The organism is Amycolatopsis sp. NPDC003731, from assembly GCF_053586895.1.
Genome location: NZ_JBSFNC010000056.1, coordinates 1 through 53,258, shown reverse-complemented (window position 1 = coordinate 53,258; position 53,258 = coordinate 1). Strand labels below are relative to the sequence as shown.

At 72.2% G+C, this 53,258-nt stretch carries 49 protein-coding genes, 1 tRNA gene, 1 rRNA gene and 1 pseudogene; 19 read left to right on the top strand and 33 right to left on the bottom strand.

Annotation, left to right across the window (positions count from 1 at the left end; all coding sequences use genetic code 11):
• Positions 1-665: 665 nt before the first annotated feature.
• The 5 genes and pseudogenes from ACWDN5_RS23690 to ACWDN5_RS23670 all read left to right on the top strand — a co-directional run bounded on the left by ACWDN5_RS23690 (position 666) and on the right by ACWDN5_RS23670 (position 3,226).
• Positions 666-742 (top strand) — tRNA-Arg (locus tag ACWDN5_RS23690).
• Between the two features lie 265 nt (positions 743-1,007).
• Positions 1,008-1,226, top strand: coding sequence for a hypothetical protein (locus ACWDN5_RS23685; protein ID WP_449677808.1), 219 nt, complete (start codon positions 1,008-1,010; stop codon positions 1,224-1,226).
• 85 nt (positions 1,227-1,311) lie between these two features.
• A pseudogene (locus ACWDN5_RS23680) lies at positions 1,312-1,871 on the top strand (dTDP-4-dehydrorhamnose 3,5-epimerase family protein).
• 34 nt (positions 1,872-1,905) lie between these two features.
• Positions 1,906-3,027, top strand: coding sequence for a nucleotide disphospho-sugar-binding domain-containing protein (locus ACWDN5_RS23675; protein WP_449677810.1), 1,122 nt, complete (start codon positions 1,906-1,908; stop codon positions 3,025-3,027).
• Between the two features lie 25 nt (positions 3,028-3,052).
• Positions 3,053-3,226, top strand: coding sequence for a hypothetical protein (locus ACWDN5_RS23670; protein ID WP_449677807.1), 174 nt, complete (start codon positions 3,053-3,055; stop codon positions 3,224-3,226).
• A 39-nt stretch (positions 3,227-3,265) separates the two neighbouring features.
• Here ACWDN5_RS23670 and ACWDN5_RS23665 read toward each other — a convergent pair whose 3' ends face one another.
• The 20 genes from ACWDN5_RS23665 to ACWDN5_RS23570 form a co-directional block, all read right to left on the bottom strand.
• The gene (locus tag ACWDN5_RS23665) at positions 3,266-3,817 is read right to left on the bottom strand and encodes a carboxymuconolactone decarboxylase family protein (protein ID WP_449677806.1); all 552 of its coding nucleotides are present in this window, start codon (positions 3,815-3,817) and stop codon (positions 3,266-3,268) included.
• Complete coding sequence (locus ACWDN5_RS23660; protein WP_449677805.1) at positions 3,805-4,251, bottom strand: DUF6187 family protein; 447 nt, start codon at positions 4,249-4,251, stop codon at positions 3,805-3,807. The genes ACWDN5_RS23665 and ACWDN5_RS23660 overlap by 13 nt, the downstream gene beginning before the upstream one ends.
• Entirely contained in the window at positions 4,244-5,572 is a 1,329-nt protein-coding gene (locus ACWDN5_RS23655; protein WP_449677804.1) for an FAD/NAD(P)-binding protein, read from the bottom strand. The genes ACWDN5_RS23660 and ACWDN5_RS23655 overlap by 8 nt, the downstream gene beginning before the upstream one ends.
• A 39-nt stretch (positions 5,573-5,611) precedes the next feature.
• Positions 5,612-6,091: a DUF6423 family protein gene (locus ACWDN5_RS23650; protein ID WP_310972665.1), complete on the bottom strand. Its 480-nt coding sequence runs from the start codon at positions 6,089-6,091 to the stop codon at positions 5,612-5,614.
• 351 nt (positions 6,092-6,442) lie between these two features.
• Positions 6,443-6,748 carry a DUF6235 family protein gene (locus tag ACWDN5_RS23645; protein ID WP_310972100.1) on the bottom strand — a complete coding sequence of 102 codons (306 nt, stop codon included), beginning with the start codon at positions 6,746-6,748 and terminating at the stop codon, positions 6,443-6,445.
• A gap of 494 nt (positions 6,749-7,242) precedes the next feature.
• Entirely contained in the window at positions 7,243-7,428 is a 186-nt protein-coding gene (locus ACWDN5_RS23640) for a DUF6222 family protein (RefSeq protein ID WP_310972097.1), read from the bottom strand.
• A complete protein-coding gene (locus ACWDN5_RS23635; protein WP_449677803.1) occupies positions 7,425-8,483 on the bottom strand; it encodes an NAD-dependent epimerase/dehydratase family protein in 1,059 nt (352 codons plus the stop codon). The genes ACWDN5_RS23640 and ACWDN5_RS23635 overlap by 4 nt, the downstream gene beginning before the upstream one ends.
• A 14-nt stretch (positions 8,484-8,497) precedes the next feature.
• A complete protein-coding gene (locus ACWDN5_RS23630; RefSeq protein ID WP_449677802.1) occupies positions 8,498-9,073 on the bottom strand; it encodes a flavin reductase family protein in 576 nt (191 codons plus the stop codon).
• Between the two features lies 1 nt (position 9,074).
• Positions 9,075-9,527, bottom strand: coding sequence for an acyl-CoA thioesterase (locus tag ACWDN5_RS23625; protein WP_310972091.1), 453 nt, complete (start codon positions 9,525-9,527; stop codon positions 9,075-9,077).
• Position 9,528: 1 nt separating this feature from the next.
• On the bottom strand, positions 9,529-15,357 hold the full coding sequence (locus ACWDN5_RS23620; protein ID WP_449677801.1) for a type I polyketide synthase: 5,829 nt from the start codon (positions 15,355-15,357) through the stop codon (positions 9,529-9,531).
• A 143-nt stretch (positions 15,358-15,500) separates the two neighbouring features.
• The gene (locus ACWDN5_RS23615) at positions 15,501-16,295 is read right to left on the bottom strand and encodes a TIGR03084 family metal-binding protein (RefSeq protein ID WP_310972088.1); all 795 of its coding nucleotides are present in this window, start codon (positions 16,293-16,295) and stop codon (positions 15,501-15,503) included.
• Entirely contained in the window at positions 16,288-17,388 is a 1,101-nt protein-coding gene (locus ACWDN5_RS23610) for a carboxymuconolactone decarboxylase family protein (RefSeq protein WP_449677800.1), read from the bottom strand. Before ACWDN5_RS23610 ends, ACWDN5_RS23615 begins: the two co-directional genes overlap by 8 nt.
• Before the next feature lie 66 nt (positions 17,389-17,454).
• On the bottom strand, positions 17,455-19,107 hold the full coding sequence (locus ACWDN5_RS23605; RefSeq protein WP_310972086.1) for a GMC family oxidoreductase: 1,653 nt from the start codon (positions 19,105-19,107) through the stop codon (positions 17,455-17,457).
• A complete protein-coding gene (locus tag ACWDN5_RS23600) occupies positions 19,104-19,673 on the bottom strand; it encodes a DUF5987 family protein (protein ID WP_449677799.1) in 570 nt (189 codons plus the stop codon). Before ACWDN5_RS23600 ends, ACWDN5_RS23605 begins: the two co-directional genes overlap by 4 nt.
• A gap of 34 nt (positions 19,674-19,707) precedes the next feature.
• Positions 19,708-21,093 (bottom strand): cytochrome P450, encoded by a 1,386-nt coding sequence (locus tag ACWDN5_RS23595; RefSeq protein ID WP_449677798.1) that lies wholly within the window; start codon positions 21,091-21,093, stop codon positions 19,708-19,710.
• Positions 21,090-22,097: an enediyne biosynthesis protein gene (locus ACWDN5_RS23590; protein WP_191307820.1), complete on the bottom strand. Its 1,008-nt coding sequence runs from the start codon at positions 22,095-22,097 to the stop codon at positions 21,090-21,092. The genes ACWDN5_RS23595 and ACWDN5_RS23590 overlap by 4 nt, the downstream gene beginning before the upstream one ends.
• Positions 22,098-22,101: 4 nt before the next feature.
• Positions 22,102-24,078 (bottom strand): FG-GAP repeat domain-containing protein, encoded by a 1,977-nt coding sequence (locus tag ACWDN5_RS23585; RefSeq protein WP_449677797.1) that lies wholly within the window; start codon positions 24,076-24,078, stop codon positions 22,102-22,104.
• Complete coding sequence (locus ACWDN5_RS23580) at positions 24,075-25,058, bottom strand: DUF1702 family protein (protein WP_310972078.1); 984 nt, start codon at positions 25,056-25,058, stop codon at positions 24,075-24,077. The genes ACWDN5_RS23585 and ACWDN5_RS23580 overlap by 4 nt, the downstream gene beginning before the upstream one ends.
• 107 nt (positions 25,059-25,165) lie before the next feature.
• On the bottom strand, positions 25,166-26,161 hold the full coding sequence (locus tag ACWDN5_RS23575) for a DUF1702 family protein (protein ID WP_310972077.1): 996 nt from the start codon (positions 26,159-26,161) through the stop codon (positions 25,166-25,168).
• A 31-nt stretch (positions 26,162-26,192) separates the two neighbouring features.
• On the bottom strand, positions 26,193-27,095 hold the full coding sequence (locus ACWDN5_RS23570) for an AraC family transcriptional regulator (protein ID WP_310972075.1): 903 nt from the start codon (positions 27,093-27,095) through the stop codon (positions 26,193-26,195).
• 492 nt (positions 27,096-27,587) lie between these two features.
• Here ACWDN5_RS23570 and ACWDN5_RS23565 point away from each other — a divergent pair, with 492 nt between their 5' ends.
• A complete protein-coding gene (locus ACWDN5_RS23565) occupies positions 27,588-28,436 on the top strand; it encodes an AfsR/SARP family transcriptional regulator (RefSeq protein ID WP_449677796.1) in 849 nt (282 codons plus the stop codon).
• A 110-nt stretch (positions 28,437-28,546) separates the two neighbouring features.
• Entirely contained in the window at positions 28,547-28,693 is a 147-nt protein-coding gene (locus ACWDN5_RS23560) for a hypothetical protein (RefSeq protein ID WP_449677795.1), read from the top strand.
• Between the two features lie 53 nt (positions 28,694-28,746).
• Here the strand turns inward: ACWDN5_RS23560 and ACWDN5_RS23555 are convergent, their stop codons facing one another.
• A complete protein-coding gene (locus ACWDN5_RS23555; protein WP_310972071.1) occupies positions 28,747-29,973 on the bottom strand; it encodes an RNA polymerase sigma factor in 1,227 nt (408 codons plus the stop codon).
• The gene (locus ACWDN5_RS23550) at positions 29,970-30,359 is read right to left on the bottom strand and encodes a YciI family protein (RefSeq protein WP_310972070.1); all 390 of its coding nucleotides are present in this window, start codon (positions 30,357-30,359) and stop codon (positions 29,970-29,972) included. The genes ACWDN5_RS23555 and ACWDN5_RS23550 overlap by 4 nt, the downstream gene beginning before the upstream one ends.
• Before the next feature lie 134 nt (positions 30,360-30,493).
• On the opposite strand from ACWDN5_RS23550, the gene ACWDN5_RS23545 reads away from it, so the two are divergent.
• Positions 30,494-31,195, top strand: a complete 702-nt coding sequence (locus ACWDN5_RS23545; protein WP_449677794.1) for a maleylpyruvate isomerase family mycothiol-dependent enzyme — start codon at positions 30,494-30,496, stop codon at positions 31,193-31,195.
• Here the strand turns inward: ACWDN5_RS23545 and ACWDN5_RS23540 are convergent, their stop codons facing one another.
• On the bottom strand, positions 31,196-31,816 hold the full coding sequence (locus tag ACWDN5_RS23540; RefSeq protein WP_191307835.1) for an L-threonylcarbamoyladenylate synthase: 621 nt from the start codon (positions 31,814-31,816) through the stop codon (positions 31,196-31,198).
• A 206-nt stretch (positions 31,817-32,022) separates the two neighbouring features.
• Between ACWDN5_RS23540 and ACWDN5_RS23535 the strand changes: the two genes are divergently transcribed.
• A complete protein-coding gene (locus ACWDN5_RS23535; protein ID WP_449677793.1) occupies positions 32,023-32,478 on the top strand; it encodes a DUF899 family protein in 456 nt (151 codons plus the stop codon).
• 262 nt (positions 32,479-32,740) lie between these two features.
• The gene (locus ACWDN5_RS23530; protein WP_449677792.1) at positions 32,741-35,098 is read left to right on the top strand and encodes a sensor histidine kinase; all 2,358 of its coding nucleotides are present in this window, start codon (positions 32,741-32,743) and stop codon (positions 35,096-35,098) included.
• A gap of 27 nt (positions 35,099-35,125) precedes the next feature.
• Here ACWDN5_RS23530 and ACWDN5_RS23525 read toward each other — a convergent pair whose 3' ends face one another.
• Positions 35,126-35,731, bottom strand: coding sequence for a response regulator transcription factor (locus ACWDN5_RS23525; RefSeq protein ID WP_310972064.1), 606 nt, complete (start codon positions 35,729-35,731; stop codon positions 35,126-35,128).
• Between the two features lie 307 nt (positions 35,732-36,038).
• On the bottom strand, positions 36,039-36,236 hold the full coding sequence (locus tag ACWDN5_RS23520) for a hypothetical protein (RefSeq protein ID WP_310972063.1): 198 nt from the start codon (positions 36,234-36,236) through the stop codon (positions 36,039-36,041).
• Between the two features lie 456 nt (positions 36,237-36,692).
• Here ACWDN5_RS23520 and ACWDN5_RS23515 point away from each other — a divergent pair, with 456 nt between their 5' ends.
• Together ACWDN5_RS23515 and ACWDN5_RS23510 are read left to right on the top strand one after the other, a co-directional pair.
• Positions 36,693-37,439 (top strand): helix-turn-helix domain-containing protein, encoded by a 747-nt coding sequence (locus ACWDN5_RS23515; protein WP_449677791.1) that lies wholly within the window; start codon positions 36,693-36,695, stop codon positions 37,437-37,439.
• A 176-nt stretch (positions 37,440-37,615) separates the two neighbouring features.
• Positions 37,616-38,221, top strand: a complete 606-nt coding sequence (locus tag ACWDN5_RS23510) for a response regulator transcription factor (RefSeq protein ID WP_310972060.1) — start codon at positions 37,616-37,618, stop codon at positions 38,219-38,221.
• A 19-nt stretch (positions 38,222-38,240) separates the two neighbouring features.
• On the opposite strand, the gene ACWDN5_RS23505 is transcribed toward ACWDN5_RS23510, so the two are convergent.
• The 3 genes from ACWDN5_RS23505 to ACWDN5_RS23495 all read right to left on the bottom strand — a co-directional run bounded on the left by ACWDN5_RS23505 (position 38,241) and on the right by ACWDN5_RS23495 (position 43,358).
• A complete protein-coding gene (locus tag ACWDN5_RS23505) occupies positions 38,241-39,470 on the bottom strand; it encodes a sensor histidine kinase (RefSeq protein WP_449677790.1) in 1,230 nt (409 codons plus the stop codon).
• 108 nt (positions 39,471-39,578) lie between these two features.
• A complete protein-coding gene (locus ACWDN5_RS23500) occupies positions 39,579-41,009 on the bottom strand; it encodes a SagB/ThcOx family dehydrogenase (protein WP_310972057.1) in 1,431 nt (476 codons plus the stop codon).
• A 51-nt stretch (positions 41,010-41,060) separates the two neighbouring features.
• Entirely contained in the window at positions 41,061-43,358 is a 2,298-nt protein-coding gene (locus ACWDN5_RS23495) for a TOMM precursor leader peptide-binding protein (RefSeq protein WP_449677789.1), read from the bottom strand.
• Positions 43,359-43,578: 220 nt separating this feature from the next.
• Between ACWDN5_RS23495 and ACWDN5_RS23490 the strand changes: the two genes are divergently transcribed.
• The 3 genes from ACWDN5_RS23490 (at position 43,579) to ACWDN5_RS23480 (ending at position 46,292) form a co-directional block, all read left to right on the top strand.
• The gene (locus tag ACWDN5_RS23490; RefSeq protein ID WP_310972055.1) at positions 43,579-44,268 is read left to right on the top strand and encodes a winged helix-turn-helix transcriptional regulator; all 690 of its coding nucleotides are present in this window, start codon (positions 43,579-43,581) and stop codon (positions 44,266-44,268) included.
• A gap of 120 nt (positions 44,269-44,388) precedes the next feature.
• Positions 44,389-44,961: a hypothetical protein gene (locus ACWDN5_RS23485; RefSeq protein ID WP_310972054.1), complete on the top strand. Its 573-nt coding sequence runs from the start codon at positions 44,389-44,391 to the stop codon at positions 44,959-44,961.
• Positions 44,958-46,292: a copper resistance CopC/CopD family protein gene (locus ACWDN5_RS23480; RefSeq protein WP_449677788.1), complete on the top strand. Its 1,335-nt coding sequence runs from the start codon at positions 44,958-44,960 to the stop codon at positions 46,290-46,292. Before ACWDN5_RS23485 ends, ACWDN5_RS23480 begins: the two co-directional genes overlap by 4 nt.
• Before the next feature lie 14 nt (positions 46,293-46,306).
• On the opposite strand, the gene ACWDN5_RS23475 is transcribed toward ACWDN5_RS23480, so the two are convergent.
• Complete coding sequence (locus ACWDN5_RS23475) at positions 46,307-46,975, bottom strand: maleylpyruvate isomerase family mycothiol-dependent enzyme (protein ID WP_310972050.1); 669 nt, start codon at positions 46,973-46,975, stop codon at positions 46,307-46,309.
• A gap of 109 nt (positions 46,976-47,084) precedes the next feature.
• Between ACWDN5_RS23475 and ACWDN5_RS23470 the strand changes: the two genes are divergently transcribed.
• From ACWDN5_RS23470 to ACWDN5_RS23460, 3 genes are all read left to right on the top strand, one after another.
• Positions 47,085-47,804 carry an MgtC/SapB family protein gene (locus tag ACWDN5_RS23470; RefSeq protein WP_310972048.1) on the top strand — a complete coding sequence of 240 codons (720 nt, stop codon included), beginning with the start codon at positions 47,085-47,087 and terminating at the stop codon, positions 47,802-47,804.
• A 120-nt stretch (positions 47,805-47,924) separates the two neighbouring features.
• Positions 47,925-48,860, top strand: a complete 936-nt coding sequence (locus ACWDN5_RS23465; RefSeq protein ID WP_449677787.1) for a M protein — start codon at positions 47,925-47,927, stop codon at positions 48,858-48,860.
• Positions 48,861-49,004: 144 nt separating this feature from the next.
• The gene (locus tag ACWDN5_RS23460; protein WP_449677809.1) at positions 49,005-49,655 is read left to right on the top strand and encodes a CPBP family intramembrane glutamic endopeptidase; all 651 of its coding nucleotides are present in this window, start codon (positions 49,005-49,007) and stop codon (positions 49,653-49,655) included.
• On the opposite strand, the gene ACWDN5_RS23455 is transcribed toward ACWDN5_RS23460, so the two are convergent.
• The 3 genes from ACWDN5_RS23455 to ACWDN5_RS23445 are packed head-to-tail and all read right to left on the bottom strand — an operon-like array spanning position 49,652 to position 52,265.
• Positions 49,652-49,933 (bottom strand): metal-sensitive transcriptional regulator, encoded by a 282-nt coding sequence (locus tag ACWDN5_RS23455; RefSeq protein WP_086678475.1) that lies wholly within the window; start codon positions 49,931-49,933, stop codon positions 49,652-49,654. The genes ACWDN5_RS23460 and ACWDN5_RS23455 overlap by 4 nt on opposite strands.
• 56 nt (positions 49,934-49,989) lie before the next feature.
• On the bottom strand, positions 49,990-52,062 hold the full coding sequence (locus ACWDN5_RS23450) for a heavy metal translocating P-type ATPase (RefSeq protein WP_449677786.1): 2,073 nt from the start codon (positions 52,060-52,062) through the stop codon (positions 49,990-49,992).
• The gene (locus ACWDN5_RS23445) at positions 52,059-52,265 is read right to left on the bottom strand and encodes a heavy-metal-associated domain-containing protein (RefSeq protein ID WP_191307862.1); all 207 of its coding nucleotides are present in this window, start codon (positions 52,263-52,265) and stop codon (positions 52,059-52,061) included. The genes ACWDN5_RS23450 and ACWDN5_RS23445 overlap by 4 nt, the downstream gene beginning before the upstream one ends.
• A 78-nt stretch (positions 52,266-52,343) precedes the next feature.
• On the opposite strand from ACWDN5_RS23445, the gene cobF reads away from it, so the two are divergent.
• Entirely contained in the window at positions 52,344-53,111 is a 768-nt protein-coding gene (gene cobF / locus ACWDN5_RS23440; protein ID WP_206795102.1) for a precorrin-6A synthase (deacetylating), read from the top strand.
• A gap of 55 nt (positions 53,112-53,166) precedes the next feature.
• Here the strand turns inward: cobF and rrf are convergent.
• Positions 53,167-53,258: ribosomal RNA gene (gene rrf, locus ACWDN5_RS23435) — 5S ribosomal RNA — on the bottom strand; the annotation flags it as partial.

Here is a 53,258-nt window from a genome sequence, read left to right as displayed (position 1 = left end):
GTGGGCGCGCCCCCTGCGGCAGGGCGCGCCCACGGGCTCCCCGGGGGCCTTCCTGGGCCTCTGGAGCCGCAGGAGACGCGTTCCAGGCCCAGGAGCCGGTCCCCGGGGCCGACGGGAGGCCTGTTGGAGTTCTCGGGCGGCGCTTCGGCCGACCGGGGGGGCGAACTCCAGCAGGCCACCCTCCCGGTGCCTGGCAGCCGGCCGGGAACTACCACCTGGCAACTACCAGCGGCGAACACCTCAAACGGCAGAGGAGGTCACCATCGACATTCCCGCAGGCAGGAGCCTCCCCGACACAACTTCCCGGCAGAAGTCCAGGGGTCGACGACCGGCTCGCCGCCCCGCTGCGCCGGGCAGGCAGCGGCGCGCAGAAGCCCACGGCGCTGCCTGCCCGGCCGCGGGTCGAGCGGGCGAGCAGGGTTCTGGCTGGACACAGCAAGAGCCTTCTGCTGGCCAGATTACAGGTTCCGGCCGCGCGGAGAACCCCGAACGGTCACGCTCAGCACTTCCCCGGACACAGGAGGGGGTCCGATCACCACTGCGCGCGCGAAACTCCCCGATTACGTCGAACGAGACCTGAAACGATTCGCCGGTGTCGAACGATCGAGTGGGTGGCGACGACTAAGCTGCCAGTGCCGGGTCACCGGCAGCGGCCGTCGGCGCGGGCCCTCGTAGCTCAGCTGGATAGAGCAAGAGCCTTCTAATCTCTAGGTCGCAGGTTCGAGTCCTGCCGGGGGCGCCACCAGGGAAGACGCCGTGCGCAGCAGCGCACGGCGTGCCCCGGCCCAGTGATCGGGCCCACAGCCGACGCCTCGGTCTCACTCCCACTGTGGACAGTTCCGCCTGTCGTGCGCTCTCGCGCGCAGGACTCCGGAAGGCGCACCGCGTGAGCGGCCAGGTGGCCCAGCGGGTCCTGAACGAGTTCTTCCCGAAACAACCTTGTTATCTCGCCGATCGATCGATCGCGGCCTCGCACGATCGGGTGAAGCCAACAGAGAGGACCACAAATGGACCAGGAACCACCCGGCGGTGGCCGTCACCGCCGGCGAAGGCAGAACACCATCGCCCGGACGGCCCTCGACGAAGCCCGCCGCGCCGGACTCGTCCAGCGCCACCTGACCAAGCTCAGCTACCTGGCCGCCCGCGCCCGCCCGGCACCGGAACCACTACCCCGAACACCCGCAGAGCCGGCGAACATGCCGTCCTCCACATCGGACGCGGCCTGACACCGGCACCGGCCGGACAGAGGACCGGACCGCCGAAGCCCGGCGGTCTTGTCCCCACCCACACCGGGCGAGGCGGCGGTAGCGCATGGCTGAAGACGCTGACCCGGTTCCACGCCTGCCACGCTGGCCCGAAAGTGGTCGTTCTTCCGGACTCGTGAACGAGGCTGCGATGCGAATACGTGAACTCGCCGTCGAAGGCGCCCTGGAAATCACGCCAACGCCGGTTTCGGCTGATCGCGGCCACTTCGTCTCCACGTTTCAGGAGACAGCCTTCCGACCGGCCACCGGCCGGCCGCTCTTCGAAGTGGCCCAGACCAGCCACAGCCGGTCGCGGCCGGGGGTCGTCCGGGGGGTCCACTACACCGCGACACCGCCGGGCTGCGCCCGGTCGGCGTCGGCCACGCGTTCATCTCGTTGCAGGACGACACCGTGATGTCCTACCTGTTCTGCGGGGAATACGTGGCGGAAAACGAGCTCGCGCTCTCCGTGCTCGACCCCGCCCTCGACCTCCCGCTGCCGGGAGACCTCACACCGGTTCTGTCCGCGCGCGACCAAGCCGCGCCGACGCTCGCCGAAGCCCTGGAACGCGGGCTGCTTCCGCACTACGACAAGTGCAAAGCCGCCGAAGAGGCCCTGTCGCACTGACCGGGCCGGCCGGTTACCGAGATCGGAGCGAACCATTCGGATCCTCTTCACCACCGAACCCCTGCTGGGTCACTTCTTCCCGCTGGTCCCGCTCGCCTGGGCCTGCCGGGCGGCGGGGCACGAGGTGCTGGTCGCCGTCCCCGAAAACTTCGTCGACACCGTCCTGCGGTCGGGGTTGCCCGCCGTGGCGTGCGGGCCGCCGATGGACTTCGTCGAGCTGGGGCCGGACCTGTCCACCCATCCGATCGAACAGCGGCGGCACGTGCACGGGCGGGTGTTCGGGCGGATCGCCGAGGCCGCACTGCCCCGGATGCTGTCCATTGTGGACTCGTGGCGGCCCGATGTCGTGCTGAGCGAGCGGGCCGAGTTCGCCGGGCCGCTCGCCGCGGCCGCGCACGGCACACCGCTGGCCGACGTGCGCTGGGGCGTGGCCGAACTGCCCGAGTACCGCGCGGGCGCGGCCGAGGTGCTCGCCGGCTCGCCGGCCGCGTCCGGACTCACCCTTCCCGAGGCCGCCCTGTCGCTGAGCCCGTGGCCCCCGAGCCTGCGCCTGCCGCACGCCAAAAGCCAGCTGAGCTTCCGGCACGTGTCCTACAACGGCACCGCGCACGTTCCCGGCTGGGCGCTCGCGCCGCGCACCAAGCCCCGGATCTGCCTGACCCTCGGCACGCTGGTTCCGCTTTTCGGAATTCCCGACCTGCACGGGAAAATGCTGGCCGTCGTGCGGGAGCTCGGGCGGCTGGACGTCGACGTGGTGATCGCGGTCGACGAGCGGGCCATAGCCTCCTGGGGTCCCTTGCCGGAGAACGTCAGCCAGGCCGGGCGGATGCCGCTGCACCAGGTGCTCGGCGCCTGCGATGTGCTGATCCAGCACGGCGGGCAGGGCACCACCCTCACCGCGTTCGCCGCCGGGGTGCCGCAACTGGCCCTGCCGCAGTTCGACGACCAGTTCGAGAACGCGGACGCGGTCGCCAAGGCCGGGGCGGGGATCAGGATGCTGCCCGACGAAGTCACCCCGAGAGCCGTGGCCGCGCATTGCGAAGAACTGCTCGGCACGCCCGCGTTCGCCACGGCTGCCGCGGCCGTCGCCCGCGAGATGGCGGCGCAGCTCTCACCTCTCGATGTCGTCACCAATCTGGAGGCGCTGGGCGGATGAACAAGGTGCGCGGCAGTTTCACCGAATGCACCGCGCAGATCGTGACCGCCGACGACCCGGCCCGGTCGGCCGGCTGGTTCCGGGCCGACGAGAACGCGACTTCGGACTCACCTTCGGCCTGGCCGTCGACGGCAGCAAGGTCGTCATCGGCGACACTGTCGACGTCACGCTGGACAGCGAAGCCGTTCTGAACGCCTGACGGGAGCCGGGTCGGGCCGGTGAGCCCGACCCGGGCCGGTCAGGCCGGGGCGTTGAGCAACTCCGCCAAGCCCGCGTAGCCCGCGTTCTTCAGCCGCTCGCCCGACGTCGTCGTGTAGGCCTCGTCGGCGCGGATGCCGAGTCCCTCGACCATCCGGTTCATGAAGTTGAACAGGGCGCAGACCAGCACGGCGTCGTGGAGCGCGCGCTCGTCCCAGCCCGCCGCGAAGACCGCTTCGGCGTCCGCGTCGGTCATTTTCGCCGGCGTCCTCGTCAGCTTGCCGACGTAGGCGAGCACCGGCTTGAGCCGGGCGTCCACGTTCGCGGACTCAAGGTCGGCGAGTGCCGCCGCCAGCGTGCCCTCCGGGATGCCGAACGCCTCGGCGGTGACGGTGTGGATGCCGTGGCAGTAGTCGCAGCTGTTCAGGCCGGACACGTAGGCCGCGATCAGCTCACGCTCGCCCGGCGTGAACGGCGACTCGCCGCGCAGCACCAGCTCGTGGAAGGCCAGCAGGTGCCGCGCCGGGCCCGGGTAGGCCTGGAACACCTGGAGGAGCGTCGTCTCGGACGGCAGGGATTTCAGGTAGGACATCGGAGGCCCTCTCCGTTCGGTGGTGCGTCGGCGCAGGCATCGACGTCCGCTCGGCGCAGCACGCACGCGGTCAGGTAGGCGATCGAGGCGTGGCCCGCACCGGGCGCGGCCGCGGCGACGCGCTCGGCGGTCTTGACCCACTCCTGGCGCAGCGAGCCCGGGGTGCCCGCGGCCGGCTCGCCGAAGCCGGAGCGCACCGAGCGCCAGTGGTCCCGGCCGAGCGCGACCAGGCCCGCCAGGTCGAAGCCGGTTCCGCCATGGCGCACCTGGTCGACCAGCTGGGTGACCAGCGCCGGATCGTCGGCGATCCGCGCCAGGCCCAGCCCGCCGAGCAGGCGGTCGGGGTCGAGGCCGAGCAGGATGATGCCGACCTCGACGTCGGCGGGCGCGTCGACGTCGGGCAGGGCGAACCGGCTGTCGGCGGGCTCAGACACCGACGGCCTCCCGGAGCGTCCTGACGGGGCTTTCCTGGCGGACGGCGGCCGCGATGGCCGCGGCCGCCCGGGTCGTCGCCACGCGGTGCCCGTCGATGTTCCGGGCCGCCGGGCCGAGGACCATCGCCGTGGCGGCGCCGACCGCCGAAACGCGGGGGGCGCGCTCGAAGACCAGGGTGCGCTCGTCCAGGGCCGGCCATCCGTCGCGCTCGCCGACCAGTTCGGCGGGCAGCAGGCCGTCGCCGATGGACGGTGCCGTGCCCAGCGCCAGGACGGCGTGGTCGGCGACGATCCGGCGGCCGCTCGCGAGTCGCACCGTCACCGTCCCGCCGACGCCGGTCGCGATCCGGGCCACGGTTTCGCCGCGGTGGACGACCAGCCGGCCGTCCGCTTCGGCTTGCCGGAGCAACGGCTGGAACTCGAACATGATCGACGCCCGGCGGAACTGGTTCATCAGGGCGAGCCGGTCGGCCCAGCCGACGCTGTCGAACCGCTTGCGGCCCTCCGGGCGGAAGAACGTCGAGTTGACGTCGGCGCACTGGTACCGCTCGCCGGGGTCGCGCAGCACCCAGTGCACCTCCCGCCCGGCCGAAAGCGCGTTGGTGATCAGGTGCGCGGCGGTCAGCCCGGCGCCGACGACGATCTGCCGTCCGGTGTCGGGCACGGGCTCGTCCCAGTACGAGACCCCGGGAGGTGTCGGGCCGCCGCCCCACCACGAATCCGGGGCCGGGCGCCGTTCCTCGCCGAGGCAGAGCACGACGTGGCGGGCGGTGACAGTGAAGGCGCCGGCGTGCACCGTGACCGCGTCGGCGGACGGCACCACCTCGCGGACCTCGCCCCGCCACGTCTTCTCGCCGACGTGGTGGCTCGCCGCCAGATGCGCGCAGTAGGCCTCGAAGACGTCCACCGGCACGACGGACCGGTGGCCGGCCTGCGACATCCGGATCTCCCGGCGCTCGACCGGGGTCAGCCGCGCCCAGTGCAGCCGGGCGAAGTCGACCAGCTCGCAGTCGCGGTAGCCCTCGACGCCGGGGTGGTGCTCGTAGGGCGAGCGCAGGACACGCTGGCCGAGCCGGTCGATCCGGTCGAAGAACCGCCCGCACGGGCGGCCGTCACGGTCGATCACCACGACGTCGCGGACGCCGTGGTGCCACAGCGCCGACGTCACGGCGAGGCCGGCAGGCCCCGCCCCGACGACGACGACCTCCGCGGTCGCGGCCGGCCGGGTGCCGCGGTCCGCGGCCGGCGGGGCGGGCAGCCGCGGCCAGTCACGGCCGCGGGGCGAGTCCAGCAGGTGCGGTTCCGGGACGAACTTGATCACGAATTCCCCTCACGCCCGAGACCGGGACCGGGCGCCGGTTCAGCCGATCACCGTGATGGGCACGATCAGCTCGACCACCGGTCGCTGCCGCATCCCGTTGGTGACCAGTTCTTCGAGCGTCTGCTGCGACCGCTCGGCGCTGTCGGTGGCGAGCGGGCTGTACCGGGAGGAGAAGTACGTCGGCTTGCTGCCGCCGGTTTCCATCGAGTACGTCTTGAGCACGGCCTCGCCCGGCCGGACCTCACCGTCGTAGAAGGTCAGCCGCCGCTGGTCGGGCGTCATGAAGCTCTTCGCGAACTGGGGCGACATCAGCGCGGCGTCGTCGATGAACACCGAGTCCTCGTCCAGCACCGCCTGCATGGCGACCCACGTCCGGTCGGTCAGGTTGGTCTCGGCCTTGATGACCTGCCAGCGCCCCGGCTCCGGAAGGCTGACACTCACCGAAACGTCGTGATCGGTGGTGTCGATAGCGCCGGTGATCATGAGTACCCGGCGGCCGACATCGGCCACGCCGGTCAGCTGGATGTCCCGGGCGCGGACCCGGCTGGAAACATCGAGTCCTGGCAATTCGGGCGACGACATGACGAAGCCTCCTCGTTATTCACCCCAGAAAATAACGGCCGCAACGGCGAACACGACGAGGTTTTCATACCACAAGAGACATTGTCAAGATGAGGAATACCCCGTTCCGAGGCATGCATTGCACCCACCGGGAACGTACGCCATCCGGGCGACTTCTTACCCCGTTCGGCGCAGTGCCGCTCAGTCAGCCGTCGGCCGTCGCCCGACCGTCCCGGTCACAAACCGTCACGGGGCCGAGCCGCGGCAGCCTGGCCGGAGTAAGCCTCAGCGTCATCTAGCGGCCAGTGCTCACTGCCCCGGCGAGCCCGGGCGGGCCGGGGCGTCGACACCGTCCTGCAGACGGCCGACATAACGGATCTCGAATGCGGATTCCGCCCGCTGCACCATTATTTTCAGCACCAGACCCGGTTTCACCATAATCATGAAATTGCCGGGATCGTGCGGGTCGCCGAAAATGTCGTAGATCAGAAAAGCAGACCCGTCGCCCACAGCGAACAATGCCTCGTAGACGACGTTCCGTTCGGCCTGTGTCGCCGACTCGGCCCAGTCCTCGAGCACCTGCACTCCCGCGGTGAGCTGGAGGCGCATCGCCATCCGCCGGCCTCCCAACCGAACTTCGGCCGGACGCCGGGCGCGCACGGCGAGTCCCGCCCCGCACTCCGGCCCCGGTGAGGTTCCAGTGTCCCGCCCTCGCGGTGACCGCGTCATCTCTGTGCGTGCGCCGGACCGGCAGGCGCGCGCCCGTGACGCGGCACCCGCCCGGCCGCCGGACGTTCAGTTGTAACCGAGAACGATGTGCTCACGCAGGTACTCCCGCTCGGCCGGCGCGGCCGGTTCCCGCGGCGAGTCCGCGCGCGGGCGGCCGCTCGGTTCGGCCGGCTTCCGTCGGGCCGGCCCTTCCCGGCCGGCAACGCCGGAGCTGTCATGGCGTTTCCTCCGTTCTCCCTCCCCGGCCCGGAAAGCTCACGAATCAGACGAATCTCGCCGCATTCCGGGATACCGGCCGTCGAGTGGCCGAGGCGGTTCGACGGCAGCGGTTCAGCGCGAGGGCGAGTGCCTCACCGCGGCGTCCGCGCGGTGACTTCCGCTCACGCGGCATCCCGCAGCCGGACCTCGTAGTCGTGCTCCATCTCGGCGACGAGGTCGGACCAGACGATGCCCCGCCCCAACCGGGGCATCGGCCGGGCCTGCCAGGCGTCCGGCACGTCCGTCAAGGCCGTCGGGGCCGTGTCGGAGCCGGGCCGGATGGGCTCGATGGCGTCGCTGGCGGTCATGGCAGGACCCTCCTCGGTCGGGACGGTCCCGGCTCGGCCGGGACCGCTGTCGTCGTCATGGGCACAGTGGGCAGGGCGGCCGCGCCGGCCTGCCGGTCGGTGAGGCGTCCGGTCGCGTGCAACCAGGCGACCGTGTCGCGCACGGTGCGGGCCACCGGCCGCGCCGGGACGCCGGCCCCGGGCGCGTCCGCGGCGACGGGCACGGCGGAGGCGCAGACGTAGAGCGCGCCGTACTCGGCCGGGATGTGCCACGGCCAGCCGCGCTGCAGCAGGTCGGCACCCCGGCCGACCGGGAACATCGCCCGCGCCGGGAGGAACGCCGCGGGCAGGCGCCGCCCGGTCGCGGCCCGGACCACGGCGAGGTACTCGCGGGTGGTCAGGAAGTGGCCCGGCCCGAAGTACCCGTCGCCGGGCACGCCGTCGAACAGCCGCGCGTGCAGTTCCGCCGAGTCGCGGACGTCGCCGATCGGCAGCCCGCCCGACGGCCAGATCGGCATCAGCCCGCGCAGCAGGTCCCGCAGCCGCGCGTTCTGGTCGCCCAGGTGCGGGTCGTGCGGTCCGAGCAGCGCCGGCGGGTGGGTGACGGTGACCGGGACGCCGTCGGCGCGGTGCGCACGGGCGATCCGCTCGGCCTCGGCCTTCGAGGCGAGGTAGGCCTCCCGCGGGGTGCCGACCGGGCTCGCCGCCCCGATCGCCGGCCCGGCCGCCGGGTACAGCGCCCCGACGGTGGAGACGTGCACGATCCGCCCGGTGCCCGCCCGGCGTGCGGCGGCGAGCACGACTTCGGTGCCGCCCGCGTTCACCCGCCACAGCTCGGCCCGGCGCCGGCTGTCGAAGGTGTAGACGCCCGCCGCGTGCAGCAGCGCGTCCGCACCGTCGACCAGCCGGGCGACGGCGGCGGGGTCCGTGACGTCGCCGGCCACGACGTCCACAGTGGACGGTACGGTCCGGGCGGGGTCGCGGGCGAGCAGCCGCACCCGGTGCCCCCGCCGCAGCAGGGCCGCGACCGTGTGGGTCCCGAGGAAGCCGGTGCCGCCGGTGACCGCGATCAGCATGACGTTCGCCTCCCTCAGGCCGCGCGGGCCCGCCCGTCGATCCGGTGGTAGCCGCCGCCGTAGAAGACGAGCGCGTGTTCGCCCTCGCCGCGGCTGGTGGCGACCACCCGGCCGAGGAAGATCGAGTGGTCACCACCCGACACCACCTCGGCGAGCTCGCATTCGAGCCAGGCCAGCGCGCCGTTGAGCAGCGGCGCGCCGGTCAGGTCGCCCGCCGTGTAGCCGACCGCGTCGAACTGGGCGATCCCGTCGGGACGGCGCCAGTCGGCGAAGTACTTCGACAGCTCCTGCTGCTCGGCCGCGAGGATGTTGACCCCGAACGAGCCCGCGGTGACGATCGCGGTGTGCATCCGGGCCGCCTTGGACACGCAGCACAGCACCATCGGCGGTTCCAGCGACACCGACGAGAACGCGTTGGCGGTCATGCCGTGCGCGCCCTCCCCGCCCGCCGTCAGCACCGTCACCCCGGTCGCGAACTGGGCCATCACCTGCCGCAGGCCCGGCTGGACGGAGAGGCCACTGCGGGCGCGTGACGTCCGCAGCCGGTTGAGCACGGGAGCCCCCTCGGAAGGCTCTGCGTCGTGGCCCACGTCAGACTCCCTTGCCGTTGACCGCGGCCGTCGCGTAGGGCACCAGCGCTTCGCGCAGCTGCTCGGGGACCCGGGACGGCACGGTGGCCGTGTTCGGCCCGCGCATGCAGGCGATCCGCTGCCGGCCCCGCGCCACGAGCCGCTCCTCGCCGTCGGTGGTGAGGTGGACGTAGTCGAAGGCGAACTGCACCTGCGTCGAGGTGAGTTCCTCCAGCCGCATCCGGATGGACAGCTCGTCGAACGCGGTGATCTCCGCGAAGAACTCGCACTCCACCTTGAGGGTGAACAGCTTGAGGTCTTGGCGAACCTCTTCGAGCACCGCGGGCGCCTTCTCCTTCAGGAACATTTCCCGGCACCGGCCCTGCCAGCGCACGTAGTTCACGTAGTAGACGTTGCCCACCAGGTTGGTCTCTTCGAAGCCGACCGTGTGGCGGATCTCGTAGTAGTCGGACATCTCAGTTCCCCTCTGCCTGGAGCACGGCGAAGACGATCGGGGCGGTCCGGTCGTTGACGGTGGTCGACCAGGTGGCGATCCGGGCGTTCCCGGAAGCGAGCAGCGCCCACCCGTCGGCGTCGACCTGGCGCACGGTCAGCGCCTGGGTCATCGACCCGGTCTTGCGCACGCACTCCAGCGCACTCCACACCCGGGTGTTGGCCACGCTGACCGGTTCGCCGGTGTCCGCGGCCAGCAGCCGGCCGAGGGTGAGGAGTTCTTCGCCGAGCAGCCCGGCCCAGTCCTCTTCGCTGCGCTCGATCGCCGTCTCGATGTCGCAGGCCACCGGGCTGGTGCCGGCGACCGCGAGGGTCAGCTGTGCGGTGTGCGACGCGGTGATGTGGACCCCGCCGTCGCACTCCGGCTTGCCGTCGGGGCGGTACCGGATCTCGACCGGCCGGTCGAGCGCCCGGCCCGCGGCGAGCGCCGTCTGCGCCCTCCGCTCGGCGATGCCCTCGGCCGGGCGCCCGGCCGGGTCCGGCTCGAGCACCACCGACCGCGTCCCGCCGAGCAGGCGCTCACAGGAACGCTCCACATAGGACCCCAGCATCGAGGGGACCCACGGCCCGGCGCCGTCGCGCTTGCGGACCGCGCGCAGCTTCAGGCCTTCCCACCGCTCGACCAGCGTCCCGTCGGGGTTGCGCACGTCGAGGTCGTAGACGTAGCTGTCACCGTCCTGGGAGCGTTCCTTCGCGTCCAGCAGGACGTATTCGTCGTGCTGCCGCCCCGGCTCGGCCAGGTACAGCTTCTCGATGCCCTGCGGCAGCAGCGTCGCGTCGGGGACGCAGCACTGGATCGCGTGCATCATCGCGTCCCGCGTGCCGGGGTCGGCCAGCAGCCGCTCCTGGGGCAGGAAGGGCGCGAACCACGAGAAGTCCGCGCTGGTCGCGATCTCGGCGACCGCGTGCCGGGCGCTCGCCCGCCGGTAGCCGAGGACGCGCTGGAACCGCTTGCCCTGGAACAGGACCGAGCCGTACAGCTCGCTGATCGGCTCCACCGGGACCGGCGGCAGCGCGACGTCGCGGGCGGCCTTCTCCCCCAGCTCGGCCGGCCGGGCGAAGCTCAGCCGCGCCCGGAAGTGGTCCGCGCTGAAGCCGGTCTCGTCACTGCGGATGACGACGTCCACGGTGTCGGCGTCGCGAGCCAGCGTGGCCAGCCGGACCGTGGTCGACCCGCCGGGCGAGACGATGATCGGCCGGAGGAACTCGACGTCGGAGAGCACCGGGGTGCCGGTGCGGTCCAGCGTCGCCGCCGCGGCCTGCGTCATCGCCTCCATGCCGAGCACCGCCGGGAACAGCAGCTGCCCGTCGAGCAGGTGGTCGGTCAGGTACGGGTCGGCCCCGTCGGACAGGTCCGCCTCGGTGATCAGCTCGACACCCGGGTAGTGCACGATCGCGCGGTCGACGAACCGGGTCAGCGGCAGCTCCCGCTTCCGGATCGGCAGCGTGGGCAGGCCCGCCGTGCGGCCGCACACCACCAGCACCGGCGGCGCGGCCGGGTCGGCCAGCACCCGGCGGAGGACGGCGATGCCCTCCTCGGTCGGGATCGGCGTGATGCCGTCGCGCATCAGGGCGCTGACCACGCCGAGCTTCTCGCCCATGCCGGTGCCCGACCAGACCGACCACTCCAGCGCGATCGCCCGGGCCTTCGGGTGTTCCTGGCCGAAACGCAGGGTCAGCTCGGTCATCCAGTCGTTCGCCGTGGCGTAGTGCGCTTCCCCGCGCAGGCCGGCCCGGCCGATGATGCTGCCGAAGGTGACCAGGAGCTTGATCCGGTCCTGGTCGACCGCGGCGAGCACCGCGTTCAGGCCGCCGATCTTCGGGGCGAGGGTCTTGCGGAAGCTGTCCTCGGTCAGGCTGAAGAGGGCAGCCGGCTCGTTGCGGCCCGCGCCGTGCAGGATCGCGGTGACCGGGCCGAGTTCGGCCTCCATCCGGGCGACCGCCGCGGCCACCTGCGGGGCGCTGGTGACGTCGGCGCGCTCGTAGCGGTAGCGGATGCCCACCGCCCGCATGCGGTCGAGGTTCTCCGCCAGTTCGCTGTCGGACTCCGGGTCGCTGCGCCCGAGCAGGGCCAGCCGCGCCCCGGAATCCTTGGCGAGCGCCAGCGCGCTCTCCGCCGTGATGCCCTTGCCACCACCGGTGACGAGCAGGACGTCGGTCGCGTCCAGCGAGTCGCGGATCGGGCCGGGCTTCGGGGCGGGCAGCGCGGACAGCCGCGGCACCGTGCGCCCGCCGTCGGCGCCGTAGCGCGCTTCGGTGAAGTCCGTGGTCGCGGCGACCTCGGCCACCACCGTGGTCACGGCCGACGCGATCGCGTCCACAGTGGACGGCTCCGGGTCGGCGAGGTCGATGATCGTCGTCTTCGCCGACGGGTCCTCCAGGTGCAGGGTCCTGGCCAGGCCGGCCGCCCCGTAGCCGTGGTGGACGACCACGAACCGAGTGCCGTTGGGGGCGGCCATGACCGCGCGGCCGGCTTCGAGGAACAGGCCGACGTGGCTGGCGTCGCAGTCCGCCGGCAGGCAGAGCAGCACGCCGTCCCCGGCGCCGGACCGCGCGAGCGCGGCCTTCAGCGGTTCGGCCAGCGGGTGCCGCGGCGTCGCGAACACCTGCCAGTCGGCGTTCCCCGCCCCCGCGGTGAGGTCCGCAGCGGGCCGCGGCGCGGGCACGTACTCGACCGCGAACGGCCGGACCCACGGACCCACGCCGGGGGCCTCACCGGCGGCGGTGTCGGCCGGTTTCGCCGTCTGCGCCAGCTCGTCGATCATCTCGGCGAGGTCGCCGAGGCACACCGTCGCGAAGTTCGGCATGCCTTCCAGCGCGGGGCGGCCCAGCGCCCGGGTGACGTCGTTGACCAGCTGCCCGACCGTGATCGACGACAGGTGCAGGTCGTCGAGCGGGTGCGTGTCCGCGGTGACCGCCTCCAGGGGCAGCTCGACGCGCTCGGCGGCGAACCGGCACAGCAGGTCCAGCGTCGAACCGGCGTCCCCGCCGGACTCCTCGGCCTCGGCCGCGGCGGCCTCCGCCTTCTCCGCGGCCAGCTCGGCGGCCAGCTCGCTGTCGATCGACGCCCCCGCCTCGCACGGGCTGGCCAGGAAGGTGAACTGGCCGTCGGCGGGCAGGGCGCGGACGATCCGGCCTTCGAACAGCGCGTCCACCGAGATCTGCGCGCCGAGCGCGAACACCGCGCCCACGACCCGCAGCAGGCCCTGCAGCGACGCGTTGTCCGTGTCGATCGCGAGCACCGGGGTCTCCGGCGCGATCTCTTCGAACAGCCCGGTCAGCACCCGGCCGGGCCCGACCTCGACCACCAGGTCGCTGCGCTCGGCCACCTTGGCGGCGGCCTCACGGAAGCGGACCGGCAGCACGATCTGGTCGCGCAGCAGCCCGGGCAGGTCCTCCGCGGCGTGCAGCATGTCCCCGCTGACCGTCGAGACGACCGGCCGCTCCAGCCGCGCGAAGCCGAACTCGGCGAGCCGCTCGGTCATGGCGTTCGCGGCCGGCTCGACGGCGGGCGAGTGGAAGGCGTGCGAGACCTTGACGCGGGTCGCGGTGACCCCCTGGGCCTTCGCCCGGGCGACGATCCGGTCGATCGCCCCGGCCGGCCCGGAGATCACCGTCTGCTCGGGCGCGTTGTACCCGGCGATGACGACGTCGTCGCCCAGGCCCAGCTCCTCGACCCGGCCGGGCGAAGCGGCGATGCTCGCCATCGCGCCGGTGCCGTCGCCCACGGTCGTGGCCATCACCTTGCCGCGGATCGTGGCGAGCTTCAGCAGCGCCCGCTCGTCGAGCGCGCCGCCCCAGTGCAGTGCGGTCAGCTCGCCGAGGCTGTGGCCGGTGGCCGTCGACGCCTCGATGCCGAACGAGCGCAGCACCCGCAGCGCGGCCAGCGAACCGGTGACGATCCGGGGCTGCGCCACCTCGGTGGCGACGTGGTCGCCGGTGGTGGGCAGCGCGGCGGCCCGGTGGATCTCGTCCGCCACGGCGAACCGGCGGCGCAGCGCCCCGTCGCCACCGCGGCCGGAACCCTGGCCGGGGAACAGGTAGCCGATCTTCGGCGCGGAGCCGCGGCTGCTCGCGAAGATGCCGTCGGCGCTGTCGAAGACCGAGTCACCCGAGTCGAGCTGTTCGAGCAGCTTGGTCAGCTTCCGCTCGGCGTGCTCGGGGTTGGCCGCGACGACCGCGGCGCGCACCGGCTTGCCGGACACGTCCTTCGCCAGCGTGCCGGCCAGGTCGGTCAGCTCGGCGAACGACAGCTTCGGCACGGTTTCCAGCACCGCGGCGATGTTCCCGCGCAGGGTGGCGAGGTCGTCGGCGTCGAACAGCAGCAGCTCGGCGTCCTGGCGACCGGCGACCAGCGAGCGGGCCCGCTCGTCGAGTTCCCGGCGCCGGGGTGCGGTCGGCGCCTCGGTGACCGTGACGTGGGAGTTGATGCCGCCGAAGCCCATTGCGGAGACACCGGCGCGGACCGGCTGGTCCTCCGGCCACAGCGTCGCCTCGCGCGGGACGTACATCCGCGCCGAGGAGCCGGTGAGCGACTCGTGCGGGGTGTGGTGGCCGGTCGCGGGCGGGATGACCTGGTGGTACACCGCCAGCGTCGCCTTGATCAGGCCGGCGACCCCGGCCGCCGCCTTCGTGTGGCCGATGTTGCCCTTGATCGTCGACAGCGCGGCCTGCTTGGCCAGCGGGTCGGCGTCGCGGCGGGCCGTGGACAGCGCCTCGATCTCGGTTTCGTCGCCCAGCGCGGTGCCGGTGCCGTGGCCCTCGAAGTAGGAGACGGTCTCGACGCCGTAGCCGGCGCGGTCGTAGGCGCGCTTGAGGGCCAGCCGGTGCCCGGACGCCCTGGGCCGGGTGATGCCGCCCTTGCCGTCGGACGACACGCCCCAGCCGCCGATCGACGCGTAGATCCGCTTGCCCTGCTCCAGCGCGTCGCTCTCGCGCATCAGGACCAGCATGCCGGAGCCTTCACCGGGCCAGAAGCCGTTCGAATCGGCGTCGTAGACCTTCATTTCGCGCTTGGCCAGCGCGCCGGTCTTCGCGAAGCCGATCACCTCGAACGGGTCGATCGACAGGTCGACCCCACCGGCGATGGCGAGGTCGAGGTCGCCCTGGACGAGCGCGTTGGCCGCGGTCACCACCGACAGGAGCGAGGACGAGCAGGCGCCGTCGACGGTGTAGCCGCCGCCGGCGAAGTCGAAGTAGTTGCAGACCCGGCCGGCGATCGTGTTGGCCAGGCCGCCGGCGAGCGTGTCCTCGTTGATCTCGGGGAACGGCTCCTTGTACTGGACTTCGAGCTCCCGCAGGAAATTCGCGGTCTCCTCGTCCTCCCAGCCGCGGGTGGTCAGCGCCGCCGCGACCGTGCGGCGCACGTACGGCCAGCGCAGCCGCATGATGTTGGCGCGGGAGAACTCACCGGTCAGGCTGTTGCCGATGACGACGCCGGTGCTCTGCTTCGGGGCGCCTTCGCCGTCACCGAACCCGGCGTCCGCGAGGGCCTCCGCGGCGACTTCGAGGGCCAGCCAGTGTGTCGTGTCGGTCGCCCGGAAGGTGCTGCCGGCGATCTTGTGGGTCACCCGGTCGAACTCGTAACCCCGCAGCACGGCCGCCTTCTGCGAGTAGAAGCGATCCGCCGCCTTCGGGTCGGGCGAGTAGTAGTCCGCCCGGTTCATCCGCTCGTCCGGCAGCCTGCGGAACGCCCGCCGCCCGGCCAGCACGTTTTCCCAGAGCTCCTCCGGAGAACTCGCGTCGGGGTACCGGAGACCGATACCGACGATCGAAATCCGCTCTACGCTCATGCCACCGCACTCCCACTGGCTCTCGAGCCCCATACCATCGGAACCGTCCGGTCCGGTCCCCGCTGATCACCGGTGTTCTGCCGCTGCCCGTGCCCGGAACGTCAGCACGACCGGACAACGACCAGCAATGTCCACAAAGGAATTCAGGCGTCGAACTGGCCGGGACGGCGTCCCGCCCCGGCCGGCCCGCGATAGGCCTGGGCGATGTCGAGCCACTGGTCGGCCAGCGTGCCCGTCGCCCGCACGTCGAGGTCGAAGCGGTGCCGCCGCCGGGTGACGAGCAGGCAGAAGTCCTCGGCACTGCCGGTGACCCGCTGGGCCGCGTCCTCGGGCCCGAACGCCCAGCGCGCGCCCGAAGGCGCGGTGAGCTCGAACCGGAACTCTTCCGCGGGCGGCGTCAGGTTCCGCGCCTCGTAGCCGAAGTCCCGGACCCGAACGGAAAACCCGGCGATGTGCCGGATCCGGTCGGTGCGCTCGCGGCGCACGCCGAGCGCGTCGGCGACGTCCTGGCCGTGGGCGAACACCTCCATCATCCCCGCGCACGCCAGCACGTACGGCGGCAGCGGGTTCACCAGCCACGGCACCAGCTGGTTCCCGGGCACGGCCGCGAGGGCCTTGAGCCCCGCGTCCCGCTCGGCCCGCCAGCGCGTCAGGAGCACCTCGGCCGGGTCGTGGACGTAGTCCTCCAGCGCGGCGTTGACCGCGGCCTCGAACCCGCCGGACAGCGACTTCGTCATGGCGACGAACGCCTCCGGCTGCGCCGCCGACAGCCCCGCGATGCGGAAGATGAACGCGAGGTGCGCGATCTGGTGGCGGACGGTCCAACCCGGCGCGGGCGTGGGGGTGTCCCACTCCGCCTCGGTGAGCCCCGCGACGAGCGCGTCCACCTCGGCGGCCTCGGCGGTCAGGTCGGCGATCACGCCCGTGGTGTCAGTCACCTGTCTGTCCTTTCCCCGATGCGACATCTTCTCCTGATCGATCATCACCGTTGCGACCTGGGAAGTCTTCTCTTCGCGGGCGGAGTGGAAGCCGGTCGCCCGCCGCCACGGCCGCGGTGAGCGCCGCCCACGACACCAGCTCGACCACCTCGCGGTCGTCCGTCCTTTCCGGACTCAACGCGGCGATGTCGGCGGCCGTCACCTGGTAGGCGGATCGGGCGGTCAGCAGGGCGACCCGGCCGGCGGCGCGTTCCTCCGCCGGGAGTTCGGCCAGGACCGGCTCCACCCACGCGCGGCTCAGCCCGGGCGGTGTCCCGTCCCACGCCTTGAGTTCCCGGCGGACGAGCTCCCGGACGCGGGACGGCACCGAGCGTTCCCCGGCGGCCTCGATCGCCGCCGCGGCACGCGCGAAAGCGTCGGACAGGACGCCGTCCGGCCCCGGCGCGGCGGGCAGCAGGTCCAGCGCCTGCCCGGCCGGCGGCGCGGCACCCGGCTTGAGCAGGAAGCCCAGCACGGCCTTGGCCTTCGCCCGCGCCGTCGGCGGAACGGCCTCGGGCAGCGGCGACGGTCCGAGGAACACGCTCACCACCCGGTTGAGGTAGTGGAACGCGACAGCCACGGCCGTGAACTCCGCCGCGGCGTCCTCGGGCACGTCCGCGGGCAGCCCGCCGTCACCGCCCGCCCACGCCGTCAGCGCGCGCAGGCCGCGGTCCGGGATGGCCGCGGGGTCCCCGGCCTCGATGGCCGCGGCGGCGGCCGGCTCCCCCAGCGTCCCGAGCGCCATCGCGTGCACTTCGACGCAGTACGGGCACGAGTTCGCCGCGGACACGGCGGCCGCGACGGCCTCCTTGCCGGCCCGGCTCGCCGCCCCGCTCGCGACCAGCGACTCCCGCAGCATCAGCCACGCCGCGGCCAGCACCTCCGGCGACGCCGAGTGCAGCGCGATCGGCGGGGCGAGCATCCCGAAGTCCCGCTCGACCTGCCGGTAGACCTCCCGCACCAGCCCGCGCGCCCGCCGCGGCCGCACCACGTCGACGTAGCGCACCTCCCGCAGCGACCGCCGCAAGGCAACCCGCACCAACCCCGCCGCCATACTTCCTCCTCAGCCCCTCGGGCGCGTGTCGTCCGTCCAGGTACGCGAGTCGTCCGTCCGGGTACGTCAGTTCCCGGCGACCAGGTCCAGTTTGGACACCGCCCGGCGGCCCGTGATCGAACCGTCGGGGGCCGGCGCGCCGTACTTGACGTCGACGTCGCGGGCCTGCAGGGCCCGGACGATGCCCGGGATCGACCGCTCGGCGAGCGCGGCGATGGTCATCGCCGGGTTCACCGTCAGCGCGCCCGGCACCGCCGCGCTGTCGGTGACGAAGATGCCCGGGTGGTTGCGCAGCTCGTGGTTCGGGTACAGCGCCGACGTCGCCGGGTCGTCACCGATCCGGCAGGACGCCAGCGGGTGCACCGTGTACGCCCCGACGACGTCGTTGGTCCACGGCGCGACCTTCGCCAGGCCGTCCTTCTCGATGATCGCCTTACAGTCCGCGTCGGCCAGCGCCCAGCCGCGCCGGGTGTTCGTCGTCGGCTCGTAACGCAACGGGCCGCGGCCGAGCATCTGCTGCGAGATCCGGTAGGCGTTCCCGGTGGGCGGCGGGGCGCCGAACACGCCTTCGTTGTCGTCCTCGGTCATCAGGAAGATCGTCAGCCAGTTGGCCCACTGCTTGAGGATTTCCTTCTTCTCCGCCCCGAACCAGCGCGGCTCCTCGCCGCCGGGCACCTGGGCGAGGATGGTGCCCAGGCCCGGCGGGAAGTACAGCTGCTCCAGCGAGTACCGCTCGTACTCCGGCAGCGACCCGTCGAGCTTGTCCCAGTTCGCGACGGTCGGGCCCTTGCCGATGTGGTTGGCCGAGTACACCGGGCCGTCCTCGCGGGACAGTCCCAGCACCTCGCGGACGCGGTCCTCGTCGATGATCGCGGTGTTGAGCCGCTCACCGTTGCCGGAGAAGTACCGGCCGACGCCGTGCGGCATCGTGCCGAGCGCGGCCTCCGAGCGCTGCAGGATCACCGGGGTGGCCCCCGCGCCGGCGGCGATGATGACGACCTTCGCCTCGATCACGCCGCTGCCGGTGTGGATCCGGTAGTCCTCTTCATCGATCAGGTCGAAGTAGACGCGGTAGCCGCCGTCGTCGGTGCGCTCGAGCCGCTGGACCTCGTGCAGCGGGCGGATCTCCGCGCCGTGCGAGAGGGCCGCGGGCAGGTAGTTCGTCAGCATCGAGCGCTTGGCGTCGAACTTGCAGCCCGCCATCATGAAGTTGCAGTTGACGCAGGTGTCGTTGTCGACCGCGACCGGCGCCGGGTTGGCCGTCCGGCCCGAGTGGTTGCAGGCCGCGGCCCACAGCCCGCCGGCGTAGGAGACGTCACTCCAGTCCTGTTTGGACACGGGCAGCGACTCGTCGACCCGGTCGTACCACGGCTCGAGCGAGTCGCGGTTGATCACCCACGGCCACATCCGGCGCCCGATGCTGCCGTGGCGCTCGAAGACGAACTTCGGCGCCCGCGGCATCGCGGCGAAGTACACGACGCTGCCGCCGCCGACGCAGTTGCCGCCGAGCACGCTCATCCCGTCGCCGACGACGAAGTCGAACGCCCGCGTGTAGGACGAGCCGAGCAGGTAGTCGTGCTCGAAGTCGGCCGAGGCCAGCCACGGCCCGCGCTCCAGCACGGTGACCTTGGCCCCGCCGGCGGCGAGGTGGTAGGCGGGGATGGACCCGCCGAAGCCGCTGCCGACGATGACGACGTCGGTCTTGTCGATGGCAGTCATGCGGGGCTCCCGGAAGGCGTGGTGTCGGGGTGGAGCTCGGCCAGCTTGCGGCCGTAGCCGTACTTCGGGAACCGCCAGAACCCGTCGGCGTCCGGTGCGGTGTAGCCCAGCGCCAGCAGGCCCGGGTGCCCCTCGCGGATGGCGTCGGCGGTGTGCTTGTGCGCGGCGCTGTCGAAGGCCATGTTGCAGAACAACGCGAGGCTGACCCAGCCGTCCTTCTCCGGGTGGCCGGGCGCGGTCAGCCGCCGCACCAGCTCGCGGCGGTGCTCGTAGGGCAGCGCGACGAACGGCGGGACGTCGTGATCGAGCGACAGCTCCGCTTCGCCCGCGTAGGCCTTCGCGTGATCGTTGAGCGACTGCGCGAGGTAGGGCAGGCCGACGGTGACGCCGGTCGCGTCGAAGTTCAGCAGCTCGAGCGCGCCCGCCGCCACCGCGCCGGGGCCGGGCGCGGCCCCGGCGATCGCCCGGTCGTCCTCGTTCCGCTTCTCCCCCGGCAAGATCGTGTCCGCGTAGGCCTCGAGGGTCAGGTTCTTGACGCGTTCTTCTTCGGTGGCTTCGGGTTGCACCGGCCTACCTCCTCATCGAATGTCCACAGTGAACTCAGGCGGCCTCGGCCCGCCGCACCCGTTCCCGGCGGTGCACGGTCATCGGCAGCCCGCCGCGCACCCGCAGCGAGAGCATCGCTTCGGGGTCGACGACCTTGCCCGGCACCTTCCGCAGCACCAGGTCCCGCGCCGCCATGGCGAGCACGAACACCGCCTCCATCACGCCGAGGCTGTTGCCGATGCAGAACCTCGGCCCGGCGCCGAACGGGATGTAGGCGTAGCGCGGCGGCCGTCCGGCCGGGTTCGCCGGATCGAACCGGCCGGGGTCGAACCGCTCCGGGTCGGTCCAGAACCCCGGGTGCCGGTGCAGCGTGTAGGGCACCACGACGACGTCGGAGCCGGCCGGCACGTGGTACCCGCCGATCTCGTCGTCGGCCTGGGCGATCCGCGGCAGCAGCCACACCGGCGGATACAGCCGCATGACTTCCTCGACCACGGCCACGGTGTAGGTGAGCCGCCGCAAGTCCTCGTTCTCGGGCAGCCGGTCACCCAGCACCTCGACGGCTTCGGCGTGCAGCCGCTCGCCGACGTCGGGGTGCTCGTCGATCAGGTGGAACGCCCAGCCGAGCGTGCTCGCCGTCGTCTCGTGCCCGGCCAGCAACAGGGTGATCAGCTCGTCCCGCATGCGTTCGCGCGACGCACCCTGCGCGGACCCGGACGCGATCAGCCGCGACAGCACGTCCTCGCCGTTCTCGACCGGGTCCGCCAGCCGCTGCTCGACGAGCTCGTCGGCGATCCGGCGCAGGTCGTCGCGCGCGGTGCGGAAGTGCAGCTGCTTCTTCAGCGGCACCCACTGCGGGATCGCGCTCAGCGTGACCGCCTCGAACATGGCCTGGTCCTGCACGGCCTCGAACGAGTGGCCGAGCGTTTCGTACCCGCCGAGCTCGGCGTCGAGCAGCGTCTTGCCGAGCACACCGAGGGTCAGCCCGGTCATCTCGTGCAGGATCTCGACCGGCCCGTCGTGCGCGGCCAGCCGCTGGATCAGCGCGTCCACTTCGGCCGCGACGACGGCGGCCTGCCGCGAGATCCGCTTCGGCTGGAACACCGGCTGGATGGTCCGCCGCTGCTCGCGCCACGTCTCGCCGTCGCTGGTGAGCAGGCCGTCGCCGAGGGCCCGGCGGGCCTCCTGCAGGCCGATGCCCTTGTGGTAGTTCGCGGCGTTGTCCGCGAGGACGTGCTTCGCGAGGTCCGGGTGGTTCACCAGGTACATCGCCTTCGGGCCGATGGCGATGCGGACGACGTCACCGTAGGCCTCGGCGTTGTCGCCCATGAGCGCGAGCCGGTCGGTGAAGAGCTGCTTCAGCAACCGGAGGGTCGCCCGGCGCGGCGGCCCGGGCGGCGCGGGGTGCGCCGCCCGGGCTCGGTGCTGGCGGCCGGTCATGCCGCGACGGCTCCCGGCTTCTCGCCGCCCGCTTCCGCCGGCGCGGGCGCGAGCTCCAGGTTCGCCTTCTGCTCGGCCTGCTCGGCCTCGAACTTGATCCGCGCCTTGTTCGAGAAGTGCAGGGCCCACAGGAACATGCCGCGGATCAGGCAGACGGTCGCGGTGGCCAGGAAGAGCCCGTAGGCCACGTGCACGGCGGTGAAGAAGCCGTACGCGAGCGCCACCCCGGCCCCGAAGGCGAACTGCGAACCCGGCTTCGACGGCGACGTGCCCGGGTCGGTCACCATGTAGTTGGTGTAGAGCACGAACGCGACACCGGTGGCCATCGCCAGCGCGCCGGGGATCGACGTGCCGAAGAGCCAGCCGCGGACGACGGCCTGGATGACGAAGAAGCTCAGCCAGCCCGCGATGAGGAACATCCGGCCGGTCAGCAGCGCGTTGAGCACCGTGCCCGACACGAGGATGATGCCGACGATCAGCCAGCCGCCCCAGGTGGGGATCTGCTCCGTGAAGTGGTACGGCGGGGCGATGCTCGCCCACGGGAACACGAGCAGGATGATCGTGATGCCGAAGTTCGACGGGTTCATGTAGTGCCGCATCCGGCCGTACACCGGTGCCTGCAGGATCCACTTCGCGCCGACCGCGACGACCACGCCGAAGATCATCACGAGGATCCGGTCGTTGACGTAGGTCAGCATGTTCAGCGCGAGCCCGGTGATGTGCGCCGGGAGCAGGAACTCCATGAGCCCCTTGAACCCGTTGCCCTTGAAGCGGACCGCGCGCGAGGTGACGCGGGCGTTGATGATTTCGAGCAGGATCTCCGTGGTGTACGCGGTCGCCAGCGCGACGAACGGGTACAGCCACGGCTGCTCGAAGCCGAGCACGGTGTAGCCGACGATGTTGAAGATCGTGATCGAGATCGCGAAGCGGCGCAAGGCGGTGACGACCTTGTCGGTGCGCTTCGGTGGCGCGGTGTCCACTTTGGTCAGAGTCGGGGTCGCCATCACGTCACATCGCTTCCTTCGCCGTGGTGCCGAGCTGGTACATGTGGCAACCGGGTTCGAGCTTCAGGTTCTGGGTCCGCAGCTGCCCGGTCCGGTCCCGCCACTGCAGGTGCACGTCGAGCGGGCCGCTGACGTCGTGCCCGAGGCCGATCTGGACGTCGAAACTGCGCCGGCCGGCCTCACCGCTGCTGCCGTCGACCCGGCCGAGGTACTTCTTGCCGTCCGCCGTCGTCACGGTGGCCTGGGCGCCGATCGCGGGCGGGCCGGCCGCGGGCAGCGGGCCGGGCGCCACCGGGGCGTCGGTGGTCAGCTTCAGCTGCAGGTACTTGCCCGGGTTCGGGCTGTCGTTGTGGTAGAAGATCGGCGCCTCGTACTGCCGCGCCACCGCGAACTCGGGCAGGCCGTCGCCGTCGGTGTCGCCGACGGCGATGCCGCGGGTGGGCACCGGGACCGCCAGGCCCAGCTGCGGCGCGAGGTCGGTGTACCGGCCGTCCGCGCTCTTCACGAAGAAGTGCAGGGTGTGGTCGCCGCCGATGTCGTCACCGGCGCGGGCGTTCGGCCACCAGAGCGGGTTGGACAGCATGCCGTCGTGTGCCGTGGCCAGCTCCTGCAGGTTCGGCCAGCGGTTGACCTGCCCCTTGACGAACCCGGTCGCCTGCGCGATCTGGTTCTCGCCGCCGTTGTTGAAGTCCTGGATCTTGACGTCCCAGCCCCAGCCGGACCAGGCGGTCCCCTGGCTGCCGCTCACGTCGTCGAACGGCGCGACCCCGTCCTGCAGCTGCTTGCGCAGGTCCATGGTGTTCTTCGCGGTGTTCATGAACTGGAAGTTCGACTCTTCGATGCCCCACGACGTGGTGATGTTGCTGACGAACAGGTCGTACAGCCCGTCGTGGTTCAGGTCGCCGAAGTCGACGCCCATGCCCTTGAAGGAGTCGTTGCCCAGCACCTTCGACTTCGGGTCGGTGATCCCGCGGACGCCGGTGACCTCGGCGAGCTCGATGTGACCCGGCGTGGACTTGTTGTAGAGCAGCCGGTCGTGCCCGAAGTCGTTGGCGATGTAGAGCTCCGGCAGGCTGTCGCCGTCGATGTCGGTCGCGCTGGAGGCCAGCGTCCAGCCGTAGCGGGCGACTTCCGGGATGCCCTGCGAAGCGTCGACGTACTGCGCGCTCGGGTTCGCGCCGGACGCGGCGCCGGTCCAGCGGTAGATGTACTTCGCGCCCGAGTTCAGCGCGTGCGACATCGACTGGTTCATCGTGATGCCACCGTCGGCGTTCGGGTCGAGGACCCGGCTGTCCGGGAAGTAGTTCCCGATGAAGATGTCGACGTGCCCGTCACCGTCGAAGTCGCCGATGGTGGCGGAGTCGGTGTTCCACATCGGGCCGTTGTACTTCCCGTCCGGGCCGCGGTGGTTGCCCGCCACCAGCTCGACCGGCTGGAACGCGGCCGCGTCGAACTTCGCCGCGGTGGCCTTCTGCAGGAACAGCACCGGCGTGCGGCCCCAGTAGTAGGCCAGCACATCGGTCCGGCCGTCTTCGTTGTAGTCACCGGGGACGCAGCCCATCGGCGCCATGTAGTCCCACGTCGGCAGCACCGGCGCGGGGTCGAGCTCGAAGGGCGCGTACCGCGGGCCCGAGTCCGGCGACGGCGTGATGACGACCTGGTCGCTGCGGGTGTCGACCAGGCAGAGGTCGTTGGCCTTGCCGCTGCCGCTGATGTCGTTGAGCGCGATCGCGGCGCCGACCGAGGAGATCCACGCGGCGATGTCCTTGTACTGCTTGTTCACCGTGCGGATCGACTGCGCCTTCTTCGCCGCGGGCAGCGCGATCGACATCGGGGTGAAGTGGAACTTGCTCGCCATCGAGTCCTGCTCGGCGGCGGAGACGCTGGGCAGGCGCGCGACCAGGAACAGGGTGAAGATCAGCGCCAGCGCCACGATGCCCGCCAGCTGCTTGCGCAGCAGCCGGCCCAAGGTCGCGGTCATTCGTGCACACCTCCGTGCGTCAGGACTTCCTCGGCGATCCGCCGCCGCCAGGTTTCGAACGCCGGGACGTCGTCGCCGTCGACGACCACCTCCGGCCGGACCTCTTGGGTGATGGCCGCCGCGCGCTCGGCCGGGAGCCCGCAGATCGCCCGGGCCGCCATCTCGGTCTCCGGGATCATCAGGCCCGAGCGCACCCGGCACTCGGCCGCGAACGCGCTTCCCTGCGCCAGCGGCCCGTGGTGGATGCCGGCCCGGTCGACCAGTTCCCGCAGCTCGTCGGCCGTGACGCCGCACGCGTAGGTCGAGGCCAGCCCGACCCCGGCGTACAGGTCGCCGTGGCGCGACTCGGGGAACTCCTCGATCGTCTTCGTCACCAGCTCGACGTCGGTACCGCAGATGAACCACAGCGCCCGGCCGATGCCCTGGTCGATGGCGCGCAACGCGTACCCGTCGTAGCGCTTGTCCGGCCACGAGAAACCCGGCTCCTGGTACTGCTGCCGGATGTACTGGTCGGTCTTGAAGTACGCCTGGTGGAAGCCGTAGCCGTCGAGCACGAGCCAGCGCAGCAGCGGGTCGAACGCCGAGGCCTTCGGCCACGCGAACCGCGGGAGCCGGCACATGGCCCAGCCGACCCCGACGTAGATGATGTAGTCGTGCTTCTCACCGGGTCCGGCCAGGAATTCGGCGATGTTCGTGCTCTTGCCGAACGGCAGCCCGTCGAGGACGCCGTACCCCATTCCCGCGCCTTCGTAGGCGAAGCCGCGGAACTGCGGTGGGATGCGCTCGAGCCATTCTTCGGCTTGCTCGACCGAACGCGCCTCGACCGCGTGTGCGTACCCGAGGAGGAACTTCTCCCCGATCGTCTCGAGCCGTTCTTGAGCGGCTGGGCTCTTCCGGTGGAAGCCCCGCTTTTCCAGCGAGGTCTCCGAAACGTTCGGTGTCAGGATGCGGCGTCTGAGCGCGCGCCAGCCATTGCCCAACGCACTCTCCCCCTAACGGGTCGAATGAGACTTGGTTCTGCTCGTCTGTTCCACGGTCACAGATCCGCTGGTCGGCGGTCTACTCCACGGTTGCGTGAGATCACCGCTCAGCTCGCCCGTCGCGCGGCGGCGGGACGGAGCTCTTCCCGGATGCGTTCCCGCCACAGCTCGTAGGGCGGCACCGGCCCGTCGTCGCCGTCCGCGCGCTCGGTGCGGTCGGCCAGGTTCTGCGCTTCCTGCACGGTCAGGTCGACCAGGGCACCGCACGCGAGGTGGGTGTGCGCCGGGACGTACCCGGAATAGGTCCGCGCCTTCACCGCGAACACCACGCCCAGGCCGAGCTCGTCGTGGTACCCGCCGGCCGCCCGGCGCAGCCGCGCCAGCCCGAGCTCGTCACTGCCGCCCGCGAACGTCGCGGCGAGCCCGATCCCGCTCCACAGGTCGGCCCGCCGGTGCTCGGCGAACCGGCCGGCCGCGGCGGCCACCGCGTCCGGGTTCCCGCCGTGGATGAACCACAGCGCGCGGCCGACCCCCTGGTCGAACGCGCGGGGGAAGTACTCCGGGCGGCCGGCCCACGGGTAGGGCTCCGGGGCGGCCTGCCGCTCCACCCACTTCCCGGTGTCGAAGTAGGCGCGGTCGAAGCCGTAGCCGTCGACGGCGAGCCAGCTCATCACCGGGTGGTAGGCCACCCCGGTCAGCTCGGGCAGCATCTTCTTCCACAGTGGACGCGGCAGCCGCGCCATCGCGAACCCGATCCCGATGTAGGTCAGGAAGATGTGCGGACGGCCCGGTCCTTCGAGCAGCTCGCGGGTCCGGTCCGAGCCGCCGCCGGGCATGGCGTCGAGGATGGAGTAGCCCATCGTCGCGCCCTCGTAGGCGAACCCGCGCTGTTCGGGCTCGATCAGCGCGAGGCGCCGCTCGATCTCCCACAGCGACGCGCCTTCGATGGCCCATTCGAACCCGCACACGACCGCCTGCGGCACCGCTTCCAGGCGGGCCGTGGCGTCGGTGTGCACCACCGGGAACCCGCGCTCGGCGAAGCCGACGGACGCGAGGGAGGGAGCGAGCACGCGCTTGCGCAGCACGCCGAGCAGAGTCGACATCCGGATCTTCCTGTCGGTCGGGGGAAGGGGCTCAGGCGACGGCGCGCAGGTGCGGCCGTTGCGTGGCGAATTGCTGCCGGCTCGACGGCGTCGGCCGGGACGCCAGGGTGAACGCGATCGGCGGGTCGGTCAGCGCGGGCCGCCGCAGCCGGACGGTGACGCCCGGCGGGTCGAACGGCGACACAGCGGCCGAGGCGGTCCCGACCGTGAAAGCGGGGCCGCTCTTGGCGTGCATGCTGTGGTCGGCGATCGCAATCACGGTCCAGTTGCCCTCCGGCACGCCGTGCACGGTCAACCGCCCGGACCGGGTGTTGGCCGAGCCGCCGAAGGCGACCGGGCCGCGCTGCGGCACGTTGTCGGCGAACACGCCGACGAGAACGGTGGCCGGGGCCGCGTCGTCCGGCAGCACCAGGTCGACGTCCAGGTGGCCGGTGCCCATCGGCTGCGAAGCGCAGCCGGCTTCGCGCAGCGACTGCTGCGACGGCAGCCGCTGGAAGTACGCCGAGTGCGCGACGAGCAGCTCGCCGACGTCCGGTTCGCGGTACTCGGTCGGCGTCATGCCGACAGCCCGGACGAACCGGCTGGTGAAGGTGCCGACGCTGCTGTAGCCGACGCTGCAGACGATGTCCGACACGGTCAGGGAAGTGGTCAACAGCAGCCGTTTCGCCTCGAACAGGCGCACGGCCGTCAGGAACCGGCCCGGGGTGACCCCGGTCGCCTTCGCGAAGATGCGCGAGAAGTGGAAGGGGCTCACGTACACCTCGGCGGCCAGCGCCGACAGGGTGATGGGCTCGAAGTAGCGTTCGAGCAGCAGCTCGATCGCCCGCAGGATCGCCGGCTGGACGGCTTGTTCGCGTCTGAGCCGGTCCGCGTTCTCCGGTGGCTCGCCGGCCTCCCGCTGCGCCCCCGGGGACGAAACCGATCGCAAGATCATCAGTCCAACCTCGAATTCCTCCGCTTGGATTTCCCTCGCCGCCAGGTAAGACGCCGGATGTCGCGGGTCGGTGGACGACCGATCGAGCCTCGACGGAGACCGGAAAAGGCGCTGTCGGCGGGGAACGCCGAACCCGTGCGAAGGGCACGGCTCCCGTCGTGCACTTCGCACGGATCCGTTGTGAAAGCTGCTCCGACACGGCGAGTGAGCACCGGCCTTCCGCCGTTCGCCCGGCCGGGCGGCATGATCCGGACGGCCAATCCGGCCGGGCCGGGAGTCCGCGGCACGCGGCCGCGAAAAGTGCGGAACGCACGGGTCCGGGCGGAGAAACACAGTTCGACTCTGGTGGGCGGCTCACTGGCCGCACCCCGGCCGCTCTGTCACATTCGAGTGTGGACAGCCGGGGGATCGACGGTACATCGGGAGTACATCGGTCCTGACGCGGCACTACTGGGGAGCCGGCACACGGCTGCACATTGGAGGCGTTCGGCAATGTACTCCGAAACTAGGCTAGCGGCCGGGGCAGCCCCGCGGCCACGGGAACCATCCGAAAGTGTCGTCCGCTTCACTGTCCTCGGCCCGCTCGGCCTCCTGCGTGACGGCGTCGACTACGCGCCGACGACACCGAAGGTCCTGCAGCTGCTGGCCTTGCTGGTGGTCCGGCCGGGCCGGCTGGTCCACGCCGACTCGATCATGCAGGAGCTGTGGGCCAGCGACCCGATCCGCACGGTGCGGACCACCCTGCACACCTACGTCTACCATCTGCGGCGGTGCATCCAGCAGAACGGGCTCGCGGAGAACGCCGACGACATGCTCGTCACCAAGAACCCGGGCTACGTCTTCCGCATCGACCCCGCGCAGGTGGACGTCTTCCGCTTCGATCGGCTGCAGCAAGAAGGGCAGGTCCTGCAACGGAACGGGCGGCACGACGACGCGGCGGGCCGGTTCCGCGAGGCGCTGGCCCTGTGGTCGGGCCCGCCGCTGGCGAACGTCTCTTGTGGACCGGTGCTGCAGTCGTACGTGACCCAGCTGGCCGAGCAGCACCGCACCACGCTGCACCTGCTGGTCGAGGCGGAGATCGCCAGCGGACGGCACCGCGAGCTGATCGGCGAGCTGCGGTCGCTGACCGGGGGCAACCCGCTGGACGAAGCACTGCACGGGCAGCTGATGCGGGTGCTGGGCCGCAGTGGCCGCCGGTCCGACGCGATGGCCGTGTACCGCGACCTGCGCCGCCGGCTCGCCGAGGAGCTGGGCGTCGAGCCGTGCGACGACCTGCAGCTGCTGCACCGCGAGCTCATCTCCGAGGGCGACCACAACAACCAGTTCCACCCCACCGCATGAAGTGAGGACCGATGACCGCACAGACCCGCACCTGTGGCCAGTTCTGCGGAGTGGCCCGCGCGATGTAGCTCGTCGGTGAGCGGCACGACCGCGGCCGGGTCCTCCTCGACGTGATCGGCGGCCGGACGAGCGCCGCGGAGGCCGTCCGCACGGGCCGCATCGCGAACAGCTCCAGGCCGGCCGGCCTGGAGCTGTTCGCCCGGCTCTTCCGCGTCACCGCGGCACCTTCACCGCAGGAGGGCATCGTCGTCCACTGAGGACAGTGCCGTGCCGGGCCGCGGCAACCGCTCGGCCCGGCCACGCGCGCGAGTCACCCCAGCCGATCGGCCCGCCCCAGCAGATAACGCTGCTCGGGCCGGCTCGCGGTCGCCTCCGCCGCGCGGCGGTAGTGGGTTCGGGCGGCTTCGTGGTCGCCGGCCAGGTCCAGCAGGTGGGCCCGGGTCGCGTCGAGGCGGTGGCTCTGCTTCATCCGGCTGTCGTCCGCCAGGGTGGCCAGCAGCTCCAGCCCCCGTTCCGGCCCCTCCGCCATCGCGATCGCGATCGCCTGGTTCAGCGTGACCACCGGGCTCGGCGCGAGCTCCTGGAGCACCGCGTAGAGCTGGACGATCTGCGGCCAGTCCGTGGTCTCCGCGCTGGGCGCTTCGTCGTGCAGCGCGGCGATGGCCGCCTGCACCTGGTACGGGCCGACCGGGTGGCGGCCCAGCGTACGGCGGACCAGGCCGGCGCCCTCGGCGATCATCGCCCGATCCCACCGCCCGCGGTCCTGCTCGGCGAGCGGGACCAGTTCGCCTTCGGGACCGACCCGCGCAGGCCGGCGTGCGTCCGTCAGGAGCATCAGTGCGAGCAGGCCCGCCACCTCGCCGTCGTCCGGCAGCAGCGCGTGCACCCCGCGGGTCAGGCGGATCGCTTCGCGCGCCAGCTCGGGAGCCTGGAGGTCCGTCCCGGACGTGGCCGCGTAGCCCTCGTTGAAGATCAGGTACAGCACCTGCAACACGACCCGAAGCCGCTCCGCGCGGTCGGCCGGGTCCGGTTCGCCGAACGTCGAGCCTGCCGCCGCGATGCTCTCCTTCGCCCGCGTGATGCGCCGGGTCATGGTGGCTTCGGGCACGAGGAAGGCCTTGGCGATCTGCGCCGTGGTCAGCCCGCCGACCGCGCGCAGCGTCAGCGCGACCTGCGAGGGCGGGGAGACCGCCGGGTGGCAGCAGAGGAAGAGCAGGGTCAGCGAGTCGTCCTCGTCGGACGGCCGGTCGTCGTCCGGCCCGGGCGCCACCACCGGCTCGCGGACCGCGACGGACTCCTCCCGCCGCCGCCGCGCGCTTTCGCTGCGCCAGTGGTCGGTGAGCCGCCGGGTCGCGACGGCGACGAGCCAGCCATACGGGTTGTCCGGCACGCCGTCGGCGGGCCACTGCTGCGACGCGGCGAGCAGTGCCTCCTGGACGGCGTCTTCGCACGCGTCGAACTGGCCGTACCGACGCACGAGCGCACCGAGCACCTGGGGCACCAGCGGCCGCAGGCGCTCCCCGACGGACGCGCTCACCCGCCGGTGAACCCGGATTCGGTTTCGGCGTCGGCGAAGAACACCACCGGCCGGACCTCGATGCCGAGCCCCTTGATCCCGGCGTCCGGGATCATCGCGGCCACCTCGTGGGCGCGCTCGGGCGAGGCGCACTCGACCAGGTAGAACCCGGCCAGGAACTCCTTCGACTCGATGAACGGCCCGTCGGTCACCGCCGGGACCCCGTCGGTCACCCGGACGACGGCGCTGCGGGCCGGGGCGTCGAGGGCCTGGGTGCTGATCATCTCCCCGGACTCCCGGATCCGGCGGATGAACTCGCCGTGGCCGCTCATCACCTCGTCCCTGTCCTGCTCGGACAGCGCCTCCCAGACGTCGGGGTTCATGTACATCGCCAGCAGGTACTTCACGTGTCCTCCCCGGATCCGGCCTTGCCGGTCCCGAACATAGCCGATCCGGGACCGCAACCCACGAGTCGCCCGCGGCGGCGGCCCGGGAGCAGCATCGACACCTCAGCGCCCGATCAGCCACGGAGGCCGCACCCATGTCCGACGTGTACGCCGATCTGGAGGCCGAGGCGGACGCCCTCGCGGACCTGGTGCACGCCCACGCGGGAGCCTTGCCGCTGCCGTCCGCCCGCGCGGTCGCCGCCCACCTCGCCGAACTGACGGTCGTCGCGCGGCGGGTCGTCCTGGCCGTGGAGGGCACCGGGACCGGGACCGCTCCCCGGATCACCGACGCCGGCCTGCTCGGCGACGCGGTGCTCGCCTGGCGTTCGGAACACCGCAAGGCCGTCGAGCTGCTGGCCACCGCGGCCGGGGACGTCCCGTGGCCCGGTGGCCCGCTGCGGCCGTCCCTGCTGGCGGCGGCCCTGCTGACGGTCCTGTTCGCCCGCGGCCAGGACATCGCCGACGTCCTCGGCGCCCGGCTCCCGCGCGACGACGCGATCGGCCACGTCGCCTATTACGGCGTCCGCACCAGCGGCGACGTCTACGCCGGGCACGGCGGGCCGCCCGCCGGTCAGCTCCGGTTCGAGCTGACCGCGCCGTCGGGGACGCTCTGGGAATTCGGCCCCGCCGACGCGGCGGACCGGATCTCCGGCCGTGCCGAAGACTTCTGCCTGCTGTTCACCGGTCGTCGCCCGGCCGCCGGGCTGGCCGTCGAAGCCGCCGGGCCGCGCGCCCGCCGATGGCTGGAGCTGGTTCAGCAGCACCGAAATCCACTGTGGACGTCCGAAGCGGACTGATCAGGCGAAGCGGTCCGGGTCGCCCGCGCCGCGGCGGACGATCTCCGCCTCCCCCGAGGAGAAGTCGACCACCGTGGTCGGCTCGACCCCGCAGTCACCGGAGTCCACGACCGCGTCGAGCACGTGGTCGAGCTCGTCCTTGATCTCCCAGCCCTGCGTCAGGGGTTCCGGCACGTCCGGCAGCAGCAGCGTGCTGGACACCAGCGGTTCGCCCAATTCGGCCAGTAGCGCCTGGGTGACCACGTGTGCCGGGATGCGGACGCCGACGGTCTTCTTCTTGTCGTGCATCAGCCGCCGGGGCACTTCTTTGGTGGCCGGCAGGATGAACGTGTAGCTGCCCGGCGTCGCCGCCTTGATCGCCCGGAAGACCGCGTTGTCCACGTGCACGAACTGGCCCAGCTGCCCGAAGTCCTGGCAGACCAGCGTGAAGTGGTGCCGCCGGTCGAGCTTGCGGATCGCCCGGATGCGGTCGAGGCCCTCGGGGTTGTCGAGCCGGCACCCGAGCGCGTAACACGAGTCGGTCGGGTAGGCGATCAGCCCGTCGCGCCGCACCAGGTCCGCGATCTGGCCGATGGCGCGCCGCTGGGGGTTGTCCGGGTGCACGTCGAAGTACTTCGCCATGGCCGCGAGCCTAGGGCCCGGCCCGCGGCCGCGCCCGGCGGCCCGCGTCTCCCACCTTGCTCTGCCCGCTCGCGAACCGGTGACCTGACCCGGCGTCCGGGCGCAGAATGCGCGGTGGGCACCGGCACACCGTACCCAGGAGGCGATCATGACCGAACCGGCGCTGCCCGGCCTCACCCGGCAGGCCGGACCCCGGGCCACGCCCCGTGCCGGCCGGGGCGTACCGGTTCGCCGGGCCCGCGGGCACGGTCACCCCGACCGGGTTGTTCGGCGGGCATCGACGGCTCGTGGCGCACCACACCGTCCCCGATCGCAGCCGGCCCGCCGCCGTCGCCCCCGCCGGAGAGCTTTCGGCCGCACTGCACACCCGGGACACCCGCCTGGTAATCGTTTCCCACGCCCCCTGCACGAAGGTCGAGCAGGACCGCAGGCACTCCGGGTGGGACCTGCCGGTGTATTCGGCGCTGAACACCGGGTTCGACGCGGGCTTCCCGGCGACGCGCCGCCTCGAGGGCGCCGGCCCCGGGGAGCACGACGACGGTCCCGGCCTGAGCTTCTTCCGCCAGGACGGGCGAACCGTGCCGCGCACCGGCTCGATCGCGGTGCCGTACCTGGGTTTCCTCGCGCCGGCCGGTGTCGCGCGGGGCCGGGGCCGCGGCTGACGAAGTGGACCGGACGTTCGGCCGGAGCCGGACGCACGGCGGCACGGCCACTCTTCGCCGACTGTGCCGATCCGGCCACAGTCACGGCCGAATGGCTTGGTAACAACGGTTACGTGCAGTACAGGGGCGGCCTGCTTCGGGCCGAATTGGTCATACGAGCCGACGGGATGAGATAGGATTGGCCGGAAGCATGCAGACCGAGCTCAGCCCGGGTCACCGAACCCACTCCGTGCGACGCCACGACACCGGAGGATCGTTGCGCATGTCTCCGGTCGTCGACTCGAACCGCTCGGGCGCCCTTTCCGTGCCCTGGGGCACGAGCGCGGTCGACCGGCGGCCCAAGCTGGCGACCTACCTCGCCGGCTCGCTCATCACCGTGGTCGTCGCCGGCTTCGGGGCCGTGCTGCTCGTCGGCCTCATCCCCCAGGAAGTGAGCCCGGTCGCGGCCGGTTACGCCATCCTCGCGGTCGCGCTGCTCCTCGCCATCCAGCTGCTCCACTTCAGCAGGCCGTCGGTCCGCCTCGACACGAGGACCAGCCGGGTCCTGCTGGTCGTGCTGGCCCTCCTGGGCTACGTGCCGGTCCTCACCTTCGACGCCGTGTGGGCGGCGATGCCGGTCTTCTTCGGCGGCGCGGTGGTGCTGGTGCTGCCCGCCTGGTTCGCGTGGCCCCTCTTCGGCCTCAACCTCGCCGCGGTGCTGTGGATCGAGCTGCGCTACGACACTCCGCTGGAGTCGGTTTACACCGTCCTCGGCGTCGCCGCCTACAGCCTGGTCTTCGCCCAGCTTCCTCTGGTCGCCCGGATGATCCGCGAGCTGAACCTGGCCCGGACGGAGCTCGCCCGCCGCGCGGTCGCCGAGCAGCGCCTGGCCTTCGCCAGGGACCTGCACGACCTCCTCGGCATAAGCCTCTCGGCCATCGCCCTCAAGGGTGAGCTGGTGTACCGCCTGATGCGCAAGTCGAGCGAGCAGGCGCAGGCCGAGCTCGCCGAGATCACCGCCATCGCGCAGCGCACGCTCTCCGACGTCCGCGCGATGTCCCACGGCTACCGCGTGTCGCTCGAGAAGGAGTTCCGCACCGCCCAGTCGCTGCTGACCGCCTCCGACATCGCCGTGCGGATCCACCTGGACCAGGGCGACCTGCCGGTCCAGGCGCGCACCTTGCTCGCCAAGGTGCTGCAGGAGGGCGTCACCGACGTCCTGCGCCACAGCGACGTCGAACACTGCGAAATCGCGGTCCAGCAGCGGGACGGCCGGGTGTCGCTGGAGATCGTCAACGACGGCGTGAGCCCCGACGACCTGCCCACGGAGTCCGAGCTGCTCGCCCGGCTGCCGGACGAGGTGGCCGCGCTGGGCGGCACCGTGCGCAGCGGTATCGGCGAGGACGGCCGGTTCCGGCTGCTCGTCGAGCTGCCGCTGCCGGACCGGGTCGAGCCGCCGTCCACCGACGACGGCACCCAGCCGGTCGACGCGGAGTCGAGGCGGGTCCGGGTGCTCCTGCCGGTCATCTTCACCCTGTTCGGCCTCATGGCCGTCGTGCACGCGCTCCTGCTGACCACGAACGGCTGGCACATCGCGCTCGTCGCCGGGTCGCTGGCGGCGCTGCTGACCCTGCAGTTCGCCTACTTCAACCGCCCCTCCACCCGGCTGCGCTCGGGCCAGAGCATCGCGATGCTGTTCGTCCAGGCCTGCCTGATCTACCTCCCGATGCTGCCGCTGCAAGGGGACTGGGTGAGCTGGCCGTCGCTGCTCATGGGCTGCGCGCTGCTGGTCCTGCCCCCGGTCGCCGGCTGGCTGGTCTTCGCCGCGAACGCCGGCTTCTACCTCTGGCTCCAGTACGTCGCAGGGCAGGCCGGCGACGATGCCCTCTACGCGGTGGCGTTCTCCGCCGGCACGGTGATGGTCGGGCTCATCGTGTTCGGCATGCTGTGGCTGGTCCGGCTGGTCGCCGAGCTCAACCACAGCCGGCGGCGGCTGGCCGAGACCGCGGTCGCCGAGGAGCGCCTGCGCTTCGGCCGCGACCTGCACGACCTGCTCGGCATGAGCCTCTCGGCGATCGCGCTCAAGAGCGAGCTGACGGCCAGGGTGCTGCCACTGGACCGCGACCGGGCGACCGAGGAGCTGGTCGAGATCCTGGGCCTGACCAGGCAGGCTCTCTCCGACGTGCGCTCGGTGGCCAGCGGCTACCGGGAGCTGTCCCTGGACAGCGAATCCCGCTCGGCCCGCTCCGTGCTCGCCGCCGCCGACGTTCAGGTCCGGATGGAGATGCTCCAGGACGAGCTGCCCGCGCCGGTCCGCACGGTACTGGCGGTGGTGCTGCGGGAGGGCGTCACGAACGTGCTCCGGCACAGCCAGGTGGAGACCTGCGAGATCGCCCTGCACCGGGTCGACGGCGGAGTCAGCCTCGAGATCGTCAACGACGGCGTCGAGCGGTCCGGCCCGCGCCCGGTCACCCCGGTCACCCCGGCCGATCCGGCGGACGACGGAGCCGCGCGGCCCGGCACCGCGTCGGGCAGCGGCATCGGCAACCTGTCCCACCGGGTGGCCGACCTCGGCGGCGAGCTCACCGCCGGCGTGGTGGACGACGGCCGGTTCCGGTTGCGCGCCGTGGTACCCGTCTGAGAGCCGGTTTCCCGGGCGACCGGCGCTTCAGATCCAGCCGGACTCCTGGGCCCGCCGGATCGCGTCCACCCGGTTGCGGGCCCCCAGCTTCGACACCACCGTCGTCAGGTAGTTCCGCACCGTGCCCGCCGACAGGTACAGCCGGGCCGCCACCTCGACCGTCCCGTACCCCTGGGAGGTCAGCCGCAGCACGTCGAGCTCGCGGCCGGTCAGCGGGCAGTCGTCGCTGTCCCAGGCTGCCAGGGCCAGGTCGCCGTCCACCATCCGCCGTCCGGCCGCGACGCCGCGGACCGCGTGGGCCAGCTCGCCCGGCGGCGCGTCCTTCAGCAGGAACCCGCTCACCCGCGCGTCCAGCGCGCGCCGGAGCGTGCCCGGACGGCCCAGGCCGGTGAGGATGAGGGTGCGGCAGCGCGGCAGCTGCTCGCGCAGCTCACCGGCCGCGGTGAGGCCGTCCTTGCCCGGCAGGTCGATGTCGATGATGGCGACGTGCGCTTCGCTGGCCCGGGCCGCGGGAAGGATCTCGGTCCCGGAAGCGACTTCGGCCACCACCTCGATGTCGGGCTCCAGCCGCAAGAGCGCCACGAGCGCGCTCCGGACTATGTGCATGTCTTCGGCCACGAGCACTTTGATCACGAGGCGCCTCCGCCTTCACAACTCCCCAGGGCCTCAGTTAAACATTTCCGCGTGACTCCCGGTTGGGCCAAGAGGGTTCACCTCGGAGAATGCACGTAAACCTCGAAGCAATTCGATCCGACCACAACAGGACGCGCTCGGACGACTACCGGAGGTAGCAAAGCAATTTGCGTGGTGGGAAATTTTCCGATCGACTGTCCCCAGTGGACGTCAGGCGCACGCCGAGGGAGCCGGCCTCCGGGGCGAATGCACCCGGGAGACCGGCTCCCTCAGGCCCGGACCAGTGTGGACGGCAGCCGGAACCGGCTCACGCGGCGAGTTCCACCTCGCGCAGCGCTTCGATGTTCGGCCCGCAGATGGAGAAGCACACCCTCGAGTCGACGCGGCTCCCCCCTTGATCGAAACAGTCGATCACGAGACCGGTCTCGATCGAATCGGCGTTTTCGACCTCGACCCCCAGATCGACGAAAAGCGCGCGGACGTCAGCGGAAATACGTGCGGACATTGAGATCTCCCAGTGGCGAAGTAGAAGGCTTCACGTGCCATAAATAGTCCGCTCGCGGACCGTCGGGAACTAGTGCCCACATCACCGGGCATATGTGTTTTATGCCTGCTCCGCGCAGTGCGGCGACTTCCGCCGAATGGAGTATCAGAGGGCAGCAAGCGACCGGATAACGCCGTTTCGATCACTTTTCGCGCTCGCGCCATCGCGATACGCGACGGGAACGCACGGCCATCCATCGGAGGACATACCCGTCCGGGCCGCCGGAAACCGCGGTAGGCGGACCATATGCAAAACGCATGTCCGGCCTGTGCGAAACCCATCCGGAACGGTGCACTGAGCACTTAAGAAGTAGACAGCGTCCGATCTAGAGTTCTTTTCGACAAGCATTCCGCCAGCGGCCACGCGTTTCACAGGGGAACGCGGCTACCGACGCCAGGCGAGGGGAGGAGGGCCACCATGGACGAGGTTGTACGACAGGCCATGGCGCGCGCCATCACGACCATGCGGGACCACCTGGGTGACCGTCTCACCGTCGACGACCTCGCCCGGGCCGCCATGTTCAGCAAGTTCCACTTCACCCGTGTGTTCCTGCGGGCGACCGGGCTTTCCCCCGGCCGGTTCCTGTCCGCGCTGCGGCTGGCCGAGGCCAAACGGCTGCTCGCGACGACGAGCACCTCCGTGGCCAACATCAGCCACCAGGTCGGCTACAACAGCGTCGGCACCTTCAGCGCCCGCTTCAGCGGCAGCGTGGGGCTGTCACCGAGCGGCTACCGGCAGACCAGGGGCCTGCCGCCGCGGATCCTCGAACGCGCTGACCAGGCCCCCTCGGGCAGCACCCTGCGCGGGAACATCCGCTGCCCGTACGGGACCGCAGGCCCCGTATTCGTCGGCTTGTTCCCGGCGAAGATCACCGAAGGCCGTCCCGCGCGGTACGCGATCCTGTCCGGGCCGGGACCGTACGCGCTGGCCGACGTGCCGCCCGGCGCCTGGTACGTCATCGCCCACGCCTTCGCCGCCGGCTACGACGACGACCGCGGGCCACGGCCCTACACCGGGCTCGCCGGCCCGGTGCCGGTGCACCGCGGGGTCACCGCCGTGCTGGCCGACGTACGGCTGCGGCCGCGCCACAGCTTCGACCCGCCGGTACTGCTGGCGCTGCCGGACCTGCGGCCGTCGGCCGTCCGGCGGCCCGTGGCGGTCTGAACGCGTCCGCCGAACCGGGGAAGGCGGTCACGCCGGGCTTCCGGCCGGCGATCGCGCGTCGTGGGGACGGCGCCGATCGCCGGCATTCCGGGCGGCGGAAATTGCCTTCCGGCGGGATCCGGTGGCGTACCATTCTCACGGGGAGACCGTCCTGCTGGGGGAAGTGAGGTCACACCGTGATCAGAGTTTTGCTGGCCGAGGACATGGATATGGTCCGCGGCGCGCTTGTCGCCTTGCTCAACCTCGAATCCGACATCGAAGTGGTCGCGGAAGTCGATTCCGGCGACGAGATCCTCCCCGCGGCGAAGGCGGCCCATCCGGACGTCGCCGTCATCGACATCGATCTGCCCGGGAAGGACGGTCTGACGGCGGCCACCGAGATCCACGAAAGCCTGCCGGAATGCCACACTCTGATCCTCACCAGCCTCGGCCGGCCGGGCACCGTCCGCCGCGCCCTGGACGCCAAGGTGAACGGCTTCCTGCTGAAAGACGCGCCTTCGGACAAGCTGGCGAACGCGGTCCGCTCGGTGGCCGTCGGCCGTCGCGTCATCGACAGCGAGCTCGCCCTGTCCGCCTGGGAAGCCGACGACTGCCCGCTCACCCCCCGTGAGCTGGAGATCCTTTCGCTGGCGGCCCGCGGCCGCAACGTGTCCGACATCGCCGCGGACCTGTTCCTGTCGCCCGGAACGGTCCGCAACTACCTGGCCGCGTCCGTGACGAAGCTGAACGCGCGCAACCGGGTCCACGCGATCCGGATCGCCACCGAAGCCGAATGGCTGTAACGGCTCCGGACGCCGTTCATCAGGCCGGTGCCCGCAGCGGGACGACCGCGGACAGCCGGTGCGTCCCGTCCGGCCGCACCCCCACCGACAGCTCGCCGCCGAGGGCTTCCACGCGGTAGGTGAGGTTCCGCAGCCCGGAGCCGCGGTTCTCGCCCGCGGGCGGGTCTTCGCCGGCGGGCGGGACCCCGTCGTTGGCCACCTGCAGCCGCACCGCGCCCGCCGCCGCCACGACCGAGAAGTCGCACCAGACGGCCTTGCTGTGCCGGATGACGTTCGTGACGCTCTCGCGCAGGACCGCCGCCAAGGTCGTCGCCACCGGCGACGGCAGGTCGCCGGGCAGCTGCCCGTCGAAGCCGACCGTGATGCCCGCCGCCCGCAGCACCGAGGCGGCGGACCGGCACTCCTCCGCCAGCGACATCTCCCGGGACCCCGCCGCGATCGCCCGGACGTCCGCCAGCGCCTTGCGGGAGATCGTGAGCAGTTCGGCCAGCTCGGCCTGCGCGGCCTGCGGGCTGTCGTCGACCAGGCGCCGGATCAGCTCCACCCTGAGCGTGATCGCCGAGAGGCTCAGGCCGAGCAGGTCGTGGGTGTCCCGGGAGAACCGGCGGCGTTCCTCGGCGACCACCTGGGCGGCGACCTCCCGCCTGCCGTCCTCGTCCAGGGCGGCCGCGCCGGCGAGCCACGCCAGCCCGAACACCGCGAAGGCCGTCACCGCGGTGAGCAACGCGGCTCGCAGGCCGTCCGCGACGGCCGCCGGCCCGGCGGCCCGCACGGCCAGTGCCCCGGCCCCGGCCGTCACGAGCACCAGCACCGGGACGGCGACGCGCAGCCGGGCCACCAGCGGCAGGCTGCCCAGGAAGAAACAGCTGAACACGGCCCATGCCGGGCCGAACTCCGGCACCGGGGCCAGGCCCAGCACGGCCTGCAACGCCAGCGCGGTGCCACGGAACCGGGTCCGCCTGCGCCCGAACGCGGCCAGGTGGACCAGGACCAGCGCCCCGCCGCACCCGCAGGCGGCCAGGACCACCGCCCGGTCCGCCGCCTCCTGCAGCGGGATGAGGAGACAGAGCAGCCCGATGGCGACGCAGCCGCCGGCTTGCGCGAACCGGGCCGGCCGCGGCGGGAACGGGCGGCCCGCCGGACCGTCCACGGCCCCGGGCCGCGCGGGTCCCGCCCGCGGGACGAAGCCACGACGGACCCGGCGCTTGCCGGGCCCGGCCGGACCGGCCGGTTTCGCCGCCGAAACCACCGCTGCGCCTCCCCAGTACCCCAGTTGCCCCCTCGCGGAACCTCCCCAGACGTCCGCCCGGCAAATCTAACAGCCGGAACCGCGATCCGGGCATTCCCGCCACCGGGCTCACCCGGGCAAGTTCAGGACACATTCGCCGACGCTGACCTCGGCGGGCCACTCCAGCTTCAGCGCCCGGTCGACGCGGTCGCCGGCGTCCACGGGCACGGCGTGCGCGGTCAGCCCCATGGCCTTCGCGGCGAGGGAGAACACCTGCTGCAGCGCCCCGACGTGGAGCAGGGTCGTGGCGTACGCCGCCCCGCCGAGGACCCAGGCGATCCGCGACATGCGGGCCGTCATCGTCAGCAGCACCGACGGCCGGGCGTGGCCGCCCGCGGCGACCATCGCCATGTCCAGCAGGCCGTCCAGGACCGGGAGGTCGTCGTTGATCAGGGTGAGCGTGTGCCACAGCGGGTCGTAGTGGTAGATCCCGCGGGTCAGGTCGTCGCAGCGGTTGATGCCGACGTAGATCTCGAGCTCGTACAGGCAGGCGACGCTGAAGTACGGCCGTTGCGACGCCTCGTGCGCCAGGCCGCCGGGCAGGTGCGCCGGGCCGACCGAGCGGACCCGGGCCGCCCGGAACAGGAACTCGCCGATCAGCCGCGCCGGCAGGGCGCGCTCGCTGAACTCCGGGCGGGTGTGGTCGCGCTCGAGCAGGCTGGTCAGCGTCGGGTCCCTGGCCGCCAGCACGGCCGGGTCCGGCCGGTACAGCGGGAACGTCGGCCCCGCGGTGACCTGCTTGACCACGGGCGGCTCGCGCATCTCGCGAGCCGCGTCCGGATCCGGCGCCGCCCCCTTCTGCCAGGTCCGGCTGCGGGTGTGGAACAGCAGGTCGTCCGGCGACCAGACACTGAGGTCGGGCCCGCCGGACTCGGCGAACCCGCCGTCGGGCCGGGCGAGCAGCACCACCCCGGCGGCGACCAGGAAGGACAGGACGTCGGCCACGACGGCCGAGGGCACCCCGGCCGTCCCGGCCAGCTCGTCGACCGTTCTCGGCGCGGCCAGCGACGACGCGATCACCACGGCGGGCGAGCTGGACAAGACGACCTTGTACCGCGCTCCCGCCGACTCGGCGAGCAGCGTGCCACCGTCGGCGCGCAGCGAGGTGAACCGCGAGAGCCGGACGCGCCGCGCCGCCGGCAGCGGGCCGACCGGGAACGCGGGGTTCTGCGTCACCGGGATCGCCGACAGCAACGGCCCCTGGCCGTCGTTGAGCGCGAGGGAGTGCACCACCGAACCGGAGAGCCGGTTGAGCACCTTCCGCAGCGACACCCGCGACTCGTCCTGGCCGGTCACGGCCAGGTTGGCCATGGTCACCGGGCCGAGCACCATCCGGTCGAGCGACGCGCGGACTTCCTCGGGCGTGCCGGGGAACTCGTACTCCCCCCACCACGTGACGGCGACGAGCGTCCCGTCGTCCGCGGCTTCGAGCAGGGTGTCCTCGGTCAGGGACAGCAACCGGATCGTTTCGGCGCGTCCCTCCGGGCTGTCGGGGGTCAACGGGTGCTCCTACGCGAGGGGTGAAGTGCTCTTCCGGGACACTCCAGGGTGCTAGAGGAAGATGGGGAACGGGTTGAGCCGCTCGTACGGCGTCGGCTCGGCGAGCCTGCCCAGCCGCACCGGAACGTCGAACAGTCGGCCGGGCGCGTAGCGGGCCCAGAACGGCCGCAGCCCCGGCGCGAGCACCTTGACCACCGGGATCCCCACGTCGGGCCGGGTCTGGTCGAGCACGAGCAGTTCCGTGCCGGCCGCCGCCAGCGTCCGGCCCAGCGCCACCACGTCGTCGCGCACGTCCGGGCGGTGGACGAACCGGAAGTCCGCCGGGACGCGCATCCGCACGCCCGCGGCGGGCCGGAGGTACGGCTGGTTGGCGACCGTCGCGTACCGGAGCCAGCGGGCCGCGTCCGGGTCGTCGAGCTCGTGTCCGAACTGGAGCACGTCGGGGATCATCTGGTTCAGCTCGGTGACCGCGCGGCGGAGGGCGATCCGCGGGTCGAGGTGGGCCCCGAAGCCGAAGATGACGTGCTCGTGCGGCCCGTCGGTGCGCCGCGAGAGCGCCACGACCACCGGGACGCCGAGGTCCGACGTCACGTCGAGCGCCCACAGCTCGCGGCCGATGCCCGCGTAGCCGCCGATCATCTCCTCCAGCCACGGGTCGCCGAAGGACGCGAGATCCACCCCCGGCACCGGCGTCCGGTTGTACCACCACAACGCGACGGCGTCCCGTTCGACGAGCTCCAGGGTGCCTTGCAGGACGGCGTCCTCGAGGCTGCTGCCGGCCGCCGCGCCGTTGGAGTCCGGGCGCAGGCCGCGGATCCCGCAGCCGGTGGGCGCGCCGTAGTACAGGAACCCGGTCGGCAGGAGGCGGCGCCGGCCCGCCAGCGTCCACACCGGGGTCCAGTCGATCACGTCCGAGGTGTCGAAGGGCGCGCCGACGTGCTGGAACAGTCCGTGCGCCGCGTTGCCGGCCGCGCGCTCCCGGTACTGCCGCTCGGCGAACAGCATGCAGTCGTTGGGGTGGACCGCCTCCGCGCCGAGGTCGTCGAACGAGGCCCGGATCCGCAGTTCGTCACCCTGGAAGTTGCCGGAGAAGCGCTCCGCCGCTTCGCAGAGCGCGCCGACCTCGGCGTCGAGGGGACTGACGCCCTTGCCGCCGTTCTCCCCGCGCAGCCCGGCCTGCAGCCCGACGACGCCGGTGAGGGCGCGGGCGACGTTCGTCCCCGACCGGTAGGCGTTGACGAACGGCGGCGCCGCCGGGTCGGGCCGGACCGCCTTCACGATCCCGGTGACCGGGCTGACGAGGTGCCGGTACCGCTCGAGCATCTGGGCCGGCGTCGCGGTGCGGTGCCCCCCGCCGGTCGAGGTGGCCTTCCGGGCCTCCCGCAGCTCGATCGGCCGGGCGGACCGCTGGGTCACGAGCGTGGCGTCCCCGCAGCCGGGGCACTGCGGGCGGCGGCGCAGCTGGTGCAGCTCGCCCTGCAGGCTGAGGGTGTCGAGCACCCAGACGCTCTCCTGGCCGCGGTGGCGGTAGCCGGCCAGCCACTTGCTGGCCTCCAGCGCCACCAGGTGGGCCGCCGCCGCGGTGAGCGGCGGCAGCGCGGCGGCGGGGTGGCGCGCGGGGCCGACGTGACCGAGGACCTCCTGGGCGCACGCTTCGGCGTGCCGGTGGGCCCACAGCCGGTTGGTCAGGCACATCCAGCACGCCGACTCGTGCGGCCGCAGCACCGGCCCGATCCAGACCTGGGCGCCGAACGGGCGCGCCAGCAGCCACGGCCGTCCGGTGCGGCGGTGCTCGGCGTCGACCTCGCCCAGCCGCGGGTCGAGGTAGTCGGTGCACAGGACCACGCTCAGGTCGGGCTCGCCGGTCCCGCCGACGACGTCGAGGGCCGCGCCCGCCAGCGCCTGCTCGACCGGCCGAGTGTCGACGTCCTCGCCGACCGCGATCAGCCGGATGCTGCCGCGGGTGTCGCCGGCCGCGACCTCGCCGGCGTCGATGCCGCACGCGTCCCAGTAGGCGAGCTCCCGTTCGTCGGCCCCGGGCCCGGCCGCCTCGCGCACGGCCACCAGGCCCGCCTCGACGAGCTGGGCCACCAGCGCCGCGACCTCCTCGGGCGCCATCCCGTCCGGCCGCGCACCGAGCACGTCGGCCAGTTCCCACGTCCCGTCCAGCAGCGGCGCGAGCGATTCGATGCGGGCGCCCCGCATCGCGATGACCCCGCGTTCGGAGAACAGGTACGCGCCGTTGCCGTTGCTGACCTCGGCGCGCAGGTGCCGTTTGAAGCCGAGCACGCGGCCGCGCGCGTGCGACGTCGACGGGTGGAAGGCGGGGTGCACGGCCGATCCGCTCATTTCAACTCCCTGCCGCCGGTGCGCACAATCCGAGAAACCGGATTCTTCTCCGGCGGCCGGACCTGCGGCCAGTGCGCAGTACACCTGCCCGGGATGCGAAACACACGGCACCTCCCGTGAAATCCACAGCGAAGGCGTGCACACCGCACTGGCCCGGCGGCCGAGCGGGTCGTCAACCTGGATCCCGAGCGTCCGATGCGACCCACAGTGAGGACCGAGTATGACGACCACACGCACCTACGGACAGTTCTGCGGACTGGCGCGTGCTCTCGAAATCATCGGCGAGCGGTGGTCCATGCTCGTCATCCGCGACCTGATCCTCGGCCCGAAGCGCTTCACGGACCTGCAGCGAGGCCTGCCCCGCATCCCGGCGAGCATCCTGTCGTCCCGGCTCAACGAGCTGGAGCAGGCCGGCGTCGTCCGCCGCCGCGTCCTGCCGCAGCTCGACGCCGGCCTGGTCTACGAGCTCACCGAGTACGGCAGCGAACTGGACCACATCCTGCTGGACCTCGGGCTGTGGGGCGCGCGCTCGCTCGGCCACCCGAAGGGCGACGACGTCTTCACCACCGACGCCGCCATCCTCTCGCTCTACACGACGTTCCAGGAGGAAGCCGCACGCGGCGTGCACGTGACGTACGTGGTGCGCCACAGCGGCTCGCTGATCGTCCACGCCATGATCGACGACGGAACGCTGAAGGTGAGCAGCGGCGACCACCCCTCGGCGGACATCGTCATCGAGCCGCAGGGGCCGGTGCTGATCGACCTGTTCAACGGCGACTTGACCGCGGCCGAGGCGATGGCGTCCGGCCGGGTGAAGATCGAAGGCGCGTTCGCGCACCTGGAGCTGTTCACCAAGCTGTTCCGGATCCCCCCGAAGCCGGAGCTCTCCGACGGCCTCACCCTGCACTGAGCCGCCCCGGGGTGCGGCCGGCCGACCCCGCGAAATGGGCAATCCGGAGTAACGGAGCGGGCCGCCGGGAGGCTTATCGTCGGAAAGCCGAGATTCGGTCCTTCGAGAAGGGGCACTTGCATGTCGACCTCCGAGTTCGTTCGGCCGGCCGGCTTCCTGGGGACGCTCAACGGGAAGTACCACAACCGAGCCCTCGCCGTGTTCATGGTGATCGTGGTGGCCCACTGGGCCGAGCACATCGTCCAAGCCGTGCAGATCTACGGGTTCGGGTGGCCCACCTCGCGGGCGCGGGGAGTGCTCGGGATGCCGTTCCCGTGGCTCATTTCGCAGGAATGGCTGCACTACGGCTACGCGCTCGTGATGCTGGTGTTCCTGTGGATCCTGCGGTACGGCTTCGCCGGCCGGTCGCGGCAGTGGTGGAACCTCGCGCTCGCCATCCAGTTCTGGCACCACATCGAGCACCTGCTGCTGTTCATCCAGGCGCAGTCGGGCTGGCGGCTGGCCGGGCAGAAGGTGCCCACGAGCATCATCCAGCTGCTCGTGCCGCGGGTGGAGCTGCACCTGTTCTACAACACGATCGTCACCATCCCGATGATCGTCGCGGTCGTCCTGCACCGGCGTGCCTCGGTCGCCGAGCACGAGCTGAGCGGCTGCGTCTGCGGGCTGCCGAAGGCCGCCCTCGCCGCGTCGTGAAGCGAGCGCTGGCCCTGCTGGCCTTCCTCACCGGCTGGCTCGTGCTCGGCGCCGTTCCGGCTTCGGCCCACGTCGAGATCGTCTCGTCGGCCCCGGGGGACGGCGCCCGCCTGAGCGCGGCGCCGCCCCTGGTGTCGGTCACCCTTTCGGAGAACGTCGGGATCCAGCCCGGGTCGATCAAGGTCGTCGACCTCGCGGGCACGCGGGCCGACACCGGGCCGGTGTTCCAGCCCGGCGACGTCGCCGAGCAGCTCGCGGTGCGGCTGAAGCCGGGCCTGCCGGACGGCAGCTATCTGGTCGAATACGCCTTCGTCTCGGCCGACTCCCACCCGGTGCGCGGCACCTTCGCGTTCGTGGTGGGCACCGGGCCGCTGGTGACGTCGGCCGGCGCGGTGTCGGCGGCGACCGGCACCGACGCGGCCGTCGACGCCGTGTCGACGGGCGTGCGCTGGCTGGCCTACCTCGGAGTCGTGCTGCTCGGCGGGCTGGCGTTCGTGGTGCTGTGCCGTCCGGCGGCCCGCGCCGACCCCCGTGCCCGGCGGCTGCTGCGCTGGGGCGCCGGCCTCGTCGCGGCGACGACCGTCGCGGCGTTCGTGCTGCAGGGCCCGTACGCGACCGGGCGGAACCTCGAAGCGGTGTTCGACACCCGGCTTCTGGCGGACACCCTGCGCGTCGCCTACGGGAAGCTGCTGCTGCTCCGGCTGGCCGCGGTGGCCGTGCTGGCGCTGCTGCTGCCCCGGCTGCTGCGGCCGGACCTGCCGGAACGGCTGCGCTCCCGCTACGAGAACCTGGCCGTGGTGACCGGCTTCCTCGTGCTGCTGACGTTCTCGGCCACCGGCCACCCGGTCACCGACCCGATCATGTTCGTCTCGGTCTCGGCGGACCTGGTGCACTTCGGCGCGATCGCCGTCTGGGCGGGCGGCCTGGCCCAGCTGGCCCTGTGCCTCCACCGCCCGGCAGCCGACGAGGACCTGGTTCCCGTGGCGACGCGCTTTTCCCGCATCGCGGGCGGAGCGGTGACGGCCGTCGCGCTCAGCGGCGCCGTGCTGGCGCTGCGCATCATGCCGTCGCTGTCGTCCCTCTGGACGACCCGGTTCGGCCTGCTGGTCCTGCTGAAGATCGCGGGCTTCGCGGTGCTGCTGGCGGTGGCGAGCCGCTCCCGCCGGGCGGTGCGCCGGAGCCTGACCCCGGCGGCACCGCCGGAAGGCGCGACGAAGACGGTGACGGCGGACCTGCGCCGCCTGCGCCAGGCAGTGGTGGTGGAGGTGCTGCTCAGCGTCGTGGTGCTGGCCCTGGCCGCCCTCCTGACGGTCACCCCGCCGTCCGGCTGAGCCCCGGCCGCCCGTCAGACGCCCGGCTGGGCGGGCGGCGCGAACGGCCCCCAGCCGAACGCGGGCAGCCACGGCTCGGGCGCCGTGCTCCAGGCCAGGGCCGCGAGCTGGGCAAGGGACCGTCGTCCGGCCAGGGAGCGGTAGAGGTCGTGGGTGGGCGCGGTCACCGTCGCCGCCGGACGGCCGGCACCTGCCGTCCACTCCGCACCCGACGTCGTGCGCAGCCGCAGCGACGGCAACCGGCGTGCCGTGATCGAGCCGGACAGTCCGCTGACCAGCACTTCGAAGCTCGGCGCCTCGGCCGCGTGGTCCTCCGGCGGCGCGACGCCGAGGGCCGCGCACAGGTCCAGCTCGTGGGTGTAGGCGTCCATCACCATCACCGCGCCACTGCGCCCGCCCGCGTCCTCGAGCCGCCGGTCGAGCTCCTCGCCGACGTCGTCCCAGTGGTCGAGCAGCTCCGGCACCGCCACGGCCCCGGCCGGCGACACCGGGCCGCCGCCGTGGCGCGCCAGGACCCGCCCGGCGATCGCCGTGAGATGGCCGAGCAGGTCCGTGACAGTCCACTCCGGACACGCCGGGACCCGGTGGAACCCCGCGCCGGGCCGTCCCCCGAGCAGGTCGCGGACGCCGCGGCGCACGGCGCGGTAGGCCACGAAGTCCGGAACCGGCAGGCTCGCTGTCACGAGTCCTCCTCGCCTGGCACGATCGGGGGCGTCCGGCCCAGTATGCCCAGGTGACGGCGCCGCGGTTCTCCCCGCTTGCCGGCCACCGGAAACCCTGGAGGTCACGAACTTGCCCACCCTGTGGTCCACGCCGGCGCAGTGGAGCCTGCTCCCGCCGGTCCTGCTCGCACTCGTGCTGAGCGTCGCCATCGGGCTCGAACGCGAGGCCGGCATGAAGGCCGCCGGGCTGCGGACGCACAGCCTGGTCGGCGTCGGCTCGGCCGTGTTCATGCTGGTGTCGAAGTACGGCTTCGCCGATCTGCTCGGCTTCGAGCACGTCTCGCTCGACCCGTCGCGGATCGCCGCCCAGATCGTTTCCGGCATCGGCTTCATCGGCGGCGGGCTGATCTTCGTCCGCCGGGACGCGGTGCGCGGGCTGACCACGGCGGCGACGATCTGGCTGACCGCCGCGGTCGGCACGGCGTGCGGGGCCGGGCTGCCGGTGCTCGCGGCCGGCACGACGATCGGGCATTTCGTGGTGACCCGGGGCTTCCCGCCGCTGCAGCGGTTCGTGGCCCGGCACCGCCGGGAACCACCGGTGGTCCGGCTGAGCTACCTCGACGGCCACGGCGTGCTGCGCGCGGCGCTGGCCGTGTGCACCGGGCGCGGGTGGGCGGTGCACCACGTCGAGGTCGACCACGAATCCGTTTCCGAAGAGGGGCAACGGATCGCGGTCGTGACGCTGCGCCTGGACGGCCGCGGTGATCTCTACGACCTGGCCGCCGAACTGGCCGAGCTGCCCGCCGTCCGGAGCACGTCCACCGGGCTCGGAGAACCGCTCGACGAATGATCGGCCGCCCGGGCAGCGCGCGGAGGCGGGTTTGCGGCACACTGGGGTGCACACGGAAATCCCCGGTGCCGCAAGGAAAACGTGCGGCCCAGGAGAAACCATCCAATTCGGAGGTGAGGCATGGCCCCCGGCGGCGGCGAGGACGTGGCGAACACGCAGCCCGGATTCGACCTGGCGTGGCGCGGTTTTCACCGGGCCCAGGTCGCGGAGTACGTCGCGTGGGCCGAGGCCGAGATCCGCAGACTCACCGCGGAGCGGGACTCCGCGCGGCGCCGCGGGACCGCGCTCGCCGAGGAGAACCACGAGCTGCGTGTCAAGATCGACCGGATCAGCATGACCCCGATCCCCGCGGACGCCCTGCAGGAGCGCTCCCGCCGGATGATCGAGCTGACCCGCGAGGAAGCGGTCGAAATCACCGCGGCGGCAACGGAAACCGCGGAGCGGATCCGCCGGGAGGCCGAGGCGGAGGCCGTCCGGCTCACGGAGAAGGAACGCCGGCTGGTCGCCGAGGCGGAGGCCGAACGCGAGCGGCAGCGCGCCGAGCACGAGGAACTCCTGCGCGCGGCCGAGCAGCGTCGCAAGGAACTCGACGAGGCCGCGGCACACCGCCGTGCCCAGCTGGAAGAGGACCACACCCGCGCGATGACCGTGCGCCGCGCCGACGCGATGCGCGAGCTGGCAGAGCAGTCTGCGGCCGCCCGAGCGAAGGCCGACCAGCTGGTCGCCCAAGCGCGGCAACACGGCGAAACCCTGGTCACGACCGCGGAAACCGAGCTGGCCGCGGCCCGGGAGAAGGCCGAGAAGCTGGTCACCGACGCGACCAAGCACGGCGAATCCCTGGTCGAGGCGGCGCAACGCGAGGTCACGGCCCTCGCGGAGGTCCGCGACGAGCTCAAGGCGAGCCTGACGGGCTGCCGGGCGCTGCTGGCCGACGCGGCCGTCGCCCTCGACGACCGTCCCGCGTCGTTCGACCCGGAAGCCACCCTGCCGATGTCGAAAAGAGTGCCGATCCAGCGCCGGTCACCGGCGGACGACCTCACCGACGCGGTAGGTTGACCTGCGCCGCGGCATCGGCGCAGGTCAGGACGTCGTGACGGCCGGCAGTCCCCACGGTGGCTTCACCGGGACCGCGGGAGCCGGTCCTTGACCGAAGCCGCGCCGTTCCCCCCGCGGCGGGTGTTCGCGCTGGTCGCCGCGGTCATGACGCTCGCCGCGTCGACCACGCTGGCCAACCGCGTGCTGCCCGGCTGGGCGTACCCGGTGTGCGGGCTGGTGGCGGCGCTCGTGCTGGTCGCGCTGGGCCGGGCGGCCGGCTGCTCGTGGCCGGACCTGGGGCTGAGCCGGCTCCGGCGTCCCGCGCTCGCCGGCCTGGCCGGCGCGGCTTCGGTGGCGGGCGTCTTCGGGATCGCGCTGGCCGTGCCGTCGCTGCGCACGGTCTACCAGGACGGCCGCGTCGGCGACCCCGATTTCGCGCAGCTGCTGTGGCTGACCTGCGGCCGGATTCTGTTCGGCACGGTCCTGATCGAGGAGGTCGCGTTCCGCGGTGTGCTGCCCGGTCTGTTCGGCGCGGACGACGACCGGTGGCGCTGGCCGCCGATCCTGTGCTCGGCCGCGCTGTTCGGGCTCTGGCACGCGCTGCCGGCCCTCGCCATCGGCCGCAACGCCGCCGTGCACGCCGTGTTCGGCTCGACGCCGGTGGTGGTGCTGCAGGTGCTGGCGATGGCCGCGGCGGGCGTCGCCGGGATCTTCCTGCACTGGTGGCGCCACCTCGGCCGGGGCGTGCTCGCGTCGGTGATCGTGCACTTCACGACGAACGCGGGCGGCCTCACTCTGGCCGTGCTGGTCCGCTAGGACCGCACCAGCCGCGCGATGGCGTCCGAAGCTTCCCGGACCTTCAGATCGGCTTCCTCGCCGCCCGCCGCGGCCGCCTGGACGACGCAGGTGGCCAGGTGCTCGTCGAGCAGTTCGAGCGAGAACGACTGGAGCGCCTTCGTCGCCGCGGAGACCTGGGTCAGGATGTCGATGCAGTACTTGTCCTGCTCGACCATGCGCTGCAGCCCGCGGATCTGACCCTCGATCCGGCGCAGGCGCTTCAGATAGGCTTCCCGCTCGGTGCCGTAACCCGTCATCGCCCACCTGTCCCCGTCGTCGGCCTTCCTCACCCCGACTATACCCTCCCGGGGTGTCAGCGGAACCGGCGCAACCGCAGGCTGTTGCTCACCACGAAGGCCGACGAGCAGGCCATCGCCGCCCCCGCGATCATCGGGTCGAGCAGGCCGAGCGCCGCGAGCGGCAGCGCCGCCACGTTGTAGGCGAACGCCCAGAACAGGTTCCCCTTGATCGTGGCGAGGGTGCGGCGGGCCAGCCGGATCGCGTCGGCCGCGGCCCGCAGGTCTCCTCGCACCAGCGTCAGGTCGCCGGCTTCGATGGCCGCGTCGGTGCCCGTGCCCATCGCCAGGCCCAGGTCGGCCTGCGCGAGCGCGGCCGCGTCGTTGACGCCGTCACCGACCATCGCCACCACGCGGCCCTCCGCCTGCAGCCGCTTGACGACGTCGACCTTGCCCTCGGGCAGCACCTCGGCGACGATCTCGCCGATCCCGGCTTCGGCGGCGATCGCCCGCGCCACGCCCGCGTTGTCACCGGTCAGCAGGATCGGCTCCAGGCCGAGTTGCCGCAACTCGGCGACGGCCCGCGCGGACGTCGGCTTGATCGTGTCGGCGACGGCCAGCGTCCCGTGCAGCTCGCCGTCCCAGGTCACCCCGACCGTGGTCACGCCGCCACTCGGCGCCCGCCCGACGCTGACGACGCGTCCTTCGACCACCCCGGCCACGCCGACACCCGGCGTGCTGCGGAATTCGGTGACGGCGGGCAATGCGCCGAAGCGCTCGCGGGCGGCGTCGGCGATGGCGCGGCCGATCGGGTGTTCGGAAGCGGCCTCGACGGCGCCCGCGAGCCGGAGCACCTCGCCGTCGCCCTCGACGAGCGTCATCCGGCCGGTGGTGACGGTGCCGGTCTTGTCGAGCACGACGGTGTCGACGCGCCGGGTCGACTCGAGCACCTCGGGCCCTTTGATCAGGATGCCCAGCTGCGCACCGCGGCCGGTGCCCACGAGCAGTGCCGTCGGCGTCGCGAGGCCGAGCGCGCACGGGCAGGCGATGATCAGCACGGCCACGGCCGCGGTGAACGCCGCGTCCGCCGAGCCGCCGGTCGCCAGCCAGCCGACGAGGGTCGCCAGCGCGGCGAAGACGACCGCCGGGACGAACACCGCCGAGACCCGATCGGCCAGGCGCTGGACCTCGGCCTTGCCGTTTTGCGCCGACTCGACGAGCCGCGCCATCTGCGCCAGCCGGGTGTCCGCGCCGACGCGCGTTGCGCGCACGAGCAGCCGCCCGCCGACGTTGACGGTGGCACCGGTGACCGCGTCGCCCGGACCGACCTCGACCGGGACCGACTCGCCGGTCAGCATGCTGGTGTCGACCGCCGACCCGCCTTCGGTGACCACGCCGTCGGTGGCGATCTTCTCGCCGGGCCGGGCCACGAAGACGGCACCGACCTGCAAGTCCTTGATCGGGACGAGGTGCTCTTCGCCGTCGAGGAGCACGGTGACGTCCTTCGCCCCGAGGTCCATGAGGGCGCGGAGGGCGGCGCCGGCCCGGCGCTTCGACCGCGTCTCGAAGTGGCGGCCGGCCAGGATGAACGTGGTGACCGCGGCGGCCACCTCGAAGTACAGGTGGTGGTGGCCGTCGCCGAGAAGGAGCGCGTACAGCGACCAGGCCACGGAAGCGACGACGCCGAGTGAGATCAGCGTGTCCATCGTGGCGGTGGCGTGCCGCAGGTTGACCCCGGCGGCGCGATGGAACGGCCACGCGCCCCAGGTCACGACCGGGGCGGCGAGGACGAGCGACACCCACGGCCAGGCCGCGGACTGCCAGGCGGGGACCATCGCGACGACGACCAGCGGGACAGTGAGCGAGGCGGACACCAGCAAACGTTTGCGCAGCTCGCGTGGGTCATCCGGCGCCTCGGGCTCGGGCAGCCGTGCCGAGTAGCCGGCGGCTTCGACGACGGCCTTGAGGTCGTCGACTGACAGCCCGCTCGGGTAGCTGACCCGGGCTTTCTCGGTGGCGTAGTTGACCGTCGCGGTCACGCCGTCGACCTTGTTGAGCTTCCGCTCGACGCGAGCCGCGCAGGACGCGCACGTCATCCCGCCGATGGCGAGCTCGACGCGGGTCGCGGCCGACACCTCGGTGGAGTTCACGCGACCAGGCGGTAGCCGGCCTCGGTGACGGCGGCGGCGACCGCGTCGGTGGTCAGCGGCGCGTCGCTGGTCACGGTCACGCGGCCGCTCTCGACGTCGACGTCCACGCTTTGGACGCCGTCGATCTCGGAGACCTCCTCGCGGACCGAGGTGGCGCAGTGCCCGCAGGTCATGCCCTCGACGGTGTAGGTCGCTTCGGCCATCTCCCGCTCCTTTCGCTCTTCTTCCTTTATACCCATCGGGGGTAGGGGTTCACCGATCGCCCCCGGCACACTCCCGGCATGCGGAAGATCTACGCGATCGGGATCGGCGCCGGCGACCCGGAGCACCTGACGGTGCAGGCCATCGACCGGCTCAACCGCGTCGACGTGTTCTTCGTGCTCGACAAGGGGGCGGAGAAGAGCGACCTGGTCCGGTTGCGGCAGGAGATCCTCGACCGGTTCGTGACGCGCCCGGGCTACCGCGTGGTGCTGGCGGAGGACCCGCCCCGCGACCGGACCCCGGCGGACTACCGGGCCGCGGTCGCCGACTGGCACGCGGCCCGCGCGGCCGTGTACGAGGACCTGATCCGCTCGGAACTGGGGCCCGCCGAATCCGGCGCCTTCCTGGTGTGGGGCGACCCGTCGCTGTACGACAGCACGATCGCGCTGATCGAGGCGGTGCTGGCCCGGGGGAACGTGGAGTTCGAGTACGAGGTCGTCCCGGGCATCAGCAGCATCTCGGCGCTGGTGGCCCGGCACCGGACGACGATGAACCAGATCGGCCGCGCGGTCCAGCTGACGACCGGCCGCCGATTGGCGACGGGCTGGCCGGAGGGCGTCGACGACGTGTTCGTGCTGCTGGACGCCCACACGACGTTCGACCGCTTCACGTCGGAGGGCCTGCACATCTTCTGGGGCGCTTACATCGGCACGCCGGACGAGATCCTGCTGTCCGGTCCGCTCACCCCGGCGCTGGCGGCGCACATCCGTGAGGTGCGGGCGGAGGCGCGGGAGCGGCGCGGCTGGATCATGGACACGTACCTGCTCCGGCGGCCGGCCCGGGAATAGCGGAAGGCCCCGGGAGAACCGTGGGGTTCTCGACCGGGGCCTTCCGTCCAAGTAAGTTCGGCGGTGTCCTACTCTCCCACAACCCTTCGGTTGCAGTACCATCGGCGCTGTCAGGCTTAGCTTCCGGGTTCGGAATGGGACCGGGCG

What these genes read in the sequence shown, in the direction of transcription:
- ACWDN5_RS23685 (WP_449677808.1), top strand. Translation starts at nt 1,008, where the DNA reads ATGGACCAGGAACCACCCGGCGGTGGCCGTCACCGCCGGCGAAGGCAG.
- ACWDN5_RS23670 (WP_449677807.1), top strand. Translation starts at nt 3,053, where the DNA reads ATGCACCGCGCAGATCGTGACCGCCGACGACCCGGCCCGGTCGGCCGG.
- ACWDN5_RS23665 (WP_449677806.1), bottom strand. Translation starts at nt 3,817, where the DNA reads ATGTCCTACCTGAAATCCCTGCCGTCCGAGACGACGCTCCTCCAGGTG.
- ACWDN5_RS23645 (WP_310972100.1), bottom strand. Translation starts at nt 6,748, where the DNA reads ATGGCGATGCGCCTCCAGCTCACCGCGGGAGTGCAGGTGCTCGAGGAC.
- ACWDN5_RS23640 (WP_310972097.1), bottom strand. Translation starts at nt 7,428, where the DNA reads ATGACCGCCAGCGACGCCATCGAGCCCATCCGGCCCGGCTCCGACACG.
- ACWDN5_RS23635 (WP_449677803.1), bottom strand. Translation starts at nt 8,483, where the DNA reads ATGCTGATCGCGGTCACCGGCGGCACCGGCTTCCTCGGGACCCACACG.
- ACWDN5_RS23625 (WP_310972091.1), bottom strand. Translation starts at nt 9,527, where the DNA reads ATGTCCGACTACTACGAGATCCGCCACACGGTCGGCTTCGAAGAGACC.
- ACWDN5_RS23620 (WP_449677801.1), bottom strand. Translation starts at nt 15,357, where the DNA reads ATGAGCGTAGAGCGGATTTCGATCGTCGGTATCGGTCTCCGGTACCCC.
- ACWDN5_RS23610 (WP_449677800.1), bottom strand. Translation starts at nt 17,388, where the DNA reads ATGGCGGCGGGGTTGGTGCGGGTTGCCTTGCGGCGGTCGCTGCGGGAG.
- ACWDN5_RS23605 (WP_310972086.1), bottom strand. Translation starts at nt 19,107, where the DNA reads ATGACTGCCATCGACAAGACCGACGTCGTCATCGTCGGCAGCGGCTTC.
- ACWDN5_RS23595 (WP_449677798.1), bottom strand. Translation starts at nt 21,093, where the DNA reads ATGACCGGCCGCCAGCACCGAGCCCGGGCGGCGCACCCCGCGCCGCCC.
- ACWDN5_RS23590 (WP_191307820.1), bottom strand. Translation starts at nt 22,097, where the DNA reads ATGGCGACCCCGACTCTGACCAAAGTGGACACCGCGCCACCGAAGCGC.
- ACWDN5_RS23585 (WP_449677797.1), bottom strand. Translation starts at nt 24,078, where the DNA reads ATGACCGCGACCTTGGGCCGGCTGCTGCGCAAGCAGCTGGCGGGCATC.
- ACWDN5_RS23575 (WP_310972077.1), bottom strand. Translation starts at nt 26,161, where the DNA reads ATGTCGACTCTGCTCGGCGTGCTGCGCAAGCGCGTGCTCGCTCCCTCC.
- ACWDN5_RS23570 (WP_310972075.1), bottom strand. Translation starts at nt 27,095, where the DNA reads ATGATCTTGCGATCGGTTTCGTCCCCGGGGGCGCAGCGGGAGGCCGGC.
- ACWDN5_RS23565 (WP_449677796.1), top strand. Translation starts at nt 27,588, where the DNA reads ATGTACTCCGAAACTAGGCTAGCGGCCGGGGCAGCCCCGCGGCCACGG.
- ACWDN5_RS23545 (WP_449677794.1), top strand. Translation starts at nt 30,494, where the DNA reads ATGTCCGACGTGTACGCCGATCTGGAGGCCGAGGCGGACGCCCTCGCG.
- ACWDN5_RS23540 (WP_191307835.1), bottom strand. Translation starts at nt 31,816, where the DNA reads ATGGCGAAGTACTTCGACGTGCACCCGGACAACCCCCAGCGGCGCGCC.
- ACWDN5_RS23530 (WP_449677792.1), top strand. Translation starts at nt 32,741, where the DNA reads ATGTCTCCGGTCGTCGACTCGAACCGCTCGGGCGCCCTTTCCGTGCCC.
- ACWDN5_RS23520 (WP_310972063.1), bottom strand. Translation starts at nt 36,236, where the DNA reads ATGTCCGCACGTATTTCCGCTGACGTCCGCGCGCTTTTCGTCGATCTG.
- ACWDN5_RS23515 (WP_449677791.1), top strand. Translation starts at nt 36,693, where the DNA reads ATGGACGAGGTTGTACGACAGGCCATGGCGCGCGCCATCACGACCATG.
- ACWDN5_RS23495 (WP_449677789.1), bottom strand. Translation starts at nt 43,358, where the DNA reads ATGAGCGGATCGGCCGTGCACCCCGCCTTCCACCCGTCGACGTCGCAC.
- ACWDN5_RS23490 (WP_310972055.1), top strand. Translation starts at nt 43,579, where the DNA reads ATGACGACCACACGCACCTACGGACAGTTCTGCGGACTGGCGCGTGCT.
- ACWDN5_RS23485 (WP_310972054.1), top strand. Translation starts at nt 44,389, where the DNA reads ATGTCGACCTCCGAGTTCGTTCGGCCGGCCGGCTTCCTGGGGACGCTC.
- ACWDN5_RS23465 (WP_449677787.1), top strand. Translation starts at nt 47,925, where the DNA reads ATGGCCCCCGGCGGCGGCGAGGACGTGGCGAACACGCAGCCCGGATTC.
- ACWDN5_RS23460 (WP_449677809.1), top strand. Translation starts at nt 49,005, where the DNA reads ATGACGCTCGCCGCGTCGACCACGCTGGCCAACCGCGTGCTGCCCGGC.
- ACWDN5_RS23455 (WP_086678475.1), bottom strand. Translation starts at nt 49,933, where the DNA reads ATGACGGGTTACGGCACCGAGCGGGAAGCCTATCTGAAGCGCCTGCGC.
- ACWDN5_RS23445 (WP_191307862.1), bottom strand. Translation starts at nt 52,265, where the DNA reads ATGGCCGAAGCGACCTACACCGTCGAGGGCATGACCTGCGGGCACTGC.
- cobF (WP_206795102.1), top strand. Translation starts at nt 52,344, where the DNA reads ATGCGGAAGATCTACGCGATCGGGATCGGCGCCGGCGACCCGGAGCAC.